The 47,843-nt window shown below is 31.2% G+C and carries 51 protein-coding genes and 1 riboswitch (1 of these 52 only partly in view); of the genes, 25 read left to right on the forward strand and 26 right to left on the reverse strand.

Annotated features, from left to right (window positions below; all coding sequences use genetic code 11):
* Nucleotides 1–449, forward strand: the 3' portion of a protein-coding gene (gene mtaB, locus Q4Q39_RS19850) for a tRNA (N(6)-L-threonylcarbamoyladenosine(37)-C(2))-methylthiotransferase MtaB (protein ID WP_303284332.1). Its footprint begins 892 nt before the window's first position; only the last 449 of its 1,341 coding nucleotides appear in the window; the start codon falls outside the window, past its left edge; it ends in the stop codon at nt 447–449.
* Between the two features lie 110 nt (nt 450–559).
* Complete coding sequence (locus Q4Q39_RS19855) at nt 560–1,060, forward strand: hypothetical protein (RefSeq protein WP_303284333.1); 501 nt, start codon at nt 560–562, stop codon at nt 1,058–1,060.
* A gap of 80 nt (nt 1,061–1,140) precedes the next feature.
* On the opposite strand, the gene Q4Q39_RS19860 is transcribed toward Q4Q39_RS19855, so the two are convergent.
* Entirely contained in the window at nt 1,141–1,437 is a 297-nt protein-coding gene (locus tag Q4Q39_RS19860) for an N-acetyltransferase (protein WP_303284334.1), read from the reverse strand.
* A 191-nt stretch (nt 1,438–1,628) separates the two neighbouring features.
* Here Q4Q39_RS19860 and Q4Q39_RS19865 point away from each other — a divergent pair, with 191 nt between their 5' ends.
* Both Q4Q39_RS19865 and Q4Q39_RS19870 read left to right on the forward strand, forming a co-directional pair.
* Complete coding sequence (locus Q4Q39_RS19865) at nt 1,629–2,294, forward strand: alpha/beta hydrolase family protein (protein ID WP_303284335.1); 666 nt, start codon at nt 1,629–1,631, stop codon at nt 2,292–2,294.
* Between the two features lie 35 nt (nt 2,295–2,329).
* Nucleotides 2,330–3,256: a lytic transglycosylase domain-containing protein gene (locus Q4Q39_RS19870; RefSeq protein ID WP_303284336.1), complete on the forward strand. Its 927-nt coding sequence runs from the start codon at nt 2,330–2,332 to the stop codon at nt 3,254–3,256.
* A 39-nt stretch (nt 3,257–3,295) separates the two neighbouring features.
* Here the strand turns inward: Q4Q39_RS19870 and Q4Q39_RS19875 are convergent, their stop codons facing one another.
* The gene (locus Q4Q39_RS19875) at nt 3,296–3,871 is read right to left on the reverse strand and encodes a tetratricopeptide repeat protein (RefSeq protein WP_303284337.1); all 576 of its coding nucleotides are present in this window, start codon (nt 3,869–3,871) and stop codon (nt 3,296–3,298) included.
* 300 nt (nt 3,872–4,171) lie between these two features.
* Here Q4Q39_RS19875 and rpmH point away from each other — a divergent pair, with 300 nt between their 5' ends.
* The 3 genes from rpmH (at nt 4,172) to Q4Q39_RS19890 (ending at nt 9,722) form a co-directional block, all read left to right on the forward strand.
* On the forward strand, nt 4,172–4,333 hold the full coding sequence (gene rpmH, locus Q4Q39_RS19880) for a 50S ribosomal protein L34 (RefSeq protein ID WP_042244185.1): 162 nt from the start codon (nt 4,172–4,174) through the stop codon (nt 4,331–4,333).
* A gap of 114 nt (nt 4,334–4,447) precedes the next feature.
* The gene (gene carB / locus Q4Q39_RS19885; protein WP_303284338.1) at nt 4,448–7,303 is read left to right on the forward strand and encodes a carbamoyl-phosphate synthase large subunit; all 2,856 of its coding nucleotides are present in this window, start codon (nt 4,448–4,450) and stop codon (nt 7,301–7,303) included.
* 205 nt (nt 7,304–7,508) lie between these two features.
* Entirely contained in the window at nt 7,509–9,722 is a 2,214-nt protein-coding gene (locus tag Q4Q39_RS19890; protein ID WP_303284339.1) for a T9SS type A sorting domain-containing protein, read from the forward strand.
* Between the two features lie 56 nt (nt 9,723–9,778).
* Here Q4Q39_RS19890 and Q4Q39_RS19895 read toward each other — a convergent pair whose 3' ends face one another.
* From Q4Q39_RS19895 to Q4Q39_RS19920, 6 genes are all read right to left on the reverse strand, one after another.
* The gene (locus Q4Q39_RS19895; protein WP_303284340.1) at nt 9,779–10,327 is read right to left on the reverse strand and encodes a YceI family protein; all 549 of its coding nucleotides are present in this window, start codon (nt 10,325–10,327) and stop codon (nt 9,779–9,781) included.
* Between the two features lie 97 nt (nt 10,328–10,424).
* Entirely contained in the window at nt 10,425–10,787 is a 363-nt protein-coding gene (locus Q4Q39_RS19900) for a hypothetical protein (RefSeq protein WP_303284341.1), read from the reverse strand.
* 33 nt (nt 10,788–10,820) lie between these two features.
* Entirely contained in the window at nt 10,821–11,669 is an 849-nt protein-coding gene (locus Q4Q39_RS19905; RefSeq protein WP_303284342.1) for a DUF5777 family beta-barrel protein, read from the reverse strand.
* A 28-nt stretch (nt 11,670–11,697) separates the two neighbouring features.
* On the reverse strand, nt 11,698–12,450 hold the full coding sequence (locus Q4Q39_RS19910) for a T9SS type A sorting domain-containing protein (protein WP_303284343.1): 753 nt from the start codon (nt 12,448–12,450) through the stop codon (nt 11,698–11,700).
* A gap of 16 nt (nt 12,451–12,466) precedes the next feature.
* A complete protein-coding gene (locus Q4Q39_RS19915; RefSeq protein ID WP_303284344.1) occupies nt 12,467–12,841 on the reverse strand; it encodes an OB-fold protein in 375 nt (124 codons plus the stop codon).
* Nucleotides 12,842–12,988: 147 nt separating this feature from the next.
* Complete coding sequence (locus Q4Q39_RS19920; RefSeq protein ID WP_303284345.1) at nt 12,989–14,062, reverse strand: hypothetical protein; 1,074 nt, start codon at nt 14,060–14,062, stop codon at nt 12,989–12,991.
* Nucleotides 14,063–14,168: 106 nt separating this feature from the next.
* Between Q4Q39_RS19920 and Q4Q39_RS19925 the strand changes: the two genes are divergently transcribed.
* From Q4Q39_RS19925 to Q4Q39_RS19935, 3 genes are read left to right on the forward strand one after another with little or no spacing between them, the layout of a single operon-like run.
* Nucleotides 14,169–14,693, forward strand: a complete 525-nt coding sequence (locus tag Q4Q39_RS19925; RefSeq protein ID WP_303284346.1) for an RNA polymerase sigma factor — start codon at nt 14,169–14,171, stop codon at nt 14,691–14,693.
* A 32-nt stretch (nt 14,694–14,725) separates the two neighbouring features.
* A complete protein-coding gene (locus tag Q4Q39_RS19930) occupies nt 14,726–15,637 on the forward strand; it encodes a FecR family protein (protein WP_303284347.1) in 912 nt (303 codons plus the stop codon).
* On the forward strand, nt 15,621–18,137 hold the full coding sequence (locus tag Q4Q39_RS19935; RefSeq protein WP_303284348.1) for a TonB-dependent receptor plug domain-containing protein: 2,517 nt from the start codon (nt 15,621–15,623) through the stop codon (nt 18,135–18,137). Before Q4Q39_RS19930 ends, Q4Q39_RS19935 begins: the two co-directional genes overlap by 17 nt.
* Before the next feature lie 28 nt (nt 18,138–18,165).
* Here Q4Q39_RS19935 and Q4Q39_RS19940 read toward each other — a convergent pair whose 3' ends face one another.
* From Q4Q39_RS19940 to Q4Q39_RS19970, 7 genes are all read right to left on the reverse strand, one after another.
* Nucleotides 18,166–18,702, reverse strand: coding sequence for an acyl-CoA thioesterase (locus Q4Q39_RS19940; RefSeq protein WP_303284349.1), 537 nt, complete (start codon nt 18,700–18,702; stop codon nt 18,166–18,168).
* A 4-nt stretch (nt 18,703–18,706) separates the two neighbouring features.
* The gene (locus tag Q4Q39_RS19945) at nt 18,707–19,399 is read right to left on the reverse strand and encodes a DUF3307 domain-containing protein (protein ID WP_303284350.1); all 693 of its coding nucleotides are present in this window, start codon (nt 19,397–19,399) and stop codon (nt 18,707–18,709) included.
* Entirely contained in the window at nt 19,396–20,025 is a 630-nt protein-coding gene (locus Q4Q39_RS19950; RefSeq protein WP_303284351.1) for a transcriptional regulator, read from the reverse strand. Before Q4Q39_RS19950 ends, Q4Q39_RS19945 begins: the two co-directional genes overlap by 4 nt.
* A gap of 165 nt (nt 20,026–20,190) precedes the next feature.
* Nucleotides 20,191–21,510 carry a DNA recombination protein RmuC gene (locus Q4Q39_RS19955; protein WP_303284352.1) on the reverse strand — a complete coding sequence of 440 codons (1,320 nt, stop codon included), beginning with the start codon at nt 21,508–21,510 and terminating at the stop codon, nt 20,191–20,193.
* 95 nt (nt 21,511–21,605) lie between these two features.
* Complete coding sequence (locus Q4Q39_RS19960) at nt 21,606–22,400, reverse strand: ABC transporter ATP-binding protein (RefSeq protein WP_303284353.1); 795 nt, start codon at nt 22,398–22,400, stop codon at nt 21,606–21,608.
* A gap of 73 nt (nt 22,401–22,473) precedes the next feature.
* Nucleotides 22,474–23,505, reverse strand: coding sequence for a FecCD family ABC transporter permease (locus Q4Q39_RS19965; protein WP_303284354.1), 1,032 nt, complete (start codon nt 23,503–23,505; stop codon nt 22,474–22,476).
* Nucleotides 23,506–24,648, reverse strand: a complete 1,143-nt coding sequence (locus Q4Q39_RS19970; protein WP_303284355.1) for an ABC transporter substrate-binding protein — start codon at nt 24,646–24,648, stop codon at nt 23,506–23,508.
* Between the two features lie 195 nt (nt 24,649–24,843).
* Between Q4Q39_RS19970 and Q4Q39_RS19975 the strand changes: the two genes are divergently transcribed.
* On the forward strand, nt 24,844–25,155 hold the full coding sequence (locus Q4Q39_RS19975) for a GIY-YIG nuclease family protein (RefSeq protein WP_303284357.1): 312 nt from the start codon (nt 24,844–24,846) through the stop codon (nt 25,153–25,155).
* Nucleotides 25,156–25,257: 102 nt separating this feature from the next.
* Here Q4Q39_RS19975 and cobC read toward each other — a convergent pair whose 3' ends face one another.
* Genes cobC through Q4Q39_RS19995 form a run of 4 tightly spaced genes read right to left on the reverse strand, consistent with a single transcriptional unit; the run spans nt 25,258 to nt 28,125 of the window.
* On the reverse strand, nt 25,258–25,827 hold the full coding sequence (cobC, locus tag Q4Q39_RS19980) for an alpha-ribazole phosphatase (protein ID WP_303284358.1): 570 nt from the start codon (nt 25,825–25,827) through the stop codon (nt 25,258–25,260).
* A complete protein-coding gene (locus Q4Q39_RS19985) occupies nt 25,812–26,573 on the reverse strand; it encodes an adenosylcobinamide-GDP ribazoletransferase (RefSeq protein ID WP_303284359.1) in 762 nt (253 codons plus the stop codon). Before Q4Q39_RS19985 ends, cobC begins: the two co-directional genes overlap by 16 nt.
* A 5-nt stretch (nt 26,574–26,578) precedes the next feature.
* On the reverse strand, nt 26,579–27,622 hold the full coding sequence (gene cobT, locus Q4Q39_RS19990; protein ID WP_303284360.1) for a nicotinate-nucleotide--dimethylbenzimidazole phosphoribosyltransferase: 1,044 nt from the start codon (nt 27,620–27,622) through the stop codon (nt 26,579–26,581).
* Nucleotides 27,622–28,125, reverse strand: coding sequence for a bifunctional adenosylcobinamide kinase/adenosylcobinamide-phosphate guanylyltransferase (locus tag Q4Q39_RS19995; protein ID WP_303284361.1), 504 nt, complete (start codon nt 28,123–28,125; stop codon nt 27,622–27,624). Before Q4Q39_RS19995 ends, cobT begins: the two co-directional genes overlap by 1 nt.
* 89 nt (nt 28,126–28,214) lie before the next feature.
* Nucleotides 28,215–28,448: riboswitch (cobalamin riboswitch) on the forward strand.
* A gap of 28 nt (nt 28,449–28,476) precedes the next feature.
* Here Q4Q39_RS19995 and Q4Q39_RS20000 point away from each other — a divergent pair.
* Both Q4Q39_RS20000 and Q4Q39_RS20005 read left to right on the forward strand, forming a co-directional pair.
* Nucleotides 28,477–30,348, forward strand: coding sequence for a TonB-dependent receptor plug domain-containing protein (locus Q4Q39_RS20000; RefSeq protein WP_303284362.1), 1,872 nt, complete (start codon nt 28,477–28,479; stop codon nt 30,346–30,348).
* Between the two features lie 3 nt (nt 30,349–30,351).
* A complete protein-coding gene (locus Q4Q39_RS20005) occupies nt 30,352–31,404 on the forward strand; it encodes a YncE family protein (RefSeq protein WP_303284364.1) in 1,053 nt (350 codons plus the stop codon).
* Between the two features lie 137 nt (nt 31,405–31,541).
* Here the strand turns inward: Q4Q39_RS20005 and Q4Q39_RS20010 are convergent, their stop codons facing one another.
* The gene (locus Q4Q39_RS20010; RefSeq protein WP_303284365.1) at nt 31,542–32,264 is read right to left on the reverse strand and encodes a Dph6-related ATP pyrophosphatase; all 723 of its coding nucleotides are present in this window, start codon (nt 32,262–32,264) and stop codon (nt 31,542–31,544) included.
* 127 nt (nt 32,265–32,391) lie between these two features.
* Complete coding sequence (locus tag Q4Q39_RS20015; protein ID WP_303284366.1) at nt 32,392–33,867, reverse strand: GFO_1087 family putative carboxy terminal peptidase; 1,476 nt, start codon at nt 33,865–33,867, stop codon at nt 32,392–32,394.
* Between the two features lie 184 nt (nt 33,868–34,051).
* Here Q4Q39_RS20015 and Q4Q39_RS20020 point away from each other — a divergent pair, with 184 nt between their 5' ends.
* From Q4Q39_RS20020 to Q4Q39_RS20035, 4 genes are all read left to right on the forward strand, one after another.
* On the forward strand, nt 34,052–34,561 hold the full coding sequence (locus tag Q4Q39_RS20020) for a GFO_1088 family ECF-type sigma factor (protein WP_303284367.1): 510 nt from the start codon (nt 34,052–34,054) through the stop codon (nt 34,559–34,561).
* On the forward strand, nt 34,548–35,033 hold the full coding sequence (locus Q4Q39_RS20025; RefSeq protein ID WP_303284368.1) for a PG0215 family putative anti-sigma factor: 486 nt from the start codon (nt 34,548–34,550) through the stop codon (nt 35,031–35,033). The genes Q4Q39_RS20020 and Q4Q39_RS20025 overlap by 14 nt, the downstream gene beginning before the upstream one ends.
* Nucleotides 35,034–35,119: 86 nt before the next feature.
* Entirely contained in the window at nt 35,120–35,680 is a 561-nt protein-coding gene (locus Q4Q39_RS20030; RefSeq protein ID WP_496559744.1) for a GFO_1090 family protein, read from the forward strand.
* 108 nt (nt 35,681–35,788) lie between these two features.
* On the forward strand, nt 35,789–36,331 hold the full coding sequence (locus tag Q4Q39_RS20035) for a GFO_1091 family lipoprotein (RefSeq protein WP_303284370.1): 543 nt from the start codon (nt 35,789–35,791) through the stop codon (nt 36,329–36,331).
* Nucleotides 36,332–36,447: 116 nt separating this feature from the next.
* Here Q4Q39_RS20035 and Q4Q39_RS20040 read toward each other — a convergent pair whose 3' ends face one another.
* From Q4Q39_RS20040 to Q4Q39_RS20050, 3 genes are all read right to left on the reverse strand, one after another.
* The gene (locus tag Q4Q39_RS20040; RefSeq protein ID WP_303284371.1) at nt 36,448–36,645 is read right to left on the reverse strand and encodes a hypothetical protein; all 198 of its coding nucleotides are present in this window, start codon (nt 36,643–36,645) and stop codon (nt 36,448–36,450) included.
* 13 nt (nt 36,646–36,658) lie between these two features.
* A complete protein-coding gene (gene purB / locus Q4Q39_RS20045) occupies nt 36,659–38,002 on the reverse strand; it encodes an adenylosuccinate lyase (RefSeq protein ID WP_303284372.1) in 1,344 nt (447 codons plus the stop codon).
* Nucleotides 38,003–38,066: 64 nt separating this feature from the next.
* A complete protein-coding gene (locus Q4Q39_RS20050) occupies nt 38,067–38,651 on the reverse strand; it encodes an adenylosuccinate lyase (protein WP_303284373.1) in 585 nt (194 codons plus the stop codon).
* Between the two features lie 50 nt (nt 38,652–38,701).
* Between Q4Q39_RS20050 and Q4Q39_RS20055 the strand changes: the two genes are divergently transcribed.
* The 3 genes from Q4Q39_RS20055 to Q4Q39_RS20065 all read left to right on the forward strand — a co-directional run bounded on the left by Q4Q39_RS20055 (nt 38,702) and on the right by Q4Q39_RS20065 (nt 40,943).
* On the forward strand, nt 38,702–39,175 hold the full coding sequence (locus Q4Q39_RS20055) for a heme-binding domain-containing protein (protein ID WP_303284385.1): 474 nt from the start codon (nt 38,702–38,704) through the stop codon (nt 39,173–39,175).
* A gap of 97 nt (nt 39,176–39,272) precedes the next feature.
* Entirely contained in the window at nt 39,273–40,505 is a 1,233-nt protein-coding gene (locus Q4Q39_RS20060; protein WP_303284374.1) for a glycosyltransferase, read from the forward strand.
* Nucleotides 40,506–40,523: 18 nt separating this feature from the next.
* The gene (locus Q4Q39_RS20065) at nt 40,524–40,943 is read left to right on the forward strand and encodes a cupin domain-containing protein (protein WP_303284375.1); all 420 of its coding nucleotides are present in this window, start codon (nt 40,524–40,526) and stop codon (nt 40,941–40,943) included.
* Nucleotides 40,944–41,006: 63 nt separating this feature from the next.
* On the opposite strand, the gene Q4Q39_RS20070 is transcribed toward Q4Q39_RS20065, so the two are convergent.
* A complete protein-coding gene (locus Q4Q39_RS20070) occupies nt 41,007–41,687 on the reverse strand; it encodes an SIR2 family NAD-dependent protein deacylase (protein WP_303284376.1) in 681 nt (226 codons plus the stop codon).
* 102 nt (nt 41,688–41,789) lie between these two features.
* Between Q4Q39_RS20070 and Q4Q39_RS20075 the strand changes: the two genes are divergently transcribed.
* From Q4Q39_RS20075 to Q4Q39_RS20085, 3 genes are read left to right on the forward strand one after another with little or no spacing between them, the layout of a single operon-like run.
* Nucleotides 41,790–42,446 carry a TrmH family RNA methyltransferase gene (locus Q4Q39_RS20075; protein ID WP_303284377.1) on the forward strand — a complete coding sequence of 219 codons (657 nt, stop codon included), beginning with the start codon at nt 41,790–41,792 and terminating at the stop codon, nt 42,444–42,446.
* Between the two features lie 39 nt (nt 42,447–42,485).
* Entirely contained in the window at nt 42,486–43,013 is a 528-nt protein-coding gene (locus Q4Q39_RS20080; protein WP_303284378.1) for an SRPBCC family protein, read from the forward strand.
* Nucleotides 43,014–43,018: 5 nt separating this feature from the next.
* Nucleotides 43,019–43,396: a VOC family protein gene (locus Q4Q39_RS20085; RefSeq protein WP_303284379.1), complete on the forward strand. Its 378-nt coding sequence runs from the start codon at nt 43,019–43,021 to the stop codon at nt 43,394–43,396.
* A 138-nt stretch (nt 43,397–43,534) separates the two neighbouring features.
* On the opposite strand, the gene Q4Q39_RS20090 is transcribed toward Q4Q39_RS20085, so the two are convergent.
* Nucleotides 43,535–44,311 carry a carboxypeptidase-like regulatory domain-containing protein gene (locus tag Q4Q39_RS20090; protein WP_303284380.1) on the reverse strand — a complete coding sequence of 259 codons (777 nt, stop codon included), beginning with the start codon at nt 44,309–44,311 and terminating at the stop codon, nt 43,535–43,537.
* A 374-nt stretch (nt 44,312–44,685) separates the two neighbouring features.
* Here Q4Q39_RS20090 and Q4Q39_RS20095 point away from each other — a divergent pair, with 374 nt between their 5' ends.
* Both Q4Q39_RS20095 and Q4Q39_RS20100 read left to right on the forward strand, forming a co-directional pair.
* Entirely contained in the window at nt 44,686–45,462 is a 777-nt protein-coding gene (locus Q4Q39_RS20095; protein WP_303284381.1) for a DUF5995 family protein, read from the forward strand.
* Nucleotides 45,463–45,727: 265 nt separating this feature from the next.
* Nucleotides 45,728–47,611: an alpha-L-fucosidase gene (locus tag Q4Q39_RS20100; RefSeq protein WP_303284382.1), complete on the forward strand. Its 1,884-nt coding sequence runs from the start codon at nt 45,728–45,730 to the stop codon at nt 47,609–47,611.
* Nucleotides 47,612–47,843: the final 232 nt, after the last annotated feature.

The following is a 47,843-nucleotide window of genomic DNA, read 5'->3' on the forward strand; positions in this document are numbered from 1 at the left end:
TCATGCCTCATGCTTGTATAGGTGTGGATGTTATTGTTGGTTTCCCAGGAGAAACAGACGATCATTTTCTGGAAACTTATAATTTTTTGAATGAATTAGATATTTCATATTTACATGTGTTTACATACTCTGAGCGTGATAATACTGAAGCTACAGAAATGGATGGAGTCGTATCTAACAATATAAGAAGCAAGCGTAGTAAAATGCTGAGAGGCTTATCGGTTAAAAAACGGCGCGCTTTTTACGAGAGTCAATTAGGTTCTAAGAGGATCGTTTTGTTTGAAAGCGAAAATAAAGAAGGTTATATTCATGGGTTTACAGAGAACTACGTTAAAGTAAAAACACCTTGGAACCCTGAATTGATTAATACATTGCATCATGTTGATCTTACGAAAATTGATGACGATGGTTTAGTAAGGTTTGAATTTTCTAAAGCAGTTTCAAACTAGAAAATCATAGTAAGTTTGCATATTACCCAGAGTTTTGCTCAGTTCGACTTATTTATTATGCAAATAAAATAACACACTATACTTTTACTTGAGTTAATCATGTCCCAAATATGAATAAATTACTTTTTATTTTATGTTTTGCATTATTTATTACTAGTTGTTCAAGCGAGGATGATGGTGATATGTCAGTTGTGGGTACATGGAAGTTAACAGCTTGGGACGTAGTAGGTGGATTTGATATCAATAACGATGGTACTACTAATACTAATATTTTAGATGAAATCGAATGTGAAAATAATGAAACTTTAACTTTCGATGTTAACAATGTTGTAGCTTCAAATAAAACCTTCAATCCAGATGTCAATATTGCTTTACAAGAAGGCACTACAGATAAATATATGTTTAATGTAGCCTGCGACGAAGAAGGTATAATTGGATTAGCAACTTCATACTCTCAAAATTTAGATATAGTCCTATTTAATGGGATTGAGTCTACTGTAATTGGTAATCAATTGTTTCGTTTAATGAAAGGATCTATAAAAATATATAATGAAGATTTTACTGAGATAATTACTACTAGGGATGTAACATTTGTTTATACTAGACAATAATCAAGTATCTTCTTTCTAAAAATAAAAAATCCGAAGCTATTTAGCTTCGGATTTTTTATGCTTATTTTTTGTCTCAAAAATTAAATTCTTACTCCAACAGGAAGCATACGTTTGTATTTTCTATTACTTCTTACAAACTTAGCAATTTCAGGACTTGTTGGTACAACACTTAGATTACGTTCTTGAATTTGTTCGAAAACAGCTTCTAGAAATTCTTTGCTAAATTCTTGGTCTTTAATACCTTCTGGAATAATTAGCTTTGTTAAGAAAATCTTCCTTTCTTGCAAAGAATATTCAATTTTAGCTAAATGGTCATCAATTTTTATTTCAAATTGACGTAAAAAATCGTTGTCAATTAATTCTGCAGCTTCAACCATGGTAATTTTTGTTTTATTTCTATAGGAGTTATAAATAGTGAACACTATTTATATAACTTTGTTTTGCAAAAGTACAAAAAAAAATTGTCATTTTAACGATAAAATAAGGTTAATGCCTTATGGAATAAACCTTTAGAATAGGTTTTTGCATTTAGAAGGCAATTTTTTTGTTAAATTCTATTTTAGTTTCAATGAGCGAAAAGATAATCCATGTTTATTTAATGCCGGGAATGGCAGCTAATCCAACAATTTTTGAACATATTAAATTACCAGAAAATCAATTCAGGATTCATTTGCTTGAGTGGATGTTACCCATCAAAAATGAGTCTATTAGTGATTATGCTTTTCGAATGACAAAAAACATAGAGTATGAAAATATTGTATTGCTAGGTGTCTCGTTTGGAGGTGTTCTGGTTCAAGAAATGAGTAAACATATACATGTTAAAAAGCTCATTATAGTATCTAGCGTTAAATCTATGCACGAATTACCTAAGCATATGTTGTTAGCTAAAAAAACGAAGGCTTATACATTGGTACCTACACAACTGGCTAGTAATATTGATTTACTTGCAAAATATGCTTTTGGTGGTAGTATAAAAAAGCGCATGGATTTATACAAAAAATATTTATCTGTTAGTGATAGTAAATATTTAAGTTGGGCCATTAAACAAATAGTTTGCTGGAATCAAGATGAAACCCTACAAGATATTGTGCATATTCATGGCGATAATGATGTTGTGTTCCCTATTAAAAATATAGCAAATTGTATTACAATTAAAAATGGCACACATATTATGATTATTAATAAATATAAGTGGTTTAATGAGAATTTACCTCGTATAATTTTAGAAAACTAAATAAAAATTTTACCTTTAAACAAAACTTATTAAAAATGAAGATAGTACAGAAAGTATTAGCGTTTGTGGGATTATTAAGTTTATCGGCTTTATTTATTTATGCCTTACAAGATGCCCCAACAGATGAGAATTTCGAGAAAAAACTAATTAATGATTATAATGTTTATGCATTACAAGTTCCAGATGATTTAAATTTTGCTGGTGAGCCAATGCCTCTTAAAAATCCAGATATTTTAGAGCGTATGGACCGAGAATTATTGGTTAATACATATTGGCAATCTAATGGGTTGTTAATGTTTAAACGTGCCAAAAAATATTTTCCAATTATAGAGCCTATTTTAAAGAAGCATGGAATCCCAGATGACTTTAAATATTTGGCAGTCATTGAAAGTGGTTTAACAAATGCAGTATCCCCAGCTGGAGCTAAAGGTTTTTGGCAAATTATGAAAGTTACGGGTAGAGAAAATGGCTTAGAAGTTAATGATAATGTCGATGAACGCTACCATCTAGAAAAAGCAACAGAAGTGGCATGTAAATATTTATTAAGATCTAAAAAGAAATTAGGTTCATGGACTTTAGCCGCTGCTGCTTATAACGCTGGTGTTGCTGGGATTTCTAGAAAACTTAGAGACCAAAAAGTTTCAGATTATTACGATTTGCTACTTATAGAAGAAACTGGCCGCTATATTTTTAGAATCGTGGCGTTAAAAGAAATTTTATCAAACCCATCCAAATATGGCTTTAACTTTAGAGATAAGGATTTGTATAACAATGTTCCTACTTATAAAGTAGCTGTTGATTCAGCAGTTACTAATTTCCCGAAATTTGCGGAAAGTTTTGGTATTAACTACAAAATATTAAAACTTCACAACCCGTGGTTACGAGAATCACATCTAAATAATAAATCAAAAAAGCTGTATACTATTGATATTCCTGAAAAGGGCTATTATAATGTACAATAAATAATAAAAAGAAAATTAATTTTAAGAGGATAACTATAGTTATCCTCTTCTTTTTTGCGCTCTTATAGAACCTCCACTACCATAATGCTGATTAGGCATTTGTGAACGTTTCATATTTTGTTTCATCATTTTTATCTGATCGGTCAGCATGCCCTGTTTATCTAATTTTTGAGCCTCAGATAATAGTTTTTGAGCTTCTTGCTTTCTACGTTTTGAAAAAGCAATACCAGATAAGTTTAATTTTGCCATTGCCAAATCATGATCCATAGATAACCCTAAAGAAATTGCTTTTTTAAAATATTTTTCGGCATCATTCATATTACTTTGAGATACCATGATACCGTGCAAATAATTATAGTACCCTTGCTGTTTTTTTACTAAAGCAGCTTCAGGTTTTTTTATTTTATTTAGCCATTTCTTTGCACCGTCAAAATCTTGTTTTCGTAATCTTAAAAAAGCTAATAAAATAAACTCATTTTTAAAATAAAGAAATATAAAAATAAGAGAAAGTAATATAAGCATGATACCGTTACCTATATAGCCTTCAGTAAATTGATAAACAGCATAAGCAATAATACCCGCTGCTATAATTAGTTTTATAATTTTATTGTACATTTTAATAAGTTTATAGTAAGAAAAGACATTATTTTTAAAGACTAAATAAGACTTCTTTTGTTTTAGACTGCAAAGAAACTAAAATTTTATTAAAAATAACTCATAGACATTTAACAAAAAGAAGGTGATTAGCCTTGTATAAATAAAGGTTCAATTAGAATATTTTAAATAAAAAAATAATTAAAAATATTTTTTAAAAAATGGTTTGCAAAGTAATAAAGGCTTTGTATATTTGCCCTCGGTTTTGGAGAAGGTCCAAACTATAGAAAAATACAATTCAGATTTTAAAGATACAAGATAATGAGTAAAAGAACATTTCAGCCTTCTAAAAGAAAGAGAAGAAATAAACATGGTTTTAGAGAAAGAATGGCTTCTGCTAATGGTAGAAAGGTATTAGCTCGTAGAAGAGCTAAAGGAAGAAAAAGATTATCTGTGTCATCTGAAACTAGACATAAGAAATAATGATTAACAATTGTTGATAATTTAAAGGTGTTACTTAAGTGTAACGCCTTTTTTTATATCTAATGAGTATTATTTTTGTAACTAATTATATTATATCCACATAACAAGTAAAAAATGCCGAAAAATTCAAACCTAAAATCGATATTAATTATTGGATCTGGTCCTATAGTTATTGGACAAGCATGTGAATTTGATTATTCAGGATCTCAGTCCTTAAGATCACTTAGAGAAGATGGAATTGAAACTATTCTTATTAATTCCAATCCAGCGACTATCATGACAGATCCTTCTATGGCTGATCATGTTTATTTGCTACCTCTTAATACGAAATCCATTATCAAAATATTGAAAGAGCATCCACAAATAGATGCCGTTTTGCCTACTATGGGAGGTCAGACAGCTTTAAATTTGTGTATAGAAGCTGATGAAAAAGGAATTTGGAAAGATTTTGGTGTTGAATTAATAGGTGTTGATATTAATGCTATAAATATTACAGAAGACAGAGAGCAGTTTAGAGAATTGATGGGAAAAATAGGTGTTGGTATGGCTCCGCAAGCCACTGCTACCTCTTTCTTAAAAGGAAAAGAAATTGCTCAAGAGTTTGGATTTCCTCTTTGTATTAGAGCTTCTTACACATTAGGAGGTGCTGGAGCAGCTATTGTTTATGAAGAAGAAGATTTTGATAAATTATTGCGTAGGGGATTAGAAATCTCCCCAATCCATGAAGTGATGATTGATAAAGCAATGATGGGGTGGAAAGAGTATGAATTAGAATTACTTCGTGATAAAAATGACAATGTTGTCATTATTTGTTCTATTGAGAATATGGATCCTATGGGAATTCATACAGGTGATTCCATTACAGTAGCTCCAGCCATGACTTTGAGTGATAAAACCTATCAGAAGATGCGTGATATGGCTATTAAGATGATGCGTAGTATTGGTGATTTTGAAGGCGGATGTAATGTTCAGTTTGCTGTAAGTCCAGATGAAAAAGAAGACATTATTGCTATCGAAATAAACCCACGTGTATCACGTTCTTCAGCGTTAGCAAGTAAGGCAACTGGTTATCCGATTGCTAAAATTGCTACAAAACTTGCTATTGGTTATACTTTAGATGAATTAGATAATCAGATAACTAAATCTACTTCTGCTTTATTTGAGCCTACTTTGGATTATGTTATTGTAAAAATTCCACGTTGGAATTTTGATAAATTCGAAGGGTCTGATAGAACTTTAGGCTTACAAATGAAAGCTGTTGGAGAAGTTATGGGGATTGGCCGTTCTTTTCAGGAAGCACTGCATAAAGCTACCCAATCTTTAGAGATTAAAAGAAATGGTTTAGGAGCAGATGGAAAAGGTTATAAAGATTACAATCAAATCATTGATAAACTAACCAACGCTTCTTGGGATCGTGTTTTTGTTATTTATGATGCGATCGCGATGGGAATTCCGTTAAGCCAGATTTATGATATCACAAAAATTGATATGTGGTATTTAAAACAATATGAAGAATTATTTCAATTAGAAAAAGAAATATCTACATATACTATTGATACACTTGATAGAGATTTATTATTAGAAGCGAAGCAAAAAGGATATGGAGATCGTCAGATTGCACATATGTTAGGTTGCTTAGAAAGTCAGGTATATAATAAGAGAGACGAATTTAATATTCAACGTGTATTTAAGTTAGTTGATACTTGTGCTGCTGAGTTTACAGCCAAAACGCCATATTACTATTCTACATTTGAAAATGTGGTTGAGACTGCATCAGGAGAAATATATACTCATAATGAAAGTATTGTAAGTGATAAAAAGAAAATTGTTGTACTAGGTTCTGGTCCAAATAGAATAGGACAAGGTATCGAGTTTGATTACTGCTGTGTTCACGGTGTTTTAGCAGCTGCAGAATGTGGCTATGAAACGATTATGATTAATTGTAACCCAGAAACGGTGTCTACAGATTTTGATACAGCCGATAAATTATATTTTGAACCTGTTTTCTGGGAACATATTTATGATATTATTCGTCATGAAAAGCCAGAAGGGGTTATTGTTCAATTAGGAGGGCAAACGGCGTTGAAGTTAGCAGAGAAGTTAACCAAGTATGGAATCAAAATTATTGGTACTAGCTTTGAATCTTTAGATTTAGCTGAGGATAGAGGAAGTTTTTCTAGCTTATTGAAGGAAAACAATATTCCTTATCCAGAGTTTGGAATTGCAGAAAATGCTGATGAGGCTTTAGCTTTAGCTGATAAATTAGATTTCCCAATTTTGGTTAGACCGTCTTATGTTTTAGGTGGTCAGGGGATGAAAATTGTTATCAATAAAGAAGATTTGATTGAGCATGTAGTTGATTTATTGAGAAGAATGCCTAATAATAAATTATTGTTAGACCATTATTTAGATGGAGCGATTGAGGCTGAAGCAGATGCTATTTGTGATGCTGATGGAAATGTTTATATCATTGGAATTATGGAACACATAGAACCATGTGGTGTACATTCTGGAGATTCTAATGCTACTTTACCAGCATTTAATTTGGGAGATTTAGTAATGCAGCAAATCATTGATCACACGCATACTATTGCCAGAGCATTAAATACGGTTGGGCTGATTAATATTCAATTTGCGATTAAAGATGATATTGTGTATATCATTGAGGCAAACCCAAGAGCTTCCAGAACGGTTCCTTTTATAGCAAAAGCGTACAAAGAACCGTATGTAAATTATGCAACAAAGGTTATGCTAGGAGCAAAGAAGGTCACTGATTTTGATTTTAATCCTAAGCTAGATGGTTATGCCATTAAACAACCTGTATTCTCTTTTAATAAGTTTCCTAATGTAGATAAGAGATTAGGACCAGAAATGAAAAGTACGGGAGAAAGTATCTTGTTTATAGATAGTCTAAAAGACGATGAATTCTACGATCTGTATTCCAGACGAAAAATGTACTTAAGTAAATAATAAAAAATGCCGCTTTAAGCGGCATTTTTTATTTGAAGTAATGCAAGTTTTCAACATTTAAGTTTTAATTTTATAAGAATCAATTTATTCTTTTAAATACATCATCAAAACGTATTTCATCGATTTTGTAATTACTTTGTAGTTTTTCAATTGAAGAATGTAATATATTCGCTACGCTTAATCTAATGTAAGAAAACTTGATGTTATGAGAATCTACTTCTATTTTTTAGTAACAATTTTTGCTGTATTTTCTAATTTATGTAGTTATGGACAAATAATTAAACCTTTAATTTCGAATAATTCGGAACAAGGAATTTCTGAAGATCAAAATCATCCAATTAATCCTAATTTTTGTGGAACGGATTTCTTTCATAATGAGAAAATGAAAAACGATGCGAAATATAGAGCACGTCATAAACAAACCATTCAATCCATACAAAAGGTTAGTAAGCAGAAGAAAACATTAGTTAATGGTGTACTGCAAGTGCCAGTAGTTGTCCATGTTATGCATAAAGGTGAATCAGTTGGTACAGGAACGAACATCTCTGATGACGACGTAAGAAGAGGTATAAAATATTTAAACAATTATTGGAGAAAAATTGAAGGTACGGAAGGTGATGGACAGGGAGTAGATATGAAAATTGAGTTTGCTTTAGCTATACAGGACGAAAGTGGAAACTGTACAAATGGAATTGATCGTGTAGATATGAGTGGTGTTACTGCTTATGTAAGCGATGGGGTTAATAGTGATGATTCCGGAAGCGGTATAGCTGATTATGAACCTGGAGGAGGCGTGAATTCCCTTAAAGAATATAGTATTTGGGATCCTACAAAATATTATAATGTTTGGATAGTTGATGAAATTGACAATAAAAATTGTTATACCGGAGGTTCATTTACCGCTGGGTACGCTTATTATGCTTCATCACATGGACGACCTTTTGATGGCTCAGTTGTATTAATTTGCTCTTATTTAAATGAATCATCTTCTACATGGGCGCATGAAATGGGGCATGCTTTTAATTTAGCACATACTTTTGATGGGGACGATTCTGATAATGATGGTGTGGTAGATCAATGTGGAGATGATGGTATTGCCGATACGCCAAAACATATGAGAACGTCATCAATATCTCCATCTATTTATCGTGATTGTGATAATGATGATCCTAATAACTGTGATCCTACATTTGACCAGATAATAAATCCAGATACAGGGTTTACGAGAAATACTGGAACGCATCAAGATCATATGCATAATTATATGGATTATACAGGATGTCCAACTGAATTTACAGGGGGACAAAGGTCTGTAGCAATTGCTGCTCTAAACGGGCGAAGAGCGTCCTTTCTTACTAGTTCTGCACTATCGCCCCCTTCAACGGCTACGGTTAATTTTACCTCTGAGGCTTCAACAGTATGTTTAGGGAATGATTTAACATTTACAGATACATCAACTTGTACGCCAAATTCTTATACTAATGAAGGGTATGATGATGTAACATTTCTTTGGACTTTTGATAACGGTGTTGATACGCCTTATACATCAACAGATCAAAACCCAACAATCATGTTTAATAACTCGGGGGCATATAATGTAACACTTTCAGTTACAAACCCTCAAGGAACAACAAGTTTAACTAAACCTAATAGTATAGTTGTGGCTTCAGGTGTTAAAGCGGCATGTGCTATTTCAAGTAGAAATTCCAATAATAATTTTAGTAATGGAGTTACCAGTATTTCATTTAACACGCTTAATAATAATACCAGTACTTTTATTCCTAATAATGCCATGCAGGATTTTACCTGTGCAAAAAATACAATAATTGATGTTGGGACGTCTTATAATCTAGATGTTAGTTATAAATCTAGACCTGATGGTAAACAATATTTAGAAGTTTGGATTGATTGGGACAATAGCGGAACATTTCAAACATCTAATAATGATGGAATTAATGAAAGAGTTTTAACAGATAATATTGCTGCAGATGAAACAGGAACACCTTCGATTAATATCACCCCTCCAGCTACGGCTGTTGTTAATACCATATTAAGAATGCGTGTTATTTCTGAGTTTGATGAATCACCGAATGTATGTGGAAATGGTAGGGCTCAACGTGCAGATGATTATGGTATTTATGTTAAAGGAAATGGCTTATTAAGCGTGAATGATTTTAATGAATCTAATTATAAATTTAAAATCATCCCAAATCCTGTTAAGAATTATTTAAATATTTCTTTAGATAATAATGATGTCATAAAGGGGTATGAGGTTTATGATATTAGTGGTAAGAAAGTAATGATCAATTCAAAAATAACTAAAAATAGTATTGAAGTTTCAGGACTTTCTAATGGTTTTTATTTTCTAAAAATAAAGACAGAAGCTAGAGAAATGACAGGTAAGTTTATTAAAAAATAGAAACTTAGACGGTTTCAATTCAAATAATAAAAAATACCGCTTTTAGCGGCATTTTTTTATTTCTTCTTTAATTGGAAGTTAAACATAACCTCTATACTTTCGGCAATTTTATTCCTGACAACTTTCGGGATTTTTATATCATAGTCTGCTGGGTTCGTGGTAAACGTTCCAGACATGATAATGTTACCGTGGTCGTTTTTTGAAATTTTCAAAGGAATGTTATTTAATTGCTTCGTTTTTCCATGAAACGTTAATGCTCCACTAATTTTTAAATCCTCTGAAGTTCCTGATAATTTGTTAAAAGAAAAATCAACGATTTTACCTTTAAAAATTGCTTTAGGATATGTGTCAGATTCAGCATAGTTTTCATTAAAATGCTCTTCCATGAGCGCATTTTTAAATCGAAAACCTTTAACCAACACTAGTGTAGCAAATTCTCCATTTTCAGAATTTAAAATGGCAGTAACTGTATTGTTGTTAGCTTTTACTTCTTCAAAAGCAGGCACTGAAGCTTCAAAATTTACCTGCCCAGTTTTTGTCAAATATTTGTTCTGAGCAAAACAATTTAAGCTTATTAAGGCAAAAAAATAGACTAGTTTTTTCATGTACTAAATTATTGTTTTTATCAATAACACCTGCCTATAGACAGATGTTAATATTATGACGTTTTATTAATAATTATCGTTTTAAGCCATAAAGAAACTAATTTTCCAAAAGCCCATCATCTTTCCATTGTTGAATCATACTCCTATTAGTAGAAGGCATTTGGCCACTTGGGGGCATAGGACTGGAAGTGTTATTAATTCTACTTAATATAGCATCGACTCTATTTTTAACATCAGTGAATGTTGTTAGAGAAAAAGGCGCACTACTTGCTGTTGGATTGCCATGACACTGTAAACAATTACTACTAATAATATTTTTTACATTTGCATCATAAGTGATTTTTGCATTTGGGTCTGGATCGGGATCTGGATTAGGAGCAAGGTCATCATTACTATTACTAGAGCAATTAAAAATCAATCCAGAAATTACTAAGGTGTAAATCATTTTTTTAAAATTCATAGCTTTTTTTTTAATTTATTTATATAATTATTTTTAAAATCTTCGACTTAAATTAAATCCAAAATAGACGTCCCCATCACTCCAATCTCCATTTGCTTGTCCTAGAAAGCCATTAGTGTTCATGGCTTGAGCGTTAGAGAAGTGCATTTGAAATACGTGACCTCCAGTTTCTATGTCTATACCTATAGATAACGGATTTTTAAAAGGCGAATTGTCGGCTCTGTTTAAGTGTAAACCATAATCTGCATTTATAGACCATCGTTTACTAAGCTTATATCTCCCTCCAAGACCTAAAGCAAACTGACTATTGTCTTGTTCGTCTATAGGTACGTAGTTCTCATGAAAAAAGGTTGGGGCTAACTCTACCGAAAAGTTTTTATTAATTTTTCTCGATATTAATAATTGAGCAGTATATCCAAGACGATCACTAAATTCGATAGATGGTAGATCCTCTTCTTCTAATGCAGTATTGACTAAAAAGGCATTATAACCAACAATTGTAAATGGGAAACCATTCTCTTCTTGCCTAAGAAGTCTATATTTTACAGACGCTTGGTAAATTTTTAAAAAGGAACTTCTGGATACCCCTATATTAATTGCATCAGTAATACCGTAAACAAAATTTAATCGTGTTACAGCTTCATCCAATCCAAAAAAGGTGTCAATACCATTTTTTAAACTACCAAAACGGTGAGATACTATAAAAGATAGCTCCTTTTCTGCGACTAATTTTGTAGATTCAAAATTCACAATTTTTAAACCTTTAAAAGCAGCAGTAACATATTGCGAACCTGTTAGGTTTGTGTCTATTTCTTCTAGTAAGTCCTCTTGTGAAAATATAAGAAAAGGAAAACAGATAAGGATTAGTAGTATCTTGTTCATATATAAATTTTTTGTTTTAGGTTTATTTTTAACGTTTTATAAAGCGTTTTACTTGATTATTTATTTTTACTAAATAGATGCCTTGGTTGAAATTAGAAACATCAATTTCAAGAGAATTGTTAAGAGGGAGTTTTTTGTTAATAATTGTTTCACCCAAGATATTATAAATATTGAGAGTTCCATCATCAATAACTTGTGGGAATTTTAAAGACAAAGTAGAAGAGGATGGGTTGGGAGACATAGAAAAGTTATTTACTGCTAAGTCGCTTACACTTAATGTCGATCCCCAAAAAGATTGTCCATTTTCTGTAGATCCATTTCCATTATATAGATATGGAACAGCTACTGTGTTAGGGATGGCTGTTCCTGTAATCCAAATACCAGCTCCAACAGCTACTGACTCACGAGTCCCTCCAGTACTTATCCATTGAATGTAATCTCGAATATTAGCTGAACTACCGAAATCAGTTGTATCAATATATAAACCTAACTCGCCACCTGCGTCTACTAGGTTTGTTGAACTAGTTACTGTAACTTCTCCTCCGGCTACTAAATTTAATGAACCACTTGAAATTGTTAGTGTATTTAATTTAAAATAGCTAGGAAAGATGCATAATTTATAATCAGAAATGTCAACAGCGCTAGCTCCAAAATTTTTAATTGTTATCGTTTCGTTTGATGGATTGACACTTATAAATCGTATTTGAGCACTTGCTAGTGGTATTAAGTAAAAGATCATGCTTAATGTTAAAAAGGTTTTATAGGTAAAATTTCTTTTCATAACAGTTGTTTTAAATTTATTCAATTATACATTGGTCTAATTTGATTTGCTCTAACAAATCGTCATAACCAATTACGCGTCCTTTGATTTTTATTTCAGACCCTATCTTTATGGGGAAACTTATAACGTTATTAAACTGGCAAAAGATTTTGTCATTTATCGTCAAATTATTTTGATTGATTTCAGAAACAACTCCTGAAACGATTATTGTCTTATTGAGGTATTTTTTTTCTGATTTTAAAGATGCATTTGAAAATTCTGAACCAATTGAATTTGCTGTGACAACAAAAACAGGAATTTCAGTTTCGATATTTCTGTGATCTTTATATATGTACAAATAGGCAACAGCACATACAATTACAAGAAGGATTAAAATTATCCGCTTTTTCATATAATAAATAGGTTTAAAGACTGCTCCAACCCTAAGGTTGAAGCAGTTTGACTAGTAATCAAATGGTTTAGATAAAGAGCATTTGATAAATGAAATTTTTCTTTTTCATAAAAAGTATTTCCACTAGCTTTTTTATATTTCTTTTACTTAATTACAACCGTTGTCATATCGTAACCTATCATCTCCACCAACTCTTAAATCTATTTTGGTCTCAGAATATTTAGATATTTCATGTAATATCCAGTCGTTATTACAATATGGTAGGCTTGGGACATTTATTGTTACTGTAATACCATTTGCTATACCACTTGCTGTCCAAGTACCAAATACGGTTGTACTGGCCCAGGATACAGATAAACTACCATCGGTAAAGAAATTAAACTTATAACCAGCATATTCATTGTCAAGGTCATTACTGTCACGTTCTAATTTATCTACAGTCCAGTCTGCACAGGTAGTTAAAACATTGGTTAGTTGGTTAGGGTCGCAATCATCACAATCATCATCATTATAATCGTAGTCATCATCTTCATCACAGTCATTATTGTATGTCTCAATAGTAGTCTCCAATTCTACTAAATTATTAATACTTAATTCGGTTTCATCAAAAAGAATAACAGTAATAGGGAAATTGATTGTTACATAATCGCTTGTACTTAAATTATTAACAAGCTCAAATAAGCTGTTATCGGAATTTGCAGCTATAGTATCTATAAGTTCATTATTTGTGTTAAATACAGATGCTGTTATAGGGTATTTAAAATCTAAACATTCAATATCATCATCTTGTTCATTTTCACCCTTACAATCGTTTGAATAGCTTGACAGTTCGGTAGCGTTATTTATAGTTACTTTAGAGTGATCTTCAAGACTTATTGTTATAGGGTATGTAATATCTAAAGCATCAATGTCATCATCTTCTTCATCAAAAATGTATTCAATAATTTTATAATCTTCTTTAGAATTAATATTAATCTCTTGACTGTTTGCAGTTACAGTTAAAGGAAGATTAATATTAAAGCAATTAGATTTATCAATTATATTATCATTGGATCCATCATTGCTCACTGTTTTTAACATCAAATCTGCAATGTTTGAATTTGCAACCAAGACTTCATCTTCAGGTGCCTCTATTAGTTCTCTTTCTTCGGTTCTGCAAGAAGAGAATAACATTATAACTGCGATAGAGAATATAAAAAGGCTATCAAATATTTTGTTCATCAATTTTGTTTCTGACTTTAAGTTATATCTATAACAACTTCAGTTTATAAACTCCTCAAATTTTTAAATAAATTTTTATATAACTTTGGAAACACAAAACAATATTTTGGAAAAAGACCTTAACGATTCAATTTGTAAAGAAGCAGTCTTTGAACGTATTTATAATAAATACTCTAAAGATTTGCATGCTTATTTGTATTATAAATATGGGGAGCAATTAAATCCTAATGATAAAGTTCAAGATGCTTTTGTGAAGCTATGGAACAATTGTAAAAAAGTAACATTAAGTAAAGCTAAGTCTTTTCTTTATACAGTAGCTAACAATATGATGCTAAATGATATTAAACATCAAAAGGTTATTTTAAAACATAAACAGATACAGACTAAGCATTATACTTATGAAACTCCTGAATTCATTTTAGAAAAAGAACAGTTTTTAGAGCATTATAATAAGGTGTTAACTAGTTTAAATGAAGAACAACGGGTTGCCTTTCTATTAAATAAAACAGAAGGGAAAAAACATAGTGAAATTGCAGAAATGCTGGGGGTGACTCAAAAGGTAGTTGAATATAGAATCTATAGTGCTTTCAATATTCTGAAAAAAGAATTGAAAGGATTTAAAATAAAGTAAGGAGTTTATAAACTGAAGTTGTTATATATATAATGGAGAAAGATTATTTACTTGAAAAATGGTTAAAAGATGACTTAACTGATGCTGAAAAAGAAGCCTTTAGTCAGTTAGATGATGCCCAGTTTAATCAATATATTATTGATGCTGCACAGTATTTTAAGGTTTCTGCTTTTTCTGAAGTAGATACCTTTCAGGATTTTAAAAAACGCTATAATTCATATAAAACGCCTGTTAAAAAATTACAATGGTTATATCCATTATTAAAAGTAGCTAGTGTTATTGTAATAGGTTTAGGGATTTATTTTTCGTTTTTTTTCAATAAACTTACGTACATTGAAACTGTGGCTAGTGAAAAAACAACTATAGAGCTTCCTGATCATTCAAAAGTTGAATTAAATGCGTTAACTAAGGTGCGGTTTAATGCTGAAAATTGGAATGAAAAAAGAGCTCTTGAACTTGAGGGGGAAGCATTCTTTAAAGTTGCAAAAGGGAGTGTTTTTGATGTTAAAACAGATGCCGGGACAGTAACAGTCGTGGGTACACAATTTAATGTGAAACAGCGAAAACACTATTTTGAAGTTAAATGTTTTGAGGGTATTGTTAAAGTAACGTCAGACACGATTACTAGACAATTGCACGCCGGAGATGTTTTTCAGATTTTATATGGAAAGTTTTCCGAAACAAAAACTAAAGTCTCATCTCCAAAATGGACTCATAATATAAGTAATTTTGAAGCTGTTCTATTTAAAGAAATCTTAGCAGAGTTAGAACGACAATATAATATTGAAGTTATCTATAAGGGGATTGATGCTGATCGATTATTTACAGGAGGGTTTACACATGACAAGCTGGAGAACGCATTAATTTCTATCACGCAGCCAATGAATTTGACTTTTGAATTACGTTCTTCAAACCTGGTAATAATTCATGGAAAAGAGAATTAAAGGAATCGCTATTTTTTTTAGCCTCTTGTTTTTTATTACTAACTGTCTTTATGCTCAAGATAATACAGATTCAAAAACTTTATCTCAAATAATTACCACTGTACAAGAAGCATACAATGTTCAATTTAACTATGCGGAAGATGTTATTGATGGTATTTCGTTAAAACCTCCAAATAAAAATTTATCCCTTTCAGATGTTATAATTTATCTAGAAAACAATACAGGTTTATCGTTTACTTTAATGAATGATAACTTTATTCTTATTAAACCAAGAACAGATATTACATTATGTGGATACCTTAAAGGAAAAGACAGTTTGGGAGTATTGCCTTTTGCAACAGTACAAACCATTGACCGTTCTACTACCAGTGATAAAAATGGTTTTTTTAAAATTAAAATTAAAAACCCATTGCAGTTAATTACAATACGGCATTTAGGTTATAAAACGATTACAAAACCATACAATCAATTTAAAATATCTGGTTGCTCGGATATATATATGCTATCAGATTTTCAACTATTGTCTCAAGTTATCATATCAAACTATATTACAAGTGGTATCAATAAAATAGATAATGGCTCTTTTCAGATAGATTTCTCTAACTTAAAAATTCTTCCAGGACTAATTGACCATGATGTTTTGCAATCTGTTCAAGCATTTCCAGGTATTCAAAGTGTTAATGAAACAGTATCGAATATTAATATAAGAGGTGGAACTCACGATCAGAATTTGATTCTCTGGGATGATATAAAAATGTACCAATCTGGTCATTTTTTTGGTTTAATTTCTATGTATAACCCACATATTACTCAAAAAGTGTCTTTAAGAAAAAGTGGAAGTGATGTTAGTTATACAGATGGCGTATCTGGAACTATTGAAATGCAAACAAATCATGAAGTAAATAGAGAATTTAAGGGTGTTATTGGAGCGAATTTAACAGATGTTAATGGCTTTGCAGACATTCCGATTAATGAGTCTTCTTCACTACAAGTGGCGGCAAGAAAATCTATTAGTGATTTTTTTGAAACACCAACATACACCGCCTTTTTTGATAGAATTTCACAAAATACAGAAGTAGCATCAAATGCAACAACTATAACAAATACTGATAAAACTTTTGATTTTTATGATACGTCACTTAGGTGGATTTATAATATAAGTGATAAAGATAAATTGAGAGTTAATTTTATTAATGTACATAATCAACTTCAGTTTAATGAAAATGCTATTGTAGATCAAGAAGAAGAGTCTCGTGATAGTAAATTAACTCAGAATAGTATTGCAGGTGCATTGCATTACAGTAGAGTATGGAATGATAAATTAAAAACAGATTTAGAAGTTTATGAAACCGATTATAAGCTTAGAGCTATTAATGCTAATATACTAGATTCACAGCGTTTTTTACAAGAAAATATAGTGTCGGAAACCAGTACGAAATTAAAAATGGGTTTTAATCTTAATAAGAGATTGCAGCTTTTAAATGGGTATCATTTTGTCGAAACAGAAGTGACCAATTTAGATGATGTAGATAATCCATTGTTTAGATTTTTAGTATCTGAAGTCGTTAGAACACATGGTGTTTTTTCTCAAGTAGGTTATAAAACGTTAAACAATAAAACGAACTTAAATGTAGGGCTTAGATATAACTACATTAGTAAATTTAATAAATCTATTTGGGAACCTCGATTAAGTTTTAATCATCATTTCTTTAAATATTTTATGTTGGAAATTCTTGGAGAATTTAAACATCAAAGCACATCTCAGGTCATTAATTTTCAAAATGATTTTTTAGGAATTGAGAAACGAAGATGGCAATTATCGAATGACGAAGAGATTCCTATTATTAGGAGCAAACAAATTTCCATGGGGCTAAACTATAGTCACAATGGATGGTTAATTGGTGTCGATGGTTTTTATAAAATTGTTAATGGTATAACAACTCAAAGCCAAGGGTTTCAAAATCAATACGAATTTTTTAAAAGTAATGGTCGTTATGATGTAAAAGGATTAGATATATTATTTAGAAAGTATATTGAAAAATTTAGTACTTGGTTAAGTTATTCTTATATGGATAACCGTTACCTTTTTAAAGACTTAGAAACGAATTATTTTCCCAGTAACTATAATATTTCGCATACAGCAACTTTGGGAATGACTTATGCATTAAATAACTTAAAACTTTCCGCAGGTTTAAATTGGCATTCTGGAAAACCGACTACACAACCAATTTTTGAGAACCAAATTGTTAATGAACAAGTGAATTATGAAGCGACTAATGCTTCAAATTTAGATGATTACTTACGTCTAGATATTTCTGCGATTTATAATTTTAAATTTAGCGATAAAACACGGGCTCATTTAGGAGTATCGGTTTGGAATGTTTTAGATAAAGAAAATGAAATTAATAATTTTTACCGTGTAAAAGATGAAAGTATTATGGAGACTGTACAAAAGTCTTTGGGACTAACACCTAATGCTGTTTTTAGGGTTTATTTTTAACCTTCATATCGAATCTTGTATGCCTAGGTTAAAGCTCAACTTTGGCGTTATGGTCTTTTAAAAGTGCGATGTAATCATCTATTTTAAATTCTGAAGCTTTAAAACTATTAGATCTTTTCTTTGCTTGTGCTTGTCTGGCAATACTTCTTGAAAAACGACGAATACTTTGTTCAGAATCTAATATAATGCCCGGTACTGGTACATTTTTTCCAGTTTCATCTTTGGCTACCATGGTGAAATAAGAAGAGTTACAATGCTTTTTATTGCCTGTTTGAATATTTTCAGATTCTACGCGTACACCAATAACCATTGAAGTTCTGCCTGTATAATTAACGGATGCTTTTAGTGTTACTAACTCGCCAACATCAATAGGATTTAAAAAATCGACTTTGTTTACAGATGCTGTAACACAATAGTTTCTGGAATGCTTTGATGCGCAGGCAAATGCTATTTGATCCATGAGATTTAGTATATAGCCACCATGAATTTTTCCACTAAAATTTGAGTGCGACGGTAACATTAATTCCGATATGGTAATTTGAGATTCTTTTATGTTTTTAAACATGTGTTTAAGTTAGTACAGAGTATATAATACCTGTAGTTATTGCTATTCCAAAACTAATTAAAGTGCCTATTAAAATATATTCTGTAAGCTGTCTGTCTTTTAAGTCTCCAAACCTGAAAACTGACTTTGCTGTAATTAAAAACCCTACAGCTTCCCAATGCCCCGCAATTATAAATATAAACACTAAAATACGTTCTAAAATACCAATATATTTACCAGCATCCTTAAGGGAATCATTATTTTTAGTAAGTTCTGAAATATTCCACTTTAAAAAAATGGTTTTCATAATTATAGAGACAGGAATTGTTAAAAATAATAAACAAATTAACAATAAAAGGTTGTTTTCGGTTATATAAGGTTGCAGATTAAATGTGTTATCCGAATAGTAAAAGTAACATCCAATAATGACTAAAATATGCAGTAGTTGGTTTATGAAAAAGAACAATCGTTTCGTTTTTTCATTTTGGAGGGTAAGTTTTAAACCATCAATAATTAAATGAGAAATGCTTATGACTAGTACAAATGGCCATAACGATATATCCCAAAGTAATACTATTAATAGTATAATATGGATTAATATATGTATATACAGTTTTGGTGATTTTAATTTTTTCTTTTCTTTTTCCAGAACCCATTTTTGGGGTTGTAGAAAAAAATCACCAATTAAATGAGCTAATAAAAGTTTAAGTAGTATCATGTTAAAGTATTTATTTTTTGTCTGTACATAAAGTCTAGCTCCATAATTTCGTCTAGATGCGCTCTTTTTTGTCTGGTACTTACTGCATTTTGATTGATGCCTATAAGTTGCCCCAGTTCGCTTTGTAATGCATCTGGTTTTTCTATACTTAGCTTAACAATTTCTGCCAGATTTACGGTCCAGCTATCCATAGATATTAATGCTAACTTAAAATATAAATTTAACGCTTCGTCAATTTCGGGGCTATTGGTTTTTATTCGTAAATTCTGTTTTTCTTTTTTCAAGGTTTCCAGGGTTTCTCCTGAATATATAAAGGCTTCTCCATTAGATTCAGTCACACTTTCGCCTTCATAGGTTTTATTACCAATACCAATGGCCAACCGAACATCTAAGCCATGAATAGATTTTATACAGGCTTTTATATATAGTGCGGCTATAAAGCAGGAATGAACATCTTTAATTTCTATTTGAAAACTATCACCACGGTATATTTCCCAGGATGTCTTATCTGTACTTAAAAAAGATAGTGAATCCTTTAGTACTTTTATCCATGTTTCTGGAGTTACCTGGGTTCTAGACTTAATAATGTCGCCTGTTATAACACTTGTTATGGTGTTTGATATCATATATCACGTTTTTATGCGATAAACAAATATATCACATTATTGTGTGATAAACAAATATATCGCACTTTTATGTGATAATTTAATATATCGCATTATTGTGTGATAAATAATAATATCACATTTTTATGTGATATTTTAACATGCCAGATTTTGTGTGATGTATTACTAATGTTCTTCTTCAGCTCGTTTTATAATAGCTTCAGGCAAGGCCTTTTTAGCTTTGGCTCCCATTTTTTTAAGTTTTTCGACACTTGTAACTAGATTACCTTTACCTTCAACTAACTTGTTCATAGCAGCAGAGTAATCCGTTTTAGCAGCATCAATTTTTTTACCAACACCTGTTAAATCTTTTACTAAACCTTCAAATTTATCATATAAAGCACCTGCTTGTCTAGCTATTTCTATAGCATTTCGTTGTTGCTTTTCGTTATTCCACATGGTGTCAATCGTACGAAGTGTGGCTAGTAGTGTAGAAGGTGTTACAATAACAATATTTTTCTCGAAAGCTTTGTTATATATTGAGTTGTCTTCGTTTACTACAATAGCAAATGCGGGTTCTATAGGGATAAACATGAGTACAAAATCTGGTGATTCTATATCATATAAGTCTTGATAATTTTTTTCTGAAAGCTGATCGACATGTTTTCTAATAGAGTTAACATGTGCTTTTAAGAATGGTATTTTATCATCATCTTCGGCATTTACCAAACGTTCGTAATCTGTTAATGAGACTTTAGAATCGATGATCATTTTTTTGCTGTCAGGAAGATGTAAAACAACATCGGGTAAGACTCTGGAGCCATCATCTAAAGTGAAGCTTTGTTGTACAAAATATTCTCTGTCTTTTTCTAACCCAGATTTTTCAAGAACCCGTTCTAAAACTAACTCTCCCCAATTTCCTTGCATTTTACTATCTCCTTTTAAGGCTCTAGTTAAGTTGGTTGCTTCTTTGGTCATTTGTTGATTAAGATCTTTTAAACCCAACAATTGTTCCTTTAAAGCAGAATGCATGCTAATACTTTCTTTTTGCGATGCTTCTACTTTTTTCTCAAAGCCTTGAATTTTTTCTTGTAATGGACTTAAAATATTTTTGATGTTCTCTTTATTCTGAAGTGTGAATTTTTCAGACTTTTCATCTAATATTTTAGTAGCTAATAATTCGAAATCTTTGCGTAATTGCTCCTGGCGTTCTTCTAGTTCCTTATCACGTTTTAAATTTAATTGTTGAAGGTTTTCGTATTCTGTATTTTTTCTGGTTAATTCAGCATTTAAAAATTCTTTTTCTCTTCTTATCTCTTCACGTTCATTTTCAACTTTAGCTAGGTTTTGCTTTAGCTCATCAATAGCCAAATTCATCTGATTTTGGCGTTCTTCTAAGGTGCTTTTTTCACTTTTACTTTTTAATCTAGTGAATAAAATACCTAAATAACCGCCAATCGCTGCGGAAATGAGTATAGAAATTATAAGGATAAGATGGTCGTTCATTTATTTGAAAATATATATCCAAAGATAATTTTTTTGACTGGAAGATAGAAGAAGGGTACTAAATATTTTGGAATTTAGACTTTATTTTTTGAATGTTATTTTTTCACTCTAAAACTACCCGTTTTATTATCAAAAATTATTAAATCTTTCGGGAATAAATCATTAAAAATACCTTTTTCTATAAGGTTACACGGTTGATCTGTAATAACAGAATCCTTAGTCATTACAATTAAAGTATCACATAATTGAATCGCTAAATCTATTTCATGAGAAGAAAATAGAATGGTTTTGTTGGTGTCTTTAGCTAGTTTTTGAAGTAATTTTAAAATATAGGCTTTGTGGTACATATCTAGATGCGTGGTGGGTTCATCTAGTATAATCAAGTCAGTATCTTGTGCTAAAGCACGGGCAATCATAACTTTTTGGAGTTGTCCATCACTAAGTTCGTAACATTTTTTATGTTTTAAATCTTCAATATTTGTTTGAAGTAAGCATTGATTTATGATTTGATAATCAGCTTCATTTAAATTCCCAACCCAATTGGTATAGGGTTGACGACCTAAGGCCACTAATTCAAAAACGGTGAGGTTTTTAGAGCCCAAAGATTCTGTAAGGACTAAACTTAGTACTTTCGCTAAATTAATATTTGAATAGTTTTCTAAAGTCGTATTATTAATGGTGATACCACCACTTAGTTTCTGCTGAACATTAGTAAGTGTTCGTAGCAATGTAGATTTACCAATGCCATTTGCTCCAATAAGACCAACAAGCTCTCCTTTGTGTAATTCAATGTTTATATTGGAAGCAATAATTGATTTTTCTTTTTTAAAACTATAACCAATAGTTAAATCTTGAGTCTTTAAAACGATATGTGACTTGTTTTTTGTCATAAATTCCAATAGGAAAACTTCAAATTTTAAATAATTGTAGTATTAGTCTTTTGTCTTTCATCTTTTGTCTATGTCAAAACACCATTTTTCGTTTTCTAACCAACAACCAAATAATTACAGGAGCTCCAATTAAAGACGTTATGGCGTTAATTGGTAAAGTGAGATCGCTTGATGGTAGTTGAGCAATACTGTCACAAATAAGCATAACTATGGCACCAAATAAAAAAACTGCTGGTAATAATATTTTATGATTTGACGTATTAAAAACTTGTCGTGTCATGTGTGGAATGGCTAAGCCAATAAATACAATAGGTCCAGCAAAAGCAGTAATGGTTCCTGCTAATAGGCTGGTTGCAATAATTATTAATAAACGGCTTTTTTTTAGATTTAGTCCTAAGCTTTTTGCATAATTTTCTCCTAATAATAGCGTGTTTAAAGCTTTTATAGAGGTTAAACTTATTATAATACCTAAGGCATAAATTATAAAGAAAATAAATAACTCATCCCATCTAAGATTCCCAATACTACCAAGTCCCCAGAATATATATTGTTTCAACTCTTCAGCAGAACTGAAATAGGAGAGTACATTAACCGTTGCAGAGGTAATACTCGCGAACATTAAGCCAATAATTAATATCGCCATGGTATCTCTAATCTTATTGGATATTATGAGAACAAATAGCAGTACAATAAAACTACCTAAACTGGCAGCAATTACAATACTCCATTTAGAAACAAATATTCCAGCAAATGCACCACCAAAAAGAGATGCTCCCATAATAACTAAAGCAACCCCTAAACTAGAACCAGATGTAATTCCTAGAACAAAAGGACCAGCGAGTGGGTTTCTAAATAGTGTTTGCATGAGCAATCCAGAAACACCTAAACCAGACCCTACAATCATAGCAGTAAAAGCTTTTGGTAATCTGTATTCGTGAATTATATGCTGCCAGGATTCATTTTCTGTGGGATTTCCAATTAAACCATTAAACACATCTTGAAAAGGAATAAAAACAGAGCCTAAGCTAATGTTTGCACAAAAACATAGAAGAAGTACTAGGGTTAATACTATAAAAGGTAGTTTATATGTTTTTGTATCTGGCAACTATTCTAAACGTTTAAAAAAGAAAAGTTCATAATCATTTAATAATTTGGGGTGAGCTATTTTTATAAGGTCCTTTAAAATTAAATCAGGTCGTAAAGTTCCTAATTCATAATAGAGTAAACCATCTTTTGCGCCTTTTCTTTTTGTGTAAGTGTATACTTGGTTATTTTTATATGCATTAAAAAAAGCATAGCCTTTATGTCCGTCTAACATATCTTCTTTTGCATCAAAGTTACCAGCACCTATCCAAAATTCTGCATTTTGAGCTTTCTCTAATACATTTTCAAAGTTCAATTGTAAACTTCCATTGTTATCATTTTCTTTCCAAAGATAATCGGTATTGGCATCTTCTAAATATTTTGCAATAAAACTTTTACCACCAGGAATACTCCATATATCTTTAAAAGTAGAACCAGACATAACTGTTGGTTTTCTAGTTATAGTTTTAACGATTTCTTTTGCTTTTAAATAATCACTTTCTATATTTTTAAAAATGGAATCAGCCTCTTTTTCTTTGTTATAGAATGCTGCTACGAATTTTATCCATTCAGCTCTACCTAAAGGATGTTGTTCTGTCCAGGCACCATCAAGGACAACAGGAACACCTAATTGTTCTATTTGATCTAATTTTTTGTTAACGCCATTAACCGAAAAACCAAGGACCATGTCTGGGTTTAATTCTAAAAGTAATTCGATGTTGATTTCTAAATCGTTACCTAATTCCTTAATGTCTCCGCTATCTACCCGTTCTCTAACTTTTTCAGAGCAAATGTATTTTGTATTAGGAAAACCAATTAAACTAGTATCTACTCCTAAGTATTCTAAAGTTGGTATATTGGTTGTTGAAACAGCTACAAGCGTGTTAATGGGTATTTCTATTATTTTAGTGCCTATTTCATGATTTGGAGGTGTAGTACCTTTATTTACTAATAGATAAGTAAAGTTTTCATTGCTATTAGGCCATGCAGAATTAACAATTACTTTTTTGTAATTTTTATAATTAGTAATAGAAAAACCTTTTGCGTAACTAATATTTTTTTTGGTTCCTTCTAATTTATTTATAGAAATTTCTGTTTGTTGTTTTTTTTCTTTACAGGATATAAGAAATACAAAACATGTTATAAAAAGAATTAAAAAACGCATGGAATAGTAATTAAGGTCTAAAGGTCTTTATTTTTTTTGTAAAATTATAAGCTAATCGCAATTAAACCTATTTTTGATACTTTAAAATAAATTATGACTTATTTTCTACACTTAATTTTTATTTTCTGAAACTAAAAGCATTGAAATTTGTCATTCCTGCGAAGGCAGGAATCCACAGGCCCAATAAGAAACTTAATGTATAAAACAATTCATCAATACTACCTTTACATTTTAACAAATAAAACTTGTGGAACTTTATACATTGGAGTGACTAACGATTTGGAACGTCGTATGTTTGAGCATAAAAACAAATTAGTTAAAGGTTTTACTAAGAAATATGGCTTATTCAAATTATTATATTTTGAAACTTATCAATATGTTGAAGATGCTATTAAGCGAGAAAAGAATATGAAAAAGTGGAAACGTCAATGGAAAATAGACTTAATAGAAAAAGACAACCCAAATTGGAAAGATTTATCTAAAGACTGGACTTATTTGATTGAATGAAAAATAAAAGAAACATTGATGTTTTTTATTTAAAAGTGGATTCCTGCCTTCGCAGGAATGACAAAAGGATGATTTGTAAATAAAAATTTTATCTAAATTGAATTACGGCAGATCAATTTCAGAAATAAGCTTTAATGAGTTACTTTCTTTTTCAAGATGAAAAACATCACCGTATTGAATTTTAATATGAAATGATTTTTCTAGAGGAATATCTAAAACAGACGAAAGAAATGCTCTTATTGGACCAGCATGGCTTACTATTACCAGGTCTTTCTCATCATGTGATTGTATAATGTCTTCAAAGAAATTATTGACTCTAGATGCTAAATCGACATAAGATTCGCCATTAGGAACCTTGGTATTTACAAAGTCTTTCATCCAAGGATTTAATGCTTCTTCAGAAATATCATTCCATGCTTTCATTTCCCAATCACCAAAATCAAGTTCTTTTAAACGATCATCAAAGAGAACGTGGGATCCTAGATGATTTGCTAATAAGGCACATCGTTTTAATGGACTACTTTTTATATGATAAGCTTTGCTATCAGGAATTTGTTGTTTGATCGTTTTAAGTTCTTCAGGAAAAGAGTCCGCCAAGTCTAAATCGCTTTGTCCATAGCAAATCCCTTTTTCAATGTTAGGGGTTGTATGTCTTATTATATAAATTTCCATAGAGAAATAACACTTAAATAAAATACAACTTCACATAATTGTTGAACCGCTCCTGCGCAATCTCCTGTTTGTCCACCTAGCCATTTCTTAAATTTACGACCTAGATATATTTTTGCTATATAACAAGGAATAATAGCTATGAAAATTAAGGGTTTGTTAAAAAAGAATAATGGCGTTATTCCAAAAATAGCACTAACAAGGAGCATATTTATAGTAATACTTTTAGCAGCCGGTTTTGCTTTACTATCGTCAGTATCTCTAACATAGGGATGGGTGTAAATCAATGTTGTTGCTATAAACCTGCTTAAACTATGTCCAGCAATGATAGTTATTGGAATAAAATAATCTGGAACTTCTCTTAATGCTGAAAATTTGATAGCAAGAATTAAAATTAATCCAGTGACTCCATAAGTCCCTAAGCGAGAATCCTTCATAATAAGAAGAATTTTTTCTTTAGTCCATCCACCTCCAAGCCCGTCACAAACATCTGCAAAACCGTCTTCATGAAATGCTCCTGTTGTGTATATAGTTGTTGCCATGCTTAGCAAAAGAGCTATTTCAGTTGAAAGAATAAACGAAAAGCCATAAAACACTAAAGCGCCTATGCTTCCAACAACAATACCAACTAGCGAAAAGTATTTAGCACTTTTTGAAAGATATTCAGGGTTGTGATCAACCCATTTCGGGCAAGGTATTCTTGTAAAAAACATGATAGCTGTTAAGAAAATTTGAAGTTCTTTTTTCATGTCAATTAATCTTTAATTTCTCCGCTTACACCAGCAGCATCAAAACTAGCCATATCATTTAAAAAGTTCACTGATGCTTTTAATAATGGTACAGCTAATGCGGCACCTGTGCCTTCACCTAATCTTAATCCTAAAGATAATAAAGGTTTAGCATTTAAAAATTCTAACATTTTTACGTGCCCTTTTTCATTTGAATTATGAGCAAACACACAATAGTCCAAAACATTTTCGTTTAAAGCTTGTGCAGCCAATAGGGCAGCAGTTACTATAAATCCATCAATGATTACAATCATTTTTAACTCAGTAGCTTTCAAAATAGCACCACAAAGCATGGCTATTTCAAAACCGCCAAAAGTAGACAAGGCTTCTTCTGCGTTTTTTGGACTGTACTTTTTATAAACTTCAGACAGGATTTGTTGCTTTTTACTAATACCTTCATTATTCAGCCCTGTACCAGCACCCACACATTCAGAAATAGGTGTTTCAGTAAAATAGGCCATTAATAGAGCAGCGGATGATGTATTACTAATACCCATTTCCCCAAAACCAATGGTGTTTGTGCCTTCACTTTTAAGTTTAGTAATAATATTACCACTTCGATTAAAAGCCTTTTCACATTGTTCTAATGTCATAGCAGGCTCTTCTTGATAATTTTTAGTACCAAAATCGATTTTAGCATTAATAATACCAAGAGTCTCTGGAAATGTATAATTTACTCCAGCATCAACTATTTTTAAGTTGAGGTTATTAGTATTACTAAAAATATTTATTGCTGCGCCTCCATTAACAAAGTTATAAACCATTTGAGAGGTTACTTCTTGTGGAAAAGGATTTACTTCTCCTTTGGTGGCAATACCATGATCGCCAGCAAAAACAACAATAGATGGGTTTGATATTTTTGGACTTAATGTATTTTGAATACACCCAATTTTTAAAGCTAAATCCTCTAAAAGGCCTAAAGCTCCTAGAGGCTTTGTTTTAAGATCAATTTTTTTTTGAAGCTCAAGTTTTAATTCAGGGTTGTTTATTGGTGATATTATATGCGTCATTATTTTAAAGTTAAAGGAATTCCTGACACCATCATTGTTGCTTTATTGGCATGTTTAGCAATATGTTGGTTCATCCAACCTTGAAGTTCTGTGAATTTTCTACCTATTTCGGTTTGTGCGTGTACACCCATACCTATTTCATTCGAAATAATAATGATTGTAGCATCTAAAGAAAGTAATTTGTCAAATTCAATCTTAGCTAATTCTAAGCTTTTTTCGATATTATTTTTTGTGTCTACAAAGAAATTTGTGAGCCATAGTGTGACACAATCTATGACCACAACATCTTTCGGAGCTATCATTTTAGAAAGGATTTTTTCTTCTTCAACAGACACCCACCTTTCATCTCTATCTGCAATATGTCTGTCAATTCGTTTTCTATGATCATCATCCCAAACTCGTGATGTAGCAATATATTTAGGTGTTTTTGAAAGAGATAGCGCTAAGTTTTGTGCATAACTACTTTTACCTGAGCGTTCGCCTCCTGTTATATAAAAAATCATATTCAAAGAAATTATTTAATGTTTGCAAAGATTAAATATTTTATATGAATAAAGTGAAAAGTGTACTCTTAATTCTAAAATGGATTAGTATATTTGCAGCGAATTTTGGTTCTATTCAGTTTTAATTGAATGGATTAAAAGGGAATCAGGTGCAATGATTATTCATTAATTCCTGGACTGTTCCCGCAACTGTAAGTTTATGCTGAATTTATTTCAGCACCTCAATGGAGGATGTTATTAACTTCAATACCACTGGCTTTATGCTGGGAAGGTGAAATAACATAAAAACAAGTCAGGAGACCTGCCATTTTCAAAACAAAATAAATTAAGCTTTCGGGATAAAAGTTAATTATGAGGGAAATTCTAATTGTATCTGTATTTTGCATAGTTTGTTTTAAAGGCATGGCTCAAAACGATAGTTTACTAAATCGTTTAGAGGAAGTTGTTATACAGGCTGATAAAAAACTGAAAAAATATTCGGTAGGCTATAAAGTTACAAGCCTAAGTGACTCTGTGATCGTTAGAAATACAGAGTCTTTTACATCGCTATTACGTTTTAACTCTCCTTTATATTTAAGAGAATATGGTTCGGGAGGAACTAGTTCTGCTAGTTTTAGAGGCACCAGTTCATCTAACACTGCTGTGATTTGGAATGGTATTAACATTAATTCTATTAACAATGGACAAACTGGATTTAACTCATTAACCGTAAGTTTGTTTGATGCCATAGATATAAGAAGTGGAGGAGGAAGTTTGGAATACGGATCTGGAGCAGTTGGGGGTACGATACACTTAAATGATTACTTACAATTTACAGACACCAAGCAAATTAAAAACCAATTTATTGCTTCTCTTGGTAGTTTTGAAACTTATAGAGGTATATATAAATTTAAATTCTCAAATTCTAAACTAGCTATTAATGCTGGTGTTTCTTATAATCAATCTGAAAACGATTATAAATTTTTAAATACAGATTTTAAAAATACAAATGGTGCTTACGAAAACTTTGGATTCAATGTAAGTGCTGCGTATTTACTAACAAATTTTTCTAAATTAAAATTTTATAGTGCTAATTATTTAGGTGAGAGGTTCTTTTCTGGAGAGTTACCAAATCCGCTAACAGCAAATGATAAGTATCAAGATTTTAATCATAGAAATTTATTGATTTATACACATGAAAAATCAAGATTAAGTCATGAAGCTAAACTTGCTTTTTTAACCCAAGAATATCGATATTTTGAAGATAGAACTTCAAGCACATTTAATTTTGGAAAATCTAAGCGTTATCTTGTAAATTATGATGCTTCTTATCGTTTTCCAAAGTTAAAAGCAAGTATAACGTCCCATTCGGAGTATGAATCTGCTTTTGGGAAAACAGACCAAATCTCAGAAAGAAACCGTAGACAATTTTCTCAATCTATTATTTATAATCAGAATATCAATAGTGCTGTATCTTTTGATGCTAAGCTTAGAAAAGATTTTAATTCTGATTATGATGTACCATTTACGTATGCTTTGGGAGTGAAAGTAAAACCAGTTAGGAATTTATTTTTTAGAGCCAATGGATCTAAAAACTTTCGTGTACCAACTTACAATGATTTGTTTTGGCCAGGACAAGGGAATTTGGATTTAATACCTGAAACTGCTTTGCAGGGCGAGTTAGGAATTGGATATAAAAACAATCAATTTTTAATCGATATAGGAATATTTTACATAAATGCCAAAGATAGAATAGTTTGGACACCAGGAGGAGATCCTGACAGACCAGGAATTTGGGTGCCAATAAATCTATCGAAAGTCAATAATAAAGGTTTGGAAATGACTTTGTCATTTAATAAAACATTTCATGCACATACTGTAAAGCTTAACATAAATTATAGTTATACTGTGGCGACTGATAAGGCTACAGATAATCAACTGATTTTTGTGCCTAAGCATTTGCTTAACGGCAATCTAGGATACGCTTATAAACGATTTAGTTTTTTCTACCAGCAGTTAATAAATGGTAAAGTGTACACTACAGAAAGTAATTCTAACGACTTTGTGATACCACACTACTTTGTAGCCAATACTGGATTGGACTATAGTCTTTTAAGCTTGAAGAAAAAACAACTAACAATTGGTCTTAAGGTCAATAATATATTCAATAAATATTATGAAGTACAACCTAGAAGACCTATGCCTAACAGAAATTTTAACTTTAATATAAACTATAAATTCTAAACAATGAAAATCAATAAATTACTATCCAAAATCTTTATTTTAAGTGCATTATTCTTAGCGTCTTGTAGCGATGATGATTCACCTCAATTACCTAAGGGTGATTATGAAAATGGTATTTTAATTAGCGGTGAAGGTAGTGGAGCAGGAACTGGTTCTGTATCTTTTGTTTCAAATGATTTAACCACAACCGAAAACCTTATTTATAAAAAGGTAAATAATGATGAGTTAGGTACTTTTTTACAATCTATTTCTTTTGATAATGATAGAGCTTTTATTGTTGTAGATAATGCAAATTCAGTTACTGTTGTGGATAGATATACTTTTGAAGAGCAAGCGATAATAACTACAGGTTTAAATACTCCTAGGTATATAGAGACTGTTGGAGATAAAGGGTATGTAACCAATTGGGGATCAACATCTGATGAAACAGACGATTTTATAGCTATTGTAGATTTAAATACCTATGCTGTAGATGGAACAATTGCTGTAGAGAATGGACCAGAAAGAATTATAGAAAATAATGGTAAATTGTATGTCTCTCATAAAGGAGCATTTGGTACTAATAATATTATATCTGTAATTAATTTATCGGATAATAGTGTAGAGAAAATAACAGTTGGAGATAAACCGGATGAAATTTTTGTAAATGCTAAAGGGGAGTTAGTCGTTTTATGTGGAGGAAATGAGTCTTGGACAGGAAACGAAACAATAGCATCTATTGTAAATATAAATATGTCTACAAATGAAGAGATATCTTCTCTAACTTTTGCAGACGGTGAACATCCAAGCTTAATGGTATTAGATAGTGGAACATTATATTATGAAATAGGAGGAAAGGTGTACGCCATTGATGAAGATGCAACAGCATTATCTTCTACATCGATTGTTGAGTCGCAAGGATATTTATATGGGTTGGCAGTGAAAGATAACAGAATATATTTATTGGATGCCAGTTTTACAGATTTAAGTGAACTGAATGTTTATGACTTATCAACTAAAAATAAAATAGATACTAAGGCTGTAGCTTTAGGAGCTTCTAAAATTTATTTTAATTAAGGAATAATATTTTATCTGCTTTATTAAATGTCGCTTTTTAGCGGCATTTTTTATTTAAGATACCATCGTTTTTTCTAAAAGAAGTTCAGTACAAGAATAGGAATGATAATTTGAATGAAAGCCTAGTTATGAAATAGCTAGGCATTTTGTGAAATTAAATCACAATACCAAACGCCATATTTATCAGATTTACAGATAGAATCGTCTGTTTTTGGGGTATTGTATTTTCGATATATTTTTTCGCCTATAGTAAACGGGATAGGTTTTTTAAAAATAGGGCCATCAAAACAAAAGGTGTGAAATTCACCATTTTCACCACATGGATCTACACCTTCTGGTAAATTATCAATAAAGTGTTTATCTATAACGGTGCCAACAAAGTCTTCGTCAAAATATTTAGAATTGGCACATACAATAATCGTTTTAAAGCCTAAATCTAAAAATTCGTGTATTAATTCTTTAGTGTCTCGTTTCCAAATAGGAAATACAGCCTTTAAGTCTACTTCGGCTAATTGGTTTTCACGATAGGTTTTTAAATCTTCAAGAAAAATATCACCAAATGCGCTATGTGTAAAGCCATTATCTTTTAATCGAGTAACAATCTCTATCATTTTTTGCTCGTAGATTTCCATACTTGGCATTTCGGGCAATTCAATAAGACTTGATTTTATATTTAAAGCATTAGTCTGGGCTTGCAATAACTCTTTTCTAAGACCATGCATAGACACCCGGTTGTAATGACTATTTACAGTGGTAATAAGTTCATCAACTGAATAACGCTCATCTTTCAATAAATGATAAAGTGCCAAGGCAGAGTCTTTCCCAGAGCTCCAATTGAAATAGGTTTTGATTTTAGACATTGTTAGTTAATGACTATTGATTTTAAGTCCTGAGTTTTATTAAATAATAATAATAAATCGTTAGTTACAAATACTAATTAATAGGTTTTAGCGGTAGGTTACTGTTGAATTTTATCCGTGAATATTTTTATTCTTTCTGCTGAAAATAATCATTACTTATATACATTTCTTTTTCAAATTTATTATCAAGAACTGAAATATCCATTTTTTTCATAAAAGAGGATGCTTTTTTTGAAGTACTAGTTTTTGTAGTAAAACCTCTAATATCATCCAGAGCAGCTTTTAAAACAACTTCGTTATCGTCACCAAGCGGTAAAATATTATTCCAGAATTCAGATTCTTTCACTACAATATCTGGAGCAAAACCTTGAGTATAGTCACTTTCTCCGTTTTTGTTAAAGATTTGAAAAACAATAGGCTGCATGGCTTTTAAGTGACCAGGATTAGCTGATGATCTATCTCTAAAATCTGATAAAGGAGAATCATATAATGTAATAGAACCAACATTCTTACCAAATGTTGTGGTTCCAATTACTTTCACAGGAATAAAAGGCTTCAATCCGTTTATAACCATTTCACTGGCAGAAGCCGTACTGTTTGATGTTAAAACATATAAATTATTAACTGTGTTTAGTCTATTAATTGTTTCTTCTCCAGTTTTTATATCGTTTGAATCAAATACATTTAGTGTATTTTGAAAATTATAAAAACCATCTTCATCATTATGTTTTGAATTAAATTTTAAATCAGCAAATTTTTCTAACCCAGCATTGGCATAGATCATACTAGCTAAATAAGCCGATGTAGATACAGATCCGCCTCCATTAATTCTTAAATCAAGGATTAGTTCATTAATATTCTCACTTTTAAAAAATGAGAAAGCAGCATTTAATTCATCATTATATGATGATCTAAACGCGTTATAAACCAAATAACCAACTTTTTTACCTCCAATATCATTGAAAACTTTCATCAAATAAACAGGATTCTCAGATAAAACAGTGGCAGAAATCATTTTGTCCTCAATAGGTGTTAGAATACCTCCATTTTCAGAAACAAAGGATAGTGTTATTGTTTCATTTAACAATTCCTTTACGACATTATTATAATTGTTAGAATTTAAGATAGTCCCATTTATAGCGTTAATAATGTCACCTCTTTTAATATTGGCATTGCTGGCTGGAGAGTTATTAGCGACATATCTTACATATAAAATCACATCACCATTACTATTTATTTGAACAGATCCATATCGAATACCATGAGATTTTGAAATACCCTGAAACTCCTGTTGCTGTGCTATACGATCCTCTACAAACCAAGAAAACCTATCAACATTACCTGTTTCATATTTAAGACTATTAAATAAATCTTCAGAATCTGTAAACTGGTTTAAATAAGAATTGTATTCACTTGAGTTATCATCTTTTGAATCAGATAGGTCAGGTACTTCAGTTTGCCAATTGTACCAAGAATTCATTCCCTTCCATACAAAATCGTTTATGTCTGTTGTAGAAATAGCAACATCATCATCATCTTCAAAACAACTTGTTGTTAAAAAGCAAAGTGTAAGTACTAGAATTAGGGTCTTAAAATATTTCATAGCGGTTTTTTTATAAACGTTTAGTCTTTAAAACCATAAATTTACTTACATTATTATGTAATTAAAAATATTTTGTAACAAAATAGAAAGTAGGTCGTCGTAATATCAAATAGCAATAATAAGCAACTTTCCCTTTTTGGGAAACGTCTGAAAGACAAAGGGGCTGACTAAACCAAACCATAAAATGACTCAAGTAGAGTTTTTAAATATTGTAATGCCTTTTAAAGATAAAGTGTTTCGTTTAGCAAAACGATTACTTGTATCTACGGAGGAAGCAGAGGATGCAACACAAGAGGTTTTGTTAAAGCTATGGAACAATAAAAAGAAAATGCAAGAGTATAAAAATGTTGAGGCTTTTTCTATGACAATGACTAAGAATTTTTGTTTTGATAAATTAAAATCTAAGCAAGCTCAAAATTTAAAAATTGTACATAGTAATTATGAAGATGGAAATACCTCTTTGCAAAAACAAGTTGAATTAAATGATAGTGTAGATTGGGTTTCAAAAATTATAGAGGAATTACCCGAACAACAAAAAGTGATCATTCAATTACGAGATATAGAAGAATATGATTTTGATGAGATTGCAAAAATGCTGGATATGAATAATACAGCTGTACGTGTAAACTTATCAAGAGCAAGAAAAACAATAAGAGAAAAATTAACTAATACACATAATTATGGTATTAAATAATATAGAAGATTTACTTGAAAAATACGAGAACGGTGAAACAACGCTAAAAGAAGAGCAGCAGTTAAAACACTATTTTTCGCAAGAAACTGTAGCGCCGCATTTAGAAATGTATAAGCCCATGTTCACATATTTTTTGGGAAACCAACAAGAACAATTCACTAAGGACTTGCCATTAAAAACTAAACGTACTTTTAATTACAAATGGATTTCTGTCGCTGCGGTTGTTGTTCTTATGTTAGGGTTTTATTTAAAAGAACCAATAGTTACTTCGTATGAAGAATACGCATACGGGACTTTTAATAAACCTGAAAAAGCTCTTGACGAGGTAACAAAGTCGTTAGCTATGATTTCAAGTCATTTTAATAAGGGAACTTCTACTGTGAATTACCTAAACGAAGTAAAAAAAGGTACTGCTACACTTGGTTACCTTAATGAAATTGAAAACACCACAAGTATAATTTTTAAAAATTAAAAACGAAGTAATAATTAAGAGCATAATTTAAAACTTCAATTAAAAACGAAAAAATGAAAACGATAATAAATTTAAAAAAAGAAAAGATGAATAAGAAAGTAATTGTATTTATACTAGCGTTGATGCTATTACCATTAACGGGGATGGCTCAAAATATTTTTGATAAATATAACGATAATTCTGATGTTACTTATGTATCCATTAAGCCTAAAATGTTTCAAATGATTGCTAAAGCAGGTATTGATACAAGCGATCCGGAAGCAAGAGCATTTATGGATATGATAAAAAGTATTACCAGTTTTAAAACGATAGTAACTGATAAAAAAGAAATATCGGTAGATATTCAAAAATGGGTAAAATCTCGTTCAAGTTCTTTAGAAGAACTTATGGAAGTTAAAGATGATGGTACCGAGGTGAAATTCTATGTAAAAGAAGGTAAAGATGCAGACCATGTAAAAGAACTCTTGATTTTTGTAAATGGTATTGATAAAGCCATGAAAGGAAAAGGCGTTGAAATTAATGGTGAAAACAGAAAAATTGAAACAGTTGTAGTATCACTTACTGGGGATATAGATTTAAATGAAATCTCTAAGCTTACAGAAAAAATGAATATCCCAGGAGGTAAACATTTAGAAAAAAAGAAGTAAAAAACAGTCATCAATCATGAAATGAGCATATCTAAAATCTCAGTAAGTATTGAGATTTTAGATATGTAAATTGCATCTGACAAATCATATATAATAAAACAAAAACAGATGAAACAAACAATCAAACTTATATTCTGTACTTTATTTACAGTAGTTTTTTTAGTAAGCTGTGCTAGTAGCGGAAGTTTACAAAGCTATTTTGTAGATAACCAAGAATCTTCAAATTTTATTTCGCAAGATATTCCTTTATCGATGGTGAAATTAGATAAGTCTGCTTTTACAGAGGAGCAAAACGAAGCATATAACTCTGTAAATAAATTAAACTTTTTAGGCTATAAAGCAAATGAGAATAATAAAGAGACTTTAAAAGCTGAAATTAAAAAAGTGAAGGCTATTTTAAGTGATGCAAAATATAATGATCTTATAGAGTTTAGTGATAGAGGAAGAAAAATTATTGTAAAGTATATAGGTACTGATGATGAAGCAGATGAAGTGATTGTTTTTGGAAGTGCTAAAGAGTTAGGCTTCGGTATTATTCGTATACTGGGGGATGATATGAGTCCGGACAAAATGTCAACTTTATTTGTTGCTTTACAAAAGGCTAATGTTGATGAAAATCAAGTACAAGATATTATGAATTTCTTTAAATAATTTATAGTAATGTTAATAAAAAATCTTCTAGCTTTTAGAGGTCTATTTTAAAGATTTTCACTCTCGCAACTATGAGGGAAATAAAAGGCTTACCAGTTTAACCTGATAAGCCTTTTTTATTTTGAATTATTTCGATTTTCTGGATCTTCTTTCGAAGTCATTTTTGAATAGAATAAATTGATAACAACCGTTAAGAATATAATGGTGAGAATTGTTAAAACGATGAAATTTTTCAAGATATCCAAAACTCCGCCAACTAAAATACCACCAGCCATAAGACCACAAAGTAGTAAAGATTGTTTATCGGTTAACATATTCCCTAAATTATTAGATTCCTGTATAATTGCTAGGAGTAATACGTTTTAATTCTTCTTTTATTGTATTAGACACCTCTAAAGTGTCAATAAAATTAGAAATAGAGTCTTGATTAATTTTAGTATTGGTTCTCGTTAAGCCCTTTAAAGCTTCATATGGATTCGGGTATGCTTCACGACGAAGAATGGTTTGAATGGCTTCCGCAACTACAGCCCAATTGTTCTCTAAATCTTCTGCAAATTTAGCTTCATTTAAAAGTAATTTATTAAGACCTTTTAAAGTAGACTTAAAACCAATAAGTGTATGTCCAAAAGGGACACCAGCATTACGTAAAACAGTACTGTCCGTTAAGTCACGCTGTAATCTAGAAATAGGAAGTTTTGCTGATAAATGTTCGAAAACTGCGTTTGCAATACCCAAGTTGCCTTCACTATTTTCAAAATCAATAGGATTTACTTTATGCGGCATTGCAGAACTCCCAACTTCTCCTGCTTTAATTTTTTGCTTGAAATAATCCATTGAAACATAAGTCCATATATCTCGGTCTAAATCAATTAAAATCGTGTTTATACGTTTTAAAGTATCAAACAATGCAGCCATATGGTCGTAATGCTCGATTTGAGTTGTTGGAAAAGAATGTTGTAAACCTAGTTTTTCTTGTACAAATTTAGAACCAAATGCTTTCCAGTCTATATCTGGATATGCTACATGATGTGCATTAAAATTACCAGTAGCACCACCAAATTTAGCGGCACTTGGTATATCATTCAATAAATTAAACTGTTCTTCTAAACGTTTTACAAAAACGGCAATCTCTTTTCCTAAACGAGTAGGAGACGCAGGTTGTCCATGTGTTCTGGCTAGCATGGGAATAGACGCCCAATCCAGGGTTAAAGATTTTAATTTGTTTAAAACATTAAAATATTCAGGAACATATGTATCGTTCATAGCTTCCTTAATACTTAAAGGAATAGCGGTATTATTAATATCTTGAGATGTTAATCCAAAGTGGATGAACTCTTTATAGTTCGATAAATTTAAAGCATCAAATTTTTCTTTTATAAAATATTCAACAGCCTTAACATCGTGGTTTGTAATACTTTCAATTTTCTTAATGGCTAAAGCATCATCTTCAGTAAAATCTTTATAGATTTTTCTTAAATCATCAAAAATACTAGTGTCAATATTTTTAAGCTGCGGTAAAGGGATTTCACATAGTGCAATAAAATATTCAACTTCTACTAAAACACGATATTTTATAAGTGCTTGTTCAGAAAAATAAGGTGCTAATTCGTTAACTTTACTTCTATATCGTCCATCAATTGGAGAGATAGCATTTAATGATGATAATGACATTATTTGTGTTGTTTTTTGAAAAAGCAAAGATACGTTTTTGATTTGCGTTTTTTGGTATTTTGATTTATGATTTTTTAAGAGCCTTACTTTTCTTTATTTTAAGTAATGTGCGCTTTGCTCGTACTTTAAAAGCAGCACTTTGCATTTGAAAATTTTGCTCTAAGATTTGTGTTAATTCTGGATGAATCCAATCATAATCTAGTCCATAAAGAAATAGAGACTCCATGGCATATACTTTAGGCGCTACTTTTTGAGTGCTAATCATCCAATCAAAGCAGGCTTCAATGATTCGTTCTTTATATTCTGGGCGTAATGCCTTTTTTATTGTATTTGGTTCTTTTGAATAGTATGTCTTGGTAATAAACTCACAAACTTTAGAGACAGGACGCACAGATGAGTCTAAATGAATTTTGTTAATGTTTTTAGTAAATGTATCTAAATGAGGTACGATAGCATAGATGTATTCGGCGCAAACAAATTCTAAAACCCAGGCTGCTCGACTAGATACTTTATCATTAACCATAAACAGAATATCTATTAGTTTTGGAAATAAACTCATATCGTTTAGAACCATATTAGCATATTTCATTCGGTTTTCACGAGAGGCATTCACAAAGCTTAATTCTTTGTGGAATTCTTCTAAAGTCATAAGATAATTTTATCTATTTTTAGGTTTCTAAAATACCCATAATGGAAACAATAAAAAAAATAAAAAAGATATTCTTAGTGTTATTAATCTTATTTATTATCGCTCAATTTTTCGGGCCAGAAAAAAATGAGGGGGATCTAGCATCAATAGAAGCATTTTTTGAAGAAACAAACCCTCCAGAAGCTGTTAAAATTATTTTAAAAGAGAGTTGTTTTGACTGTCATAGTGATATTACGAGATATCCTTGGTATAACCATATTACACCAGTAAATTATTGGTTAGCAGATCATATAAAACATGGTAAAAAACATTTTAATGTATCTAACTGGAAAGAGAATTCTGTAAAACGAAAAGACCATAAATTTGAAGAACTCATAGAGATGGTTGAAGATAAAAGTATGCCTCTTAATTCGTATACTTGGACACACTCTGAAGCTAAACTTTCAGATAAACAAATAAAAGAAGTTGTAGATTGGTCTAAACAAGTACGATTCAAGTATAGTTTAGTTCCGAAACCAGAATAAGTTTGGAATGAGTAGTAAGTAGCATTCAGTAAACTGTTATTCATTTTTAAACAAGTTATGTGATCACATAATTTTAACAAAAAACATTCGTGAATTAGTGGGGAAAAAACTTTTAATCATTGGTTTTGTGTGGCCAGAACCCAAAAGTTCTGCGGCAGGAAGTAGAATGATACAGTTAATTCAGTTCTTTCAAACCCAGCATTACCAAATAACATTTTCCAGCCCTTGTGCTAAAAGCGATAATGCTTTCGATTTAAGAACTATAGGTGCTGATCAAGTTTCTATTGAACTAAATAATACGAGTTTTGATACTTTTATAAAAGGGTTACACCCAGATATTGTCTTATTTGATCGTTTTATGATGGAGGAACAATTTGGTTGGCGTGTTACTGAACAATGCCCAAATGCATTGAGAATTATAGATACCGAAGATTTACATTGTTTACGAAAAGGAAGACAACAAGCTTATAAAGAAGGCAAGGAATTTGATAGGTCTTACTTGTTCAATGATATAGCAAAACGAGAAATAGCGAGTATTTACAGAAGTGATTTAAGTTTGATTATTTCTGAAGCTGAAATGGAAATTCTTAAAAATGACTTTAAAGTTGATGATACTTTATTGCATTATTTACCTTTTATGTTAGAAGATTTATCTGAAGATTCTACTAAAAAGTTTCCAGATTTTGAAGAACGACAACATTTTATAACCATTGGTAATTTTTTACATGAACCCAATTATAATGCGGTATTATATTTAAAAGAAACCATTTGGCCATTAATAAAAAAGCAATGTCCTGATGCCGAATTACATATTTATGGTGCTTATGCTTCGCAAAAAATCAATCAGTTGTATCATGAAAGGAGCGGATTTTTAGTTAAAGGATATGCTGATGATGTAAATGAAGTTATGCAGCAAGCTAGGGTTTGTTTAGCACCTATAAGGTTTGGAGCAGGATTGAAAGGGAAATTAATTGATGCGATGATAAATGGTACACCTAGTGTTACCACAAAAATAGGAGCAGAAGGTATGTTTGGAGATTTAAAACCTAATGGATTTATAGAAGTAGAACCAGAAAATTTTGCTAATAAGGCCGTTGAGTTATATAAAAATGGGCGTCTTTGGAAAGAAAAACAACAAAATGGATATCAAATTATAAAAGAACGTTTTAATAAAGCGGTTTTTCAAGAAATTTTAAGCAATCGAATTGAAGAGCTAACAGGAGAATTTCAGATTAAACGACTCAATAACTTTACAGGTCTAATGTTGCAACATCACCAAATGCAAAGTACCAAGTTTATGAGTAAGTGGATTGAAGAGAAGAATAAATAAAAAGATAATAGCCTAAACATGAAAAGAGTAGTTGTTATTTTAAGCCTAGTAGTAGCATTGACGTCTTGTAAAGCAAATAAAATAACAAAAATACAAGTTGTTAAACTAGCAGAAACTACAAAAAGTTGGAATGGTGATACATTGCCAAATTATCCAGAAGGAAGTCCGAAAATAACCGTTTTAAAAATAACCATACCGCCTAAAACCAGATTGCATAAGCATTATCATCCAGTTATTAATTCTGGTATTTTATTAAAAGGAGAATTAACTGTTGTAGATAAAGGTGACAAGGTTTTAGAGCTTAAAGCTGGTGATGTTATTGTAGAACTTGTAAACAAAGTACACTATGGCATTAATAAAGGGAATAAACCTGCTGAAATTATAGTCTTTTATGCAGGAACAGAAGATTTACCCATTACTGTTATTGAAAAAGATTAGTTTATTGTAAAGTACTTTATTTTAAAGATTTCATTTACCTTTAATAGGTAATAATGCATTGTTTTATTTAAGCAGTGTTTTTGAGATTTTCGCGACTCCAACGGTTGCAGGTTCAGCAATAACAGTTAAGTTTTTTTTACTATCTATTGCTGGTTTTGGGTCTATAAAATATGTAGGTGTATTTTCGGGTACATAATTCATCAAACCTGCAGCAGGATATACCTGCATTGATGTACCAATAATGAGTAAAATATCTGCAGTTTCACAAATAGAAATAGCTTTTTCAATCATAGGCACATCTTCGCCAAACCAAACAATATGAGGTCGTAATTGCTGTCCATTTTGACAAGTATCACCTAAAACTAAATCGGTACGCCATTCCTTAATGTTACTCTCATCAACAATACTCCTTACTTTTAAAAGTTCACCATGTAAATGAACCACATTATTGCTCCCAGCACGTTCATGCAAATCATCTACATTTTGAGTTATAATAGTAACTTTAAAATTGTTTTCAAGCTTTGCTAAATCATAATGAGCAGAATTAGGTGCCACTTCTAATAGCTGTCTGCGACGTTGGTTATAAAAATCTAAAACCAAAGCAGGGTTCGTTTTAAAGCCCTCAGTTGTTGCCACTTCCATAACATCGTGGCCTTCCCATAAACCATCAGCGTCTCTAAAGGTTTTAATGCCACTTTCTGCACTTATACCAGCTCCTGTAAGAACAACCAAATGTTTTTTCATGTTATAAAAATAGGTATTATTTGTTATTTATGTCTTTCGTCTAAGTTTAAATTTAAGAAGGAATCCACACTTTTTTATTAAATTCGATGTTTAACTACAAATATGATAGATTTAAAACTTTTAGAGCATTTAGAAACATATTTAACAGAAAACCGTAAAGCACGTTTTGATCATGTTTTGTCGCAACGTACCAAATATTATACAGTTGCTACAGAAGATGTATATCAATTACATAATACCAGCGCAGTAATTCGTAGTTGTGACGTGTTTGGTATACAGGAAGTTAATATTGTTGAGGAACGTAATTCTAAGCGTATCGATAGAGAAATAGCTATGGGTGCTCAAAAATGGGTAGATTTAAACAGGTACCAAACAGTAAATGATTGTATTTCAGATTTAAAAGAGAAGGGATATCAAATAGTAGCGACCACACCTCATACAAATGATTGTGAATTGCATGAGTTTGATATCACTAAAAAATCCTGTTTTTTCTTTGGAAGAGAAACCGAAGGATTATCTCAAGAAGTCATGGACGCAGCCGATTGTTATTTAAAAATACCAATGGTTGGTTTTACGGAGAGTTTAAATATATCGGTATCTGCAGCAATAATTTTACAACATGTCACAACCAAACTAAGACAATCTACAATTAATTGGCAACTAACTGAGGAAGATATGTTAGAAAAACGTTTAGATTGGATTACAAAAACCATTAAGAGTTACGATGATATTGTTGACCGTTTTTATAGTCAGCAATAATTTTGTAATTTTAAATCGCTAACTATTAATATGTTAATTATGTATATAGTTCTTTATATCGTCATTGGAATTGTTTGCCTATTTATTCTTCTAGCACTTATAGCTCCTAAAAAATATCAAGTAAGCCGAAGTATTGTTATTAATAAACCACTGCCAGAAGTATTCCAATATCTAAAACATATAAAAAATCAAGATAACTGGTCTCCTTGGAAAAAGAAAGATCCAGATATGAAACAAGAATTTATTGGAAATGATGGAGATATTGGATTTATAGCTAAATGGGACGGTAATAAAGATGTTGGTCTGGGAGAACAAGAAATCATGAATATTGTTGATAATGATCGTGTGGAAGCTAGATTACGGTTTTTTAAACCATGGAAATCTGAGTCTGATGCGGTTACTAGTGTTAAAGATGTTGGTGATGGAAATACCAAAGTTACCTGGGGTTTTTCTGGAGTTAATAAAGTCCCTGTCAATATTTTTATGATGCTTTATAATGTTGATAAGCATGTAGGGAAAGATTTTGAAGAAGGTTTAGTAAGTTTAAAAGAAATTTTAGAAAAATAGAAGTTATGGATAATAATATGGTAGGCTGGTTTGAGATTCCAGTAACTAATATGAATCGGGCTATAGATTTTTACAACTCAGTATTTAAAATAGATGTACAGCCCCAGGATTTTGGAGGTACTTTAATGGGGTGGTTTCCATTTGATGAAGGAAAACCAGGAGCAGCTGGTTCTTTAATTCAAAATGAAGCTTATGAGCCAAGCGATAAAAAAGGAACCTTGGTATATTTTAATTCTGAAGATGTCAATAATGAATTGAATAGAGTAGAAGGAGCTGGAGGTAAAGTAATCCAAGCTAAGACACAAATCTCACCAGATATTGGTTATATGGCTATTTTTATTGATAGTGAAGGAAATAGAATAGCATTACATTCTAGAACATAAAAAGCAGTTGAACGTGTTGTTTTGAATGAAATGAAGAATCTACTGAGATTTTGATCTTCTACTTTATAGATTGATAAGATTCTTCGCTACGCTCTGAATGACAACAAAATTTTTTAGAGAACAACTTCTTTGTGAGATTTAAATTCTTTTGCTTCTGCCTCGACTTAGGACTTTATATTCTTCATAGCACTCACTTATAGCGTCTAGTATTTGTAAGTCATTTGCGGTTTGTATAAAACCTTTGGAGTAATCACATTGGCTTACAATCTCATCTAAATCAACACGATCTACCTGCAATAAAACAGTTAGCATTTCCCTATCAAAACGTGATGCCAATAAGTTTCTAATTTCATCATCCTCTTTCATCTTTTTTAACTTTCGTAATTCGTTTGGTTTTTTACCAAACATACGATGTAAAAAATCGGCAGGATTAAAGATGGATCCAATAATTTTAGTTATTGTGCCTTTCGATCCGGCTTCATAACCTGTGCTAGGTAAACCAGAAATACTGTAACGGTAATTATTATTAATAGCAGGTACTTGTTTTATATCAACTTCTAAATATCCTGTAAGTTTTAGTTGGTTTACTACTACTTTTTCAAGAGCTAAAGCTGATTCGGTTAATTCTATATTAGAACTTCCAAACTTTAGCCAGTCGTTAGTAACCCTAACTTTTATAGATTTAAAACCTAAAAATGAAAAATGTAATGTGTCGTTTGCTTTAGCAGAAATTTCAAATTCACCTTTTTTATTCGTAATAGTACCAATGACTTGATTGAGATTAACTATGTTAACACTTTCAAGAGCTGTACCATTTGATGAATTAGTAACTATACCTATAACTTTATTAGCTTCTTGCCCCATACAAATCGCAGAAGTAATTATAAAAGCAAAAAGAAGTAGGTAGTTTTTCATAATCTAAAAATTCAATAGCTAAAATACTAAACAAAAACGGCAAAAGCCACAGTTTAGTCGCAATTTGACTTAAAATTAACAAAAAGTTTAATACATGATATGAATTTATACGCTTTGATGGGAGGGATGAAAATGTAATAGAGACTTTAACCTAGTTAATTTTTAAATGATGCTGTTACGTTGTATTCATCCCAGAATAATAAAAATTATTATGTGGATTATTATAAGTTGTTGAAATTCAATATGGAGTATTTTGTGTGTAAGAATTATATTTATATTTGTGATAGCAGTTATCTCGCAACGGACTTCATTTGCCGCTTTATGCGCTTAGTAAGGCTATTCGTTGCTAATTCAAAAGACAACCTCAAAATTAAATGACAGCAACAACAATAGATGAAGTAATAGAAAATTTAGAGCAAATAATTCAGGAGTCAATAAGTGAAGAAAGTACACTTGGATATTTCGCAGCTCTATATCAAAATGTAACGATACATATAAAAGAAAAATTAGGCAAAAATTATTTCGATGATGATAAAAGGATGGAACAATTGGATGTCATTTTTGCGAATCGATACCTAACTGCATATGCAAAATATAAAGAAAAAAAGGAGGTAACAAAATCTTGGGCAATTGCTTTTAAATCATCGACAGATAGTATGTTAATAGTATTGCAGCATTTATTGTTAGGAATGAATGCCCATATAAATTTAGACTTGGGCATAGCGGCTTCTGAAGTAACAGATGATAAAACTATAAAATCACTGGAATCTGATTTTAATAAAATAAACGAGTTACTGGCAACACTGGTAGATGAAGTTCAAAAAGATTTAGCAGAAATCTGGCCTACATTACTGAAAATTTTAAAATTTTTAAAAAAGGTAGATGACTTTTTAATAAACTTCAGTATGAAATTAGCTCGGAATAAAGCTTGGGAATTTGCAAACGAATTAGTTAAAGGCGATAAAGAAAAAAAAGAAAAACTGCTCGAATTAAAAGACCTAGAGGTATCAGAATTCTCTGAAAAAATAATAAATCCTGGTATTTTAGTGAAAATCTTATTTACAATAATAAGACTAGGAGAACGTGGAAAGTCTTCAGATAAAACTAAGAAATTGGAAAAATTAATTGAAAATAAATTAGATAACCATTAAGTAAAGTAGTAGGTGTGTATTATTTATTTGATTTAAAAGGTTTTAAGTTATTATCATTTATATTGATCAATTACTAGAACTTGTTTTATAGGTTAAATTCAATAGTTCTAATACTAAACAAAACTTTTGAAAATAAACGTAACTTGAACTAAATGAACACTCTTTTGGCTTTTTTTTGATCTTCTTTTTTTTGAGTTTTTCAGATATTTGAACTATACCCCTAAAAACCTTAAAGACCAACTATTAATAACAATAATAACTTAGCATGAAGTTTAGAACATTATTCATTACAACTATTTTTTTGCTTTTAATTTTTAATGGAAACTCCCAAAAAAAGAATGACCCATATAGTAAAGGTTGGGACGAACTGACTCAACATAAAATACCAGAATGGTTTCGCGATGCTAAGTTTGGTATTTATGCACATTTAGGTGTGTATTGTGTACCCGGATATGAGAGTGAATGGTATCCAAGATATATGTATACAAAAGGACATAAGGTTCAGAAATATCATGAAGAAAAATACGGAAAAATATCAGAATTTGGTTATCATGATTTTATTCCAATGTTTAAGTTAAAAAACTTTAATGCAAAAGAATGGGCTAAGTTATATAAGCGATCAGGCGCAAAATTTGCGGGACCGGTTGCCGAACATCATGATGGTTTTTCAATGTGGGACAGTAAAGTTAACCGTTGGAATGCAAAAGATATGGGCCCTAAACGAGATGTTGTGGGAGAACTAACAAAAGCTATTCGAAAGGAAGGTATGAAGGTGATTACTTCTTTTCACCACGGGTTCAATTTAGAAAATTATTATGCAACCGTAGAAGGAACTCATACGGCTAACCCCGAATACGGAGATTTATATGGTAAGTTTGAGAATGAAGAAGAAGGCTATGAACGTTGGCTGGCAAAGTTGGAAGAGGTGATAGATAAATACAAACCAGACCAAATATGGTTTGATTGGGGATTGAGAGCAATACCCATGGAATATCGTCGAAAATTTGCTTCCTATTATTATTCAAAAGAAAAAGAGTGGGATAAGGAATTAATCATTACTCGGAAATTAGACCAATTTCCAGATGGTGTAGGCGTATTAGACTATGAAGGAGGAAGCGCTAGAGACTTAACCCCTTATTTATGGCAAACCGATCAATCAACAGGAGGGCATATTTGGTCATGGCGTGATGGCATTCATATTCGCTCAACCCGTTCCGTGTTACATGAGCTTGTTAAAGTTGTTAGTAAAAATGGCATTTTATTATTGAATATATGTCCAGATGCAGATGGCTCTATTCCTGGGGGGCAAAAGGAAATGCTCTATGAAATAGGAGATTGGTTAGGAGTTAATGGAGAAGCTATATATGGAACTAGACCATGGCGAGTGGCTGGGGAAGGTCCTGATTTGTTTGGTAAATATGGCTACTATATGTTTCATTCAACAGCTCGACAGAAAAGTAATATGAATGTTCGCTTTACACAAAAAGATGGGAATTTGTACGCTATCTGTTTAAATTGGCCAGGTGAAGGTTTCACTTTTGATAAAATTCAGGTTAAAAAGCATTCTGAGAAATCAAAGATTACACTTTTAGGGCATGGGAATGTTGATTATACTGTAGATGGAGAAGATTTAACTATAAACCCACTTTCTATTAAAGAGAAAGATATGTCGTTTAAAGATGCTTATGTATTAAAGTTTGAAGGGTTTGATTTAGAGGCCGATCCTTTTTCTAAACATGAAGTACTACACTTAAACGCTAATAATGCTACAACAACTGGGCAAATTATAGTTAGAAAAGGTAGCAAGAAAAAAGATGGAAGTTATGAGCGTAACCGCTTATATCATTGGAGTAACCCAAGAGATAAGGCTTTTTGGCTGGTAAATGTAAAAGTACCCGGCAAATATATTGTTAGAGGAGAATTAGCTACACGCTTTAGAGCTGCTCGTATGATTTTAGATAACGGTGAAGATACTTTGAAGTTTAGTACCATTCCAAGTGACAAATATGGTGAAGGTTTTGTGAAAGATTATGGCGTGATTAACTTTAGTAAAACTGGTATTCAAAAGGTAGAGTTAAGGCTAGAGGATTTTGATAACTTCCCAGGAATTCAGGCTTTTTGGCAATTGGAACTAGCTCCTTTGGATTAATAATTAGATAGTTATAAATTCCTATTAAAAAGCGTGTATAAGCATTAGGAATTGATTTCTTACTTAAAATCTTTAAGATATTATTAAATAAAAAAGCTTGGGCGATCACCTAGTAGTGGTCGGAAGAAATTCTGACCACTTTTTTTATGTTTCTTTTTTAAAAATCATATTGGGATCACCTCCAGTATGAGTTATAATTATTGCAATTGCAAGGTTCCTAATTTCCATTTTC

It is taken from the genome of Flavivirga amylovorans, assembly GCF_030540875.1.
Taxonomy (GTDB): domain Bacteria; phylum Bacteroidota; class Bacteroidia; order Flavobacteriales; family Flavobacteriaceae; genus Flavivirga; species Flavivirga amylovorans.

Bases quoted from the DNA above. Each gene is read 5' to 3' on its own strand.
- Q4Q39_RS20025 (WP_303284368.1), top strand. From the start codon at position 34,548: ATGGTATTAAATAATATAGAAGATTTACTTGAAAAATACGAGAACGGT.
- Q4Q39_RS19950 (WP_303284351.1), bottom strand. From the start codon at position 20,025: ATGATATCAAACACCATAACAAGTGTTATAACAGGCGACATTATTAAG.
- Q4Q39_RS19900 (WP_303284341.1), bottom strand. From the start codon at position 10,787: ATGAATTTTAAAAAAATGATTTACACCTTAGTAATTTCTGGATTGATT.
- Q4Q39_RS20040 (WP_303284371.1), bottom strand. From the start codon at position 36,645: ATGTTAACCGATAAACAATCTTTACTACTTTGTGGTCTTATGGCTGGT.
- Q4Q39_RS20020 (WP_303284367.1), top strand. From the start codon at position 34,052: ATGACTCAAGTAGAGTTTTTAAATATTGTAATGCCTTTTAAAGATAAA.
- Q4Q39_RS19875 (WP_303284337.1), bottom strand. From the start codon at position 3,871: ATGTACAATAAAATTATAAAACTAATTATAGCAGCGGGTATTATTGCT.
- Q4Q39_RS19860 (WP_303284334.1), bottom strand. From the start codon at position 1,437: ATGGTTGAAGCTGCAGAATTAATTGACAACGATTTTTTACGTCAATTT.
- Q4Q39_RS20015 (WP_303284366.1), bottom strand. From the start codon at position 33,867: ATGAAATATTTTAAGACCCTAATTCTAGTACTTACACTTTGCTTTTTA.
- Q4Q39_RS19955 (WP_303284352.1), bottom strand. From the start codon at position 21,510: ATGAACGACCATCTTATCCTTATAATTTCTATACTCATTTCCGCAGCG.
- Q4Q39_RS20080 (WP_303284378.1), top strand. From the start codon at position 42,486: ATGTATATAGTTCTTTATATCGTCATTGGAATTGTTTGCCTATTTATT.
- Q4Q39_RS19855 (WP_303284333.1), top strand. From the start codon at position 560: ATGAATAAATTACTTTTTATTTTATGTTTTGCATTATTTATTACTAGT.
- Q4Q39_RS19920 (WP_303284345.1), bottom strand. From the start codon at position 14,062: ATGAACAAAATATTTGATAGCCTTTTTATATTCTCTATCGCAGTTATA.
- Q4Q39_RS20090 (WP_303284380.1), bottom strand. From the start codon at position 44,311: ATGAAAAACTACCTACTTCTTTTTGCTTTTATAATTACTTCTGCGATT.
- Q4Q39_RS19985 (WP_303284359.1), bottom strand. From the start codon at position 26,573: ATGAAAAAAGAACTTCAAATTTTCTTAACAGCTATCATGTTTTTTACA.
- Q4Q39_RS20030 (WP_496559744.1), top strand. From the start codon at position 35,120: ATGAATAAGAAAGTAATTGTATTTATACTAGCGTTGATGCTATTACCA.
- Q4Q39_RS20100 (WP_303284382.1), top strand. From the start codon at position 45,728: ATGAAGTTTAGAACATTATTCATTACAACTATTTTTTTGCTTTTAATT.
- Q4Q39_RS20035 (WP_303284370.1), top strand. From the start codon at position 35,789: ATGAAACAAACAATCAAACTTATATTCTGTACTTTATTTACAGTAGTT.
- Q4Q39_RS20010 (WP_303284365.1), bottom strand. From the start codon at position 32,264: ATGTCTAAAATCAAAACCTATTTCAATTGGAGCTCTGGGAAAGACTCT.
- Q4Q39_RS19870 (WP_303284336.1), top strand. From the start codon at position 2,330: ATGAAGATAGTACAGAAAGTATTAGCGTTTGTGGGATTATTAAGTTTA.
- Q4Q39_RS19910 (WP_303284343.1), bottom strand. From the start codon at position 12,450: ATGAAAAGAAATTTTACCTATAAAACCTTTTTAACATTAAGCATGATC.
- cobT (WP_303284360.1), bottom strand. From the start codon at position 27,622: ATGACGCATATAATATCACCAATAAACAACCCTGAATTAAAACTTGAG.
- purB (WP_303284372.1), bottom strand. From the start codon at position 38,002: ATGTCATTATCATCATTAAATGCTATCTCTCCAATTGATGGACGATAT.
- Q4Q39_RS20085 (WP_303284379.1), top strand. From the start codon at position 43,019: ATGGATAATAATATGGTAGGCTGGTTTGAGATTCCAGTAACTAATATG.
- carB (WP_303284338.1), top strand. From the start codon at position 4,448: ATGCCGAAAAATTCAAACCTAAAATCGATATTAATTATTGGATCTGGT.
- Q4Q39_RS19995 (WP_303284361.1), bottom strand. From the start codon at position 28,125: ATGATTTTTTATATAACAGGAGGCGAACGCTCAGGTAAAAGTAGTTAT.
- Q4Q39_RS19915 (WP_303284344.1), bottom strand. From the start codon at position 12,841: ATGAAAAAGCGGATAATTTTAATCCTTCTTGTAATTGTATGTGCTGTT.
- Q4Q39_RS20070 (WP_303284376.1), bottom strand. From the start codon at position 41,687: ATGAAAAAACATTTGGTTGTTCTTACAGGAGCTGGTATAAGTGCAGAA.
- Q4Q39_RS20000 (WP_303284362.1), top strand. From the start codon at position 28,477: ATGAGGGAAATTCTAATTGTATCTGTATTTTGCATAGTTTGTTTTAAA.
- Q4Q39_RS19890 (WP_303284339.1), top strand. From the start codon at position 7,509: ATGAGAATCTACTTCTATTTTTTAGTAACAATTTTTGCTGTATTTTCT.
- Q4Q39_RS20075 (WP_303284377.1), top strand. From the start codon at position 41,790: ATGATAGATTTAAAACTTTTAGAGCATTTAGAAACATATTTAACAGAA.
- cobC (WP_303284358.1), bottom strand. From the start codon at position 25,827: ATGGAAATTTATATAATAAGACATACAACCCCTAACATTGAAAAAGGG.
- Q4Q39_RS20095 (WP_303284381.1), top strand. From the start codon at position 44,686: ATGACAGCAACAACAATAGATGAAGTAATAGAAAATTTAGAGCAAATA.
- Q4Q39_RS19940 (WP_303284349.1), bottom strand. From the start codon at position 18,702: ATGTTTAAAAACATAAAAGAATCTCAAATTACCATATCGGAATTAATG.
- Q4Q39_RS19930 (WP_303284347.1), top strand. From the start codon at position 14,726: ATGGAGAAAGATTATTTACTTGAAAAATGGTTAAAAGATGACTTAACT.
- Q4Q39_RS19865 (WP_303284335.1), top strand. From the start codon at position 1,629: ATGAGCGAAAAGATAATCCATGTTTATTTAATGCCGGGAATGGCAGCT.
- Q4Q39_RS19975 (WP_303284357.1), top strand. From the start codon at position 24,844: ATGTATAAAACAATTCATCAATACTACCTTTACATTTTAACAAATAAA.
- Q4Q39_RS19945 (WP_303284350.1), bottom strand. From the start codon at position 19,399: ATGATACTACTTAAACTTTTATTAGCTCATTTAATTGGTGATTTTTTT.
- Q4Q39_RS20050 (WP_303284373.1), bottom strand. From the start codon at position 38,651: ATGACTTTAGAAGAATTCCACAAAGAATTAAGCTTTGTGAATGCCTCT.
- rpmH (WP_042244185.1), top strand. From the start codon at position 4,172: ATGAGTAAAAGAACATTTCAGCCTTCTAAAAGAAAGAGAAGAAATAAA.
- Q4Q39_RS19970 (WP_303284355.1), bottom strand. From the start codon at position 24,648: ATGCGTTTTTTAATTCTTTTTATAACATGTTTTGTATTTCTTATATCC.
- Q4Q39_RS19905 (WP_303284342.1), bottom strand. From the start codon at position 11,669: ATGAACAAGATACTACTAATCCTTATCTGTTTTCCTTTTCTTATATTT.
- Q4Q39_RS20005 (WP_303284364.1), top strand. From the start codon at position 30,352: ATGAAAATCAATAAATTACTATCCAAAATCTTTATTTTAAGTGCATTA.
- Q4Q39_RS19960 (WP_303284353.1), bottom strand. From the start codon at position 22,400: ATGACAAAAAACAAGTCACATATCGTTTTAAAGACTCAAGATTTAACT.
- Q4Q39_RS19895 (WP_303284340.1), bottom strand. From the start codon at position 10,327: ATGAAAAAACTAGTCTATTTTTTTGCCTTAATAAGCTTAAATTGTTTT.
- Q4Q39_RS19935 (WP_303284348.1), top strand. From the start codon at position 15,621: ATGGAAAAGAGAATTAAAGGAATCGCTATTTTTTTTAGCCTCTTGTTT.
- Q4Q39_RS20065 (WP_303284375.1), top strand. From the start codon at position 40,524: ATGAAAAGAGTAGTTGTTATTTTAAGCCTAGTAGTAGCATTGACGTCT.